Raw genomic sequence first — 56,636 nt, 5'->3', positions numbered from 1 at the left:
GAACTTTGGTGCGGATAGTCCCATGAAGCGTCCTGGCCAGCCAGCAGAACTAGCTGCAGCTTACGTTTTTCTGGCCAGTGATGAGGCAAGTTATGTCTCAGGGGCGAATATAGCTGTGACTGGTGGCGTGCCTGTGATCTGAACTGAAAAATTTGTAGAAAAATTTGAGAAAGGGCTGGACGCCTGCTTCGGCTTTCTCTAAAGAACGCATCGCTGTGTGGCGGATGTAGCTCAGTCGGTAGAGCGCCGGTTTGTGGTACCGGTTGTCGCGGGTTCGATCCCCGTCATTCGCCCCAGCATTCTTTTCCCAAAATAAAATCAATGAGTTAGTTCTTCAGAGTTTTTCTGGACTCTAACGCTGCGTTACACGTTCACCGTTACACCTTTTGGATCACTCCGAGGGTATTTGAAGACGTGTATCAACTGCTTGAGGCGTCGAAGTTACGCTGTTAGGTCCACAATCCGAAGGATCGCTGGGCAGACGTTGGGACAGTTCAAGGCTCTTCCAGTGGCTTGTGCAGGGAAGATGTGCGGACGCTGGGCACAAGAGGCAGTCGTGAAGCTGTTAGGTGTCGGGATGTGGCTCCGTTCACAGGTTCAAGTTCTTTGAGAGATGGAGCGGTACCTTTTAGAAGGTGGTTGGAAGCTTTCTTGGGCACAGGTCAACACTGGTATTTTCGAGTTTCCATCTATGGCTTCTTGGTTTTTGCGAAATGCGTCTTCGAGAAGATTACAAGTCGTCAGATATAAAGTGCGTCGTTAGGCACCTGGCGACCCTTTGAGGGCTTCTCCTGTCACGAGGGTATAGGGAGCTGGATGAGCAGGTTGCGGATTGCCTGACCTCGCGGACGAAGTCACTGAAGGCTCTTGGTTGAAGTAAGAACCTGCAACAGTACAAGCTCAAAACGCTAAAGCGTTGTTTGGAAATGCATTTACAAGCTCCGGAAAGAAGCGAAAATTCTTGATGAAATTATATCGAAATTGTAACGTTTAGGATGGGAAGTTCAGGAACGGAGCATTGTCATGGAAAGACCGTGGTTCGCAGCGAAACGATATGGCTACGGGACCGGGCGCGCCATTACCTGGGAGGGGCGCGTCACGATTATCGTGTCCATGGGGATTATTGTTTTGACTAATCTGTTCATGATGTGGGCCAATAGTATCCCAATCATGGTTCTTTCTGCGTTATTGATCTTGTGACCGTTATTGTGCTGCTTTGGATTTGTTCTGTGAAAACAGAAGGCGGGTGGAAATGGCGCTGGGGCGATGATTAGGCGAACGCTCTTTTTGCTCTGCCAACGGTTTTATGGCTTCGTCGGATGTGGTTCAGGCGTATGATGTCGGCGCCAGTGATCTTCCAGGGCCATACGTTCGTAGCGAAGCTTTTGCCGGATCCAGTGCAGCATCCCAGAGAGCGTGACGACAACAATTCCTACAAAAGTCCAGCTATCTAGCGATTGATGAAAGAGCACATAGCTGAAAGCTACGGCCCAGAGCATCTGGCTATACTGGGGTAGGGCCACGCGATTGGCGGGAGCGAGTGCCGTCGCCATCATCATGAAAAGTTGGCCCAAGGCTGCCAGAAAACCGTATCCGAACAGAAGCGCCCAAGTTGCAAGGCCATGTGGCCAGCTGGCGTGTGTCAGCATCAGAAGTCCGTCGCCTATCAATGGACCGAAAAGACTTGATCCGAACAGGGAAAGTCGGGCGCTGTTATTCCCCGCCAGTCGGTAGGCAATGACGCTGGTAGCATTGGCTGCGGCTGCAATAACGGCGCATAAATGGCCAAAATGAAAGGCCCGGACGCCGGGGCGCAGCACAATCAGAACCCCCAAGAATCCAACTGCGACGGAAAGCCACGTCCAGCCTGAGACTTTTTCCTTGAGAAGCCCAACAGAAATCAGGGTGACGAAGAACGGCATCAGGAACATGAGTGCCAGTGCTTCAGGCATTGGCAGAAGCATGAAAGCCATGACGCTGGCTGCCGTTGAAACAAAAGTGGAAACCGCGCGCAGCAGCCACATGGATGGCCGGTCAGTTGCAAAAATGTCGGAATAGGGTTCGTGAGGTTTTCGAATGAAGGGGAGGATGAGAAATCCCAGTACACCTCCAGAAAAAGCCACTTCAAAAGGATCTAGGTGTCCTGCCAGTCCTTTGGAGCAGGCATCGCTGATTGAGAAGAGTGCAAAGCCGACAAAGGACAGCATCATGCCCGATGACAGAAACGTTGCTTTCATGTGAGGTGTCCCCCTTTTCGGGCGTGGCCCAGGTGGGGACTATGAAAACCTCTGTTCTGCTCAGGTCAGGTGTGCAGGAGGCTCCGATAAAAGCTTCTGCAAGCCGGCCTCAAGCGGGATTGGATCGATGCCAAGTCGTGTCCGCATGGGAGTGATGTCGAAATTCTTGTCTTCCAGTAGTCGGCGGACTTCCTCGGGAGCCACTTTTGGCAGTTTCGGGAGGTGTCGCGTCACATGGGACGCTGCCACTAGAAACCATCCGGGTAACGGGATGATCGGGCGACCTCCGAGACCTGAGAAATACAGGATCATCCGTACGAATGTTCGATATGAAACGGCATTCGGTCCGGCGATAACGAGGCTCTCTGGTCCACTCACTTTACCTTCAAGAAGCAGGTTGATTGCCGCAATGATGCTCCAGGTGACGTCCTGCTGATTAATGGGCTGAACCAGTGATCGGCCGCCGCCTGGTAAGGGTATGACGGGCAGCCGCTCCAGAAGAAGAGCGAGACGCTGTACGTTGTCTTCGCCTTGGGCGCCGTAAATCATGGTTGGATGCAGCAGAATGGAAGGGCGTCCATCCGTTTGTAGTGCAGTTTCCCCAGCCAGTACGCCTCGGCCGTGATCGTCGAGCCAGCGGGTGAACTTGCGTGTACTGCCTAGCGCAACTATGGGGGCGTTCGTTGCGGCAAGAATGGCGGGTAGATGTCTTGCATGTGCTGTGTTGACGACAACCGCTGCATTTTCGAGCGCAATCGGCAGTGTAACTGGATCAGTCAGGTCTGCTTGGCGAACCGCGACGCAAGCTTCTGCAAGGTCAGGGGCCAGTTTGCCACGATTACGGACAACGGCAATGACCTGATGTCCGCTTTTAATCAGTGCCCGACAAAGAGCTGCACCGGAGCGGCCACTGGCTCCGATAACGCAGATTTTCGCTATTGAGCGGGATGGCAAGGTCATTGAGCAGTGACCCTCAGGACTTCAGGGGAGAGAAGGGACAGAGCGCCAACAGGTGTCGAAGCCAGTGTGGAAAGGGCGGTGAGAGCCATTGGAGGCTTGGGGGCAAAGACGATGGAGAGCGTCCGGTTGTCGGGATTGGCGACGTAGTTGGGGAGGGCAGCGAGAGAAGGGTAGGGTGACAGCGCCATTTCCAGTCCCTGCGCCATAACAGTTCTGGCCTGATCCTGTTCGGTGCCGTTCAGCGGGCGGCCCGCGTTGAAAGATGGGAGAAGCTGTATCAGGCGATCACCATGGATGGTCAGGGTTGTCTGAACCAGTCGAACCGCATCCTGGAGGGGCTGGGACGAAGAGAGTTTGAGTTGCTGATCGGATGGCCCTGTCAGATCCATGGTGAAATGAAGTTCTGTTAGGTTTGGAACTGCCAGAAGGGCTTGTGCATGGACTGCACCGGTTTCGGTTACGCGCTCCTGTGTATAAGTCAATGTGGAGTGGAGGCCATCGATATGGACCGGTGTTTTCGCTTGAGTGGAATGGAAATGAAATCCCTGCCCTTCGAAAGTACTGTTGTCCCTGCCGTTTTTCCTTGTCCCCTTCCCGGTCAGCGTATCCAGTCTGAAGGATCGGTCGGAAGAAATGATCTGGGCATTGGAGAGTTTGAGGCTCTCAACGGGCGGAATGGCATAGGATAAGGCGGTGTTGCCCGTTTGCTGGGCCGCGACCCAGGCAGAAAATTCAGGCTGTTTGATTTTGAAATCCCGAAGCGACATTTGCAGGGAGATCATGCGCGAGGTTCGGTCTGCCTGAAGTGTCGTGCGAGACACAATTCCCATGACATTCTGAATGGTAACAGTTGCCGTCTGATCTGGCCCGTACCCTTCGATCTGAATGCTGTCACTTGTCAGGCTGTTGAAATGTGTTCCGTTCGGTTGAAGGACTTGTGAGAGATTCTGGACAGACAGATGATCGACGGTCCCGCGATCCAATGTGATGTGGCCGAAATCCAGAGCCTCAAGGCCGCTTTTCCCGGCGGTAGGGGGTGGTGTGACAAGATGTGTCATGTGAACGCTGTGAGTGCGAATGATGCTGTTGGGGGCCTGAAAAGTGGGATCTTCCATGTCCAGATGAGACAGGATCAGGCCGCCATCAGGAGTCGGGATGGGATGACCGAGACGCATGGTATGAGCCCGGAATGTCAAATTCCCATTCTGTAGAACAACATCTGTCAGGAGTGCACCACGAGCCAGAATAGCAGGGCGAGCAGAGGCGTAAGTCAAGGTGGCGCCAGCAGGGAGGGCGGCGCGAAACCGCGAAATTCCGCGGTCTAGCGCGACGGTGGCGGCATGATTGATGCCAATGGCGCTCATTCCTGCGATGACCGCGAGCAGGCTCGCTGTGAGCCAGGGGCGTTTCACGTTCTTTGATCCCGTTTTTCGTCAGCACAGGGACCGGACGTCATGGTCCCAAAAGGTGGCCGCACGATACCACTCCAGACGTCAGGGGCAAATCAGGGCTGGAAAAAATGTGGTATCATAATACCTTATTGATAAAAATGGCGGGAAACTGCGCCGAATCATCCATCATGATTCGAAAAGATGACTTGACGGAAAGGCGCAGGACCGCAATAAGGCCGCACCTGATCCGCTTTCAGGGGCAATGGTCTTCCTTCGGGACAAGCCATCGCTGCTGGGAGCGCCATCCACGGCGCGGTTCTGCCGCGCCCCAAGCTGGAATGTCACTGATGAAGACCACACGTTCGCTGAAGCCGGCGGAGGTGACGAAGAACTGGGTGCTGATCGACGCCGAAGGGCTCGTTCTCGGCCGTCTCGCCACCATCATCGCTACCCGTCTCCGCGGCAAGCACAAGCCACAGTTCACCCCGCACGTCGACTGCGGTGACAACATTGTTGTCATCAACGCAGAAAAGGTCGTGCTGACGGGTAACAAGGTTGGCCAGAAGCTGTTCCATTACCACACGGGTCATCCGGGTGGCATCAAGGAGCGCACCATCACGCAGCGTCTCACGGGCAAGAACCCGGGTCACGTTGTCGAGAAGGCTGTTGAGCGCATGATCACACGTGGTCCGCTGCAGCGCGCTCAGATGAAGCACCTTTATGTTTACGCTGGTTCCGAGCACCCGCATGACGGCCAGAAGCCTGTCAAGCTGGACGTGGCTGCCCTGAACCGCAAGAACACCATCTCACACGAGTCGTAAGGCCTGACCATGTCCGAGACCCAAGAGCGCACCGGCACGCTGCAGGACCTTGCGAGCGTTGCTCCTGCAGTTGCCACCAATGCCGCCCCGGTTCACGAAGTAAAGCGTGATGCACAGGGCCGTTCCTACGCAACCGGTCGTCGTAAGGACGCCGTGGCCCGCGTATGGATCAAGCCTGGCAAGGGTGACATCATCGTCAACGGCCGTCCGGTCACGACGTATTTTGCCCGTCCGGTTCTGCGTATGCTCCTCACGCAGCCGTTCCTGATCGCTGATCGTTACAACCAGTTCGACGTGTATTGCACGGTTGCTGGTGGCGGTCTGTCCGGTCAGGCTGGCGCAGTCCGTCACGGTATCTCCCGTGCACTGACGCATTACGAGCCGAGCCTGCGTGGCATTCTGAAGGCTGCTGGCTTCCTGACGCGTGACAGCCGTATTGTCGAGCGTAAGAAGTACGGCCGTGCGAAGGCACGTCGTTCCTTCCAGTTCTCGAAGCGCTGATTTTTCAGCTTTTCGAAGCTTTGGAGAAGCCCCGGTCATTTTGTGGCCGGGGTTTTTTCATATGTGGTGTCCGGATTTTAATGTCCAAAAATATCCTGTTTCAGAAATAATATTTCCCTATCGCCACTCCGGAACTCCTGTGGCAGAGTGCCCGCACGTTTATCAGAGCAGTTTGCGGAAGTTCTTTTCCATGACGACCTTTACCATTGAAAAAACCGACACTCCCACCGATCCCGCCCGCCGTGCGGAGCTTTTGGCCAGTCCTGCGTTCGGTCGTGTCTTCACCGATCACATGGCGATTATTCGTTATACGGAAGAAAAAGGCTGGCATGATGCCAAGGTGACGGCGCGTCGCCCACTTAGTATCGACCCGGCTTCTACGGTGCTGCATTATGGTCAGGAAATCTTCGAGGGCATGAAAGCCTATCGGGAAGCGGACGGGCATGTGGCGACGTTCCGTCCGCAGGCCAATGCATCGCGTTTTGCGGCATCCGCAGAGCGGATGGGTATGGCTGTTCTGCCGGAAGATCTGTTCATTCAGGCTGTGGATGAACTGGTTCGTGTGGACCAGGATTGGGTTCCCTCTGGCGAGGGGCAGAGCCTCTACTTACGCCCGTTCATGATTTCCAATGAAGTCTTCCTCGGTGTGAAGCCCGCGACGGAATATCTGTTCATTGTAATCGCGTGCCCGGTTGGTGCGTATTTCAGTTCTGGTTGTGTGTCTGTCTGGGTCTCCGAATTCTACACGCGCGCTGCGATCGGCGGGACGGGTGAAGCCAAGTGTGGCGGCAATTATGCGGGAAGTTTGGTCGCTCAGGCTGAAGCCAAGGAAAAGGGCTGCGATCAGGTTCTGTTCCTGGATGCCCGTGAGCGTCGCTTTGTCGAGGAAATGGGTGGCATGAACGTCATGTTCGTCCGAAATGACGGCAAGATCGTCACGCCTCCGTTGGGTGGGACCATTCTGCGTGGCATTACCCGAGACAGTCTGATCAAGCTTGCTTCGGACCACGGCATTGAAGTTCTTCAGGAACCAGTGGAAATTGATGAACTGTTCGCTGGAGCGGCGTCTGGAAAGTATACGGAGGCATTTGCCTGCGGGACGGCCGCAGTCCTGTCGCCTATTGGCAAGCTGATCCGTCCTTCAGGGGAAGCGGTTTTCGGTGATGGCAAGACGCCAGGCCCTGTTGCGATGAAGCTCAAAACTCTTCTGACTGATATTCAGGGGGGGCGGACAAACGATGTGCATGGTTGGGTGCATCGTATCGTCTAAGGGGTAACAAGATCCTGCTTTTGGCTAGGTTCTAACCTGATGAGTCGGGCATGTCGCGGAATGTGACAGAGTATGCCCGGCTCCTTTCGCTACGTATTTCTGCACAGATCCGACTTGCCTTGTGCAAGCGTGAGCTGGCACATCCTATCGATACTTTGTGACCACAAGACCCGGAAATGGTTTCGACGTTCCCGTGGGATCCTTTCGTGCGGTTGAAAGAATATCTGCTCTATGGTTCAGCATGTCGTCCCGGTAATCCTGTCAGGTGGATCAGGAAGCCGTCTCTGGCCTGTTTCGCGCAAGAGTTATCCCAAGCAGTTCTGGCCGCTTTTGAATGAAAAGACACTCATTCAGGAAACTGCGCTGCGGGGGCAGGGCGCTGGTTTTTCCGACCCGATTATTATCTGTAATTCAGAACACCGTTTTATCGTGGCTGAACAGTTGCGGGATGCTGGAATCCATAAAAGCCGGATCGTTCTGGAGCCTGTGGGGCGAAACTCTGCACCTGCTATTGCAGCGGCAGCCTTCATGGTTGCGGAGCAGGACCCGGAAGCGATCCTCTGGATCATGGCAGCAGATGCGGCGATTACGGATGAAGGCGCGCTGCGTGGTGCGCTTGTAAAAGCGATTGATGCAGCAGAGAGCGGGCGGATTGTCACATTTGGCATGACGCCGACGCGACCCGAAACCGGTTACGGTTATATTGAAGTCGGTGCTGAACTGAAAACTGTTCGGGGGGTCTACGATGTTTCCCGGTTTGTTGAAAAGCCAGATGCCGAGAAGGCCCTAACGCTTTGCAGCTCCGAGAAGTATCTCTGGAATTCTGGCATGTTTGTCGTGAAGGCTCGTGTCTTTCTCCAGGAGACCGAGCGCTACGAGCCGCGCATTTATGAAGCCGTTGGTCAGGCAGTTCGCAGCCGTCACACGGACATGGATTTCGAGCGACTTGAAGAAAAGAGCTTCGCTGCGGCACCGGATATCTCGGTTGATTACGCGATTGCTGAACGGACTGAACTTGCAGCTGTTGTGCCGGGTAGTTTCGGATGGTCTGACATTGGAAGCTGGGATGCGCTCTGGGATCTGAGTATCAAGGACGCAGATGGTAATGCGGCTATTGGTGATGTCTTTCTGGACGGGGCAAAGAACTGCTATGTTCGATCTGACGGAATTGTCGCGACGGTGGCGGGTGTCGATAACCTGATTGTGGTTGTTACGCCGGATGCGGTCATGGTCTCACATCGGGATCGGGCACAGGACGTCAAGCACATGGTGTCCCGTCTGGTGCAGGCCGGGCGTAAGGAAGCAACCTCCCATAACCGCTGTTATCGTCCGTGGGGCTTCTACGAAAGTCTCATTCAGGCGGATCGCTTTCAGGTCAAACGGATTGTGGTGGAACCCGGAGCGAAGCTTTCGCTTCAGAAACATTTTCATCGGGCAGAGCATTGGGTTGTTGTCGGTGGCACGGCGCTTGTGACCCGTGATGATGATCTGGTTCTGGTACGGGAAAACGAGAGCGTTTACCTGCCTCTCGGGTGCGTTCACCGTCTGGAAAATCCTGGAAAAATTCCGTTGACGCTGATTGAGGTGCAGTCTGGCCCGTATCTTGGGGAAGACGATATCGTGCGTATTGAGGATGTCTACGCACGGAGTTGAGCGATCTTGCGATCAGGCAGGTTGGTCTATCCAGCCCGCTCTGATCGCTTCTGTCAGTTGCTCGGGCGTATCGAGATCGTCCAGAAGCTCTGGAGTAGTTAGTTTCAAAGGCGGATTGTTCTTCCACAGATCCCGAAAGCCCTTGTCCCCCTGAAGTTCCGATGCTTTTGCAAGTGTTTCGGCCGTTAGACGCACAGGAATACCCAATGCACCTGGTCGGTATTGTGAGACGATATTATTGCGTGCGTCATTCGCAAGCAGTTGCTTCAGGTGTGCGAGCGTCAGGCACGGCTGATCTGTTCCTGCGATCAGGATAGGCTCGGGGTGTCCTTGCAATGCTTGCGCTGCCACTTGAAGGGAACTGGCGAGGCCGGTTTCCCAATCTGGATTGCGGCAGATGTCTACAGGCAGATCAGTGAGTGTCGCTTCAACAGCTTCAGCACTTCCGCCAGTGACAATGATCAAACGATTGGGGCGGGTCTGTAGCAGTAGTTCAGCGATATAGCGCACAAGCGGCGCGCGGTGTTTCAGAAGCAGTTGTTTGGGTTGCCCAAGGCGTCTGCTGCCGCCTGCGGCCAGAAGAATGGCATTATGAGACATCACGACGGTCGATATGCTGTGACTTGAGAGAGAATGGACAGGGCAATTTCCATCGGGTTGCGCGCATTGATGTCCAGACCAGCAGGTAAGTGAAGTTTTTCAAGAGTGTCAGTCGCAATGCCCGCAGCTTTGAGAGTGGCGAGGCGGCCAGCTATTTTGCGGCGGCTTCCGAGAATACCGACGCAGAAGGCATCGGAGTTCAGAGCCCTGGTGGCAATGGTCAGATCGGTATGGGCATCGTGGGTCAGCGTATAAACGGCTGTCCAGCGATCGAGGGTGAGATCGGAGAGAGCCTCTGTCAGGCGTCTGCGATCATAATGCTCTGCATCGACCATGCTGGGAGGGACGGCGGGTCCCAGCGGACGGAGCAGGACAGTCTCGATATTGAACTGTGGCGCCAGTTTCAGAAGTGCAAGCGTAACGGGGTCTCCCCCGGCCACGACAATCCTTAGCGGTGGAGAATAATGCCGCACAAATATTTTTCCCTCTTCGGATAAGGGCGGGGTGTGCGTGAAGTGCATTAGTCCTGTTTGCAGGTCCGTTACGAGGGCGATGGCCTGACGGCCAGCGCGGGCGTTCCGTAAGGCTTCGACATGCGTTGCCAAGTTTGCAATTGGCCGCACAAAAATACTGATCCGTCCTCCGCAGGTGAGTTGGATATCCAGAACAGGACTCCCTGCGCCATAATCCAGAAGGCGAGGAGTACGGTCTTGCAGGCATTGCAGGGCTTCGGCCGCAACTGCGGCTTCCACACAGCCCCCAGAAACATATCCCTGAACGTCTCCGCTGCTGGAAATGGCCATTTCACTGCCGAGGGGGCGGGGTGAAGATCCGGTAATGGACACGAGTGTGGCGAGGGCAGCCTGCTTGCCCTGTGCCAGCCATGTTTCCAGTATGGGAAGGAGATCATCTGTCAGGCCGTATTCCGGCCATTGGGGAAGGGGTGCAAGCCTGTCCGGCCCCATCATGAAATATCCTTTCCTTTACGAGCGCGAGAGACTAATCCCAAATACGATTATGACATAGCCTGTCATGAACAGGAGTTGATCCGCCCCGTAGCAGGTTTATATCGGCAGGGATAATCAGTGGAGCAGAAATTGGTCGAACTCCTGAATGTCGCACAGGCGGTGGATTTGGTTCTGGGGTATGCAGGTCACTTTGGGACTGAACAGGTTCCTCTGGCTGAGGCCTCGGGCCGTATTCTCCAGCAGACCATCAGTGCAGAGCGTGCCCAGCCTCCTTATGATCGTGTCATGATGGATGGCATTGCCTATCGCTATGGAACGGGTTCTGTTCTTGAGTGCCGGGGTGTTCAGCGTGCTGGCATGCCGGGGCAGGGCCTTGCGGAAGGGGCTGTCTGCCTCGACGTCATGACAGGCGCTGTTCTGCCTCAAGGAGCAGATACTGTTGTTCCGGTTGAGCGTCTGCTTCGGAATGGAAAGCAGGTTCAGTTCGAAGAGGGTTACACTCCCGAGAAGGGCCAGTTTATTCATCGTAAAGGCTCTGACTGTGCGGCGGGGCATGAGCTGCTATCCCAGGGGCTACGGCTGAATGGGCCAGCCTTGGCCGTTCTGGCCGGGAATGGACATGCGACTGTTGAGGTAGCTGCTCTTCCCTCCATCGGAATCATCGCGACGGGCGATGAACTGGTTGATGTCGATGCTTCGGTGCGAGACTGGGAAATCCGGCGTTCGAATGAATACGCTTTGACAGGGGCTCTGGTGTCTCGAGGGTTCACCCGTCTTGAACGATCGGTTGTGCCTGATGATCTTGCCAGGACGATTCTGGCACTGGAAAAACAACTCGCCAGGCACGACGTTCTTGTTCTCAGCGGGGGTGTTTCCATGGGACAGTTCGACCATGTGCCGAAAGCCTTGATGAGGCTCGGGGTGGAGCGTGTTTTTCATAAGGTCGCGCAACGCCCTGGTAAGCCACTCTGGTTCGGTGTTGGCCCTGAAGGTCAACGGGTTTTCGGGCTGCCTGGTAATCCTGTTTCCGCGACATGCTGTGCGACGCGCTATGCTGTGCGACGCGCTATGTCATTCCCATGCTTTTGGCGGGACAGGGCGTTGTGCGTCCTGAAACATATTCCGTACAACTGGCGGCAGAAGCCTCCCGCGTTCCAACATTGACCCGGTATCTGCCTGTTCGGGTAACGCATGATGAATCCGGGCGTGCGATGGCGATGCCGCATCCAATGCCGACTTCAGGCGATTTCAGTTTTCTGGCTGCAACTGATGGCTTTGTAGAGTTGGCGCCCGGCGAAGGCTTGGCTCCTGCTGGATCCCACGCTGTTTTTCATGGCTGGTAGCACGCCTTTGACATCTGTTCGGGATCGTTTTCAGCGGCCTCTGCATGATCTTCGGATTTCCGTCATGGACCGGTGTAATTTCCGATGTCCGTACTGCATGCCGGAAGCAACGTATCATGAGCATTTTCGCTTTCTTGAGCCTAAGGAAAGGCTGAGTTTCGACGAAATCGTTAGGGTTGCTCAGGCGGCGGTTTCGTTGGGCGTGACGAAGTTGCGTCTGACGGGTGGTGAGCCGCTGCTGCGGCCTGACCTGCCGTCTCTGGTCCGTCGTCTGGTGGAGATTCCAGGGGTTGAGGATGTGGCTCTGACGACGAATGGCGTTCTGCTAGATCGTCATGCTACCGCTCTCAAAAATGCAGGCTTAGGGCGGGTGACAGTCAGTCTCGATAGCCTGGACCCTACGATTTTTTCCCGCATGAGCGGTGGACGCGCGCAGCTTGAGCCGGTGCTGTCCGCGATTGAACAGGCAAATGCGCTTTCGTTCCCCGGTGGTGTGAAAGTGAATACTGTTGTGCAGCGCGGTGTGAACGATACGGGTGTGGAGGATCTTGCTGCCCGATTTCGGCACACTGGCGTTATCGTGCGCTTCATCGAATATATGGACGTTGGAACGCGTAATCATTGGGAACTGAAAGAAGTTGTTCCTTCCCGTGACCTTGTGACGCGATTGAATAAATTGTGGCCTCTGGAGCCGCTGGGCGCCCAGTATCAGGGTGAGGTGGCTCGTCGCTACCGTTATCAGGGCGGTGGTGGCGAAATCGGGTTTATTTCATCTGTGACTGCGCCCTTCTGTGGGGACTGTTCCCGTGCCCGTCTGTCTTCGGATGGGAAAATCTATACGTGTCTGTTTGCGTCTGAAGGCACGGATTTGCGTAGTCTTTTGCGGAGCGATGTTGGGGATGAGGCACTCCGGGAGCGGTTGGCTTCCGTGTGGCGGGCGCGGACGGACAGATATAGTGAAGAACGTGTTGCAGGTGAGACCAATTCGGCGTCACGCCGGATCGAGATGAATTATATCGGTGGTTAGATCGGGAGGCCGGGACAGATGAAAACGCTTACCCATGTCAATGAGCGTGGAGAAGATCCGCGGATGGTGGACGTCAGCGGCAAGACCGTGACGGAGCGCACGGCTCATGCGCAGGCGCGTGTTCTGTTTCCGACGGATGTGGCGAAGACCCTGAGCGATGCGGGGTTCATGACAAAGAAGGGCGCTGTTCTGACTGTCGCGCAGATTGCGGGCGTGATGGGCGTGAAGGCGACGTCCCAGTTGATCCCGCTTTGCCACCCGCTGTCTCTCAATGGATGTCGCGTTGAGATTACAATGGAAGGGGACGAAGCCGTGATTGATTGTCGTGTCTCCTGCCAGGGGAAGACCGGCGTGGAGATGGAAGCCCTGACCGGGGCCTCTGTCGCTGCACTGACGATCTATGACATGTGCAAGGCGCTTTCGCACGATATGGTCATCCGGGATGTTCGACTGATGGGAAAGGCCGGAGGAAAACGCGATTTCCAGCGGATCGAAGCATGAGACCGCTTTACGGGCTGGTTCTGGCTGGCGGGGTCAGTGCCCGCATGGGTCAGGACAAGGCTGCGCTGACCTATCATGGGGAGCCGCAGCTTCAGAATGCTTTCGATGTGTTGTCCTCAATGGTCGAGCGGTGTTTCGTGTCGGTTCGGCTTGCGCAGAAAGATGAGCCTCTTCGTGCGGGGTTTCCTCAGATCGTTGATGCGGTCGATGTAGATGGTCCGGCTGCGGGTCTTCTATCTGCCCATCAGGCCTACCCTGAGGCCGCATGGCTGGTTTTAGCCTGTGACCTGCCCTTACTGGATCGTGTCACGTTGGAGACCCTGATCGGTGCTTGTCAGCATCAGCATACGGCGGTGGCTTATCGCAGTGAGCATGATGGTTTGCCTGAGCCGCTCTGTGCAATCTGGGAGCCTGCGGCTCTGGAGGCTTTGGTGCGGCAGGTGGCGGGCGGTCGGAACTGTCCGCGAAAACTTCTGATCAATAGCGATACCCTGCTTCTGTCTCCGCAGACGCAGGGGGCATTGGATAACATTAACACCCCTGAGGAACGCGAAAGCGTGACCCGACGGTTGGGAGGCCAGATGATCCGCCTCGAAGTGGAATATTTTGCTCAGATGAGAGAGTTAGCGGGGCAGAAGACCGAAACGGTAGAGACCGCTTTTGGGACTGTTGGGCCGCTCTATGAGCAGCTGAAGGAAAAATATGGCTTTCCCTTTGAGGCTTCTCGCCTCCGGGTTGCTCTGAACGGGGATTTTGCATCTTGGACACAACCCTTGATGACCGGAGATCATGTTGTGTTCATTCCCCCGGTGACGGGCGGATGACGCACTTTCTGATGGCGGATGCGCCAGTCGATCTGAATGCGTTGCGGGATGGTTTGCATCTGGCGGAAGCCGGAGGGTTCTGCACGTTTGAGGGATGGGTGCGGAACAGCAATGAGGGCCGCGCTGTGGATGGTCTTGAATATGAGGCTTATGCCGCGCTGGCCGTAAAGGAAGGCGAACGGATCATCGAGGAAGCTTTGGCCCGTTTCGAGATCAGCCACGCTGTGGCGATGCATCGCACGGGAACACTTCGGATCGGGGATGTGGCTGTCTGGATCGGTGTATCTGCGCCGCACCGGGATGCGGCTTTCCGGGCCTGTCGGTACATTATTGACGAGATCAAACATCGCGTTCCGGTTTGGAAGAAAGAGCATTACCTTGATGGTGATGCCGAATGGGTTGCCTGCCATCACTGTCAGACGGCTCCTCGGGCCAGTGATGAATCGCATGACCATGGACATCATCACGATCACGGTTCCTGCGGTCATCAGCATTGAGTGTTTGCCCGATGACAATTTCTCAAACGTCATCGGGCACTGTTGTGCTCTTTCTTCGGAAATGAATGTGCGCCCTCTCTACTGAGGAATGGGCAGGACAGATTGTATTTTTAGATTGATATTGCAAATCATTCTCAACTAATGTGTCTCCGGTTCTGCTGATTCGGAGATTGATCATGACACGGACACCACTTTTCCTGTCTGACCTGTGCTGCTGTGAGCGCCTGGCGCTCTGGAGTATCCGGTGTCTGGTCAGTCGTTATCGACTGCCTTACTGCCATGAGACGCGCACAACGGATGGCATGTTCCCGGCGTCCTTCCGGCCTGTGCTGGATGCGGCCGAGCGGGCGTTCGAGGATGCTAGTCAGCATCTTAAAGCGATGGGAGCACCGCCTCTCGATATCAATCCGCCAGGATCGCAGGGCTTGAGCGCTATGGAAGAGCGTTTTCTCCAAGGCATCCAGACTGTTCAGAACGAAGGGCAGAAAGAAGTTTTTGCTCTTTTGGCGGATCTGTTTCCCGAACGCCTCATGCAGGGCTACGTCGTGACAGCCCTTGCGCTGATTTCGGATTGTATGGCTGGAATTGGCCACTGGCTTCCACGGCATGAGCGGAAAACGGCTGGGGCAGGTGCATTGTCGTCTCTGGCCCGCTGGAAGAAGATTCATCCCGCAGACATGCGCGTTCTCTGGCCGCGTGATGTTCCTCCGTCATGGGCGGGAAGAACGTTGCATTAAGCTGGCAGGTGTGAAGATGAGAAACACTTCTTCCACACGCGGAGAGTTCGAAACAGCAGTGGTTTCGCTTTTGCTTCTCAGTCTTGGGATTCTGAGTTTCAGTTGGATTGCATGGATAGGTTTTGACCTGTCCCTGGAAGAAATTCTGAATGCTTTCTGGGGGCAGGGGCAGGTCTGGTCGATGTTCAGGGAGTAGGGATCAGTCTACCCCGACCATCACGCTGGAGGCCTTGATCACGGCATAGGCATCCTTGCCCACGGAAAGACCAAGTTCATCAACGGCTTCGTTCGTGATGGCACTTGTGATGATCGTGCCATTCACGTCGAGGGTGATGTGAGAGGTGGTTGCACCTTTCACAATGCTGGTGATGCGGCCTTTGAGCTGATTACGTGCACTGAGTTTCACTGGGTCTGTCCTTGCTGATGAGGTTTCATCAAGATGGCTAACGATCCAGTCAGGCACAAGATTTGCCCGAGAGTTGGCAAAGCCAGGTCTCTCGGTGCGGAATCTTTCAGATGTAATGTTCACTCAGTGGTGGAAAGCCGTTGAACCCAACGGAGCAATAAGTCGAGACATAGGCTCCCGTTGCCAGAATCTCGATCCGGTCACCCGACTTCAGACTGTTGGGCAGTGGAATGCGGTTCTTCTCATAAAGAATATCCACACCATCGCAGCTTGGTCCGGCTACGACGCAGGGGGAGCGCGAACTGTCCGTTTCGTCATGGGGGGTGCGGAACGTGTAGCGAATGGCTTCGCCTTCTGTTTCTGCAAGTCCACCAAAACGACCAATATCCAGATAGACCCAGCGCGGATCTTTCTCGGCACCACCGCGGCGGCTGACGAGAATGACTTCGCTGGAGACTACGCCAGCCTGACCCACCATATAACGTCCCGGCTCAAGCAGAACCTCTGGCTCACCATCCGGGAAATGTTCGGCGAGCGCACCGCGGATAGCCGTACCGAACTCCTGCACGGACGGAATGTTTTCCCGATAATGCGTTGGGAACCCCCCCCCCAGATTGAGCATCTGAAGATCGAGACCCTCCGCGCGCAGCTCATGATAAAGTGCTGCGGCTTTGGCGACGGCGTGCTGATAGGCTGCGATGCCCGTCTGCTGGCTGCCGACGTGAAAGGAAAGGCCGTAAGGGTGCAGGCCAAGCTCTTTCGCACGTCGCATGAGATCGCCAGCATGGGCGATTGTCGTGCCGAATTTGCGTGAGAGAGGCCAGTCAGCACCTTCGTTTTCAACGGCCAGACGGCAGAAGACCCGGGCTCCGGGCGCGTTAGCGGCGATTTTCTCAAGCTCTTCCATGCTGTCCAGCACGAATAGATCAATGCCCATCGCACGGGCCTCGCGGATCGCACTGACCTTCTTCAGCGTGTTACCATAGGAAATGCGGTCCGCTGTCGCGCCTGCATCAAGGCACATACGGATCTCTTCCAGGGAGGCGGCGTCGAAAGAGGAACCAAGCGCGACTAGGCGCTTCAGAATAGCCGGGGCCGGATTGGCCTTGATGGCGTAATAGATTTTGCCCGACGGCAGCGCGTCATGAAGAGCACGATAGTTGTTTTCCACAACATCGAGATCAACGACGAGGCAAGGAGTTGCCGGCTGCTGCTCGGCAAGAAAACGGGTGATTTTGGGAGTCATGACACTCATTCCCAGAACCGGACTCGTCAGGGAAGAATGACACCCTGCGAGTGTGTTGCGAAACGGTCGAACGGACCAGCGAATAGCGGGGACCCAAACAAGCGGGACCCGGAAGGCCAGAACGCTTGACGTCGTTGCGTAACCTCGAGAGGGCCAGTGGCACGTGCGTTGCTGCGTGACGGGGCGTATGAGACCAAAGCCTTATCGTTGCAAGAGGTATTTTTGCATTATCTGCATTTAGGAAATAATGATGGCTGCGAAATCAGGGCAAATTCGGAACGTAGAAGGCTATTTCTGCGTATGAGCAGGGCTGATCTTTAAGTTTGAAGAGCAGCTCACTTTACAGTCTGCCCATAACAGGAACTGCCGAGGATCCCTGCGTGAGCCTATTCCCCGATTCTGCTTCATCTTCGGAACCTGACCGGAAAACAATCCAGAACGATATGGAGCGTGTCAGACAACTGACGCCGGAGCCGGATGAGGAGGATATTCGTCAGGCTCGCAAACTTGGGCCAGATGCGCCAGGAACTGGAGCTGAGTCTCCTCTCGCCATGCCTAAAGCTGGATGGAAGATTGTTTTCCGGCAGGTCTTCTCAGAGGTTGGGTCTTCTCAGACGTCCTTGTCAGCGGCCGGCTGTGCCTTTTATGCGACGTTGTCTCTTTTTCCCGCCATTTCTAGTCTTATTTCGCTGTATGGCTTGGCGTTTGATCTCCAGACTGTTGAGCCACAGCTGGAAGTGTTGCGTCATCTGCTGCCACCCACGGCGTATTCGTTGATTGGGAACCGCATTCACGAACTGGTTTCCCAGCCGCATACGTCTCTGACAATAGGGCTGATTTTTTCCCTGTCTGTGGCGCTCTGGTCTGCGTCAGCCAGTACAAAGTCGATTCTGTCTGCTCTGAATATGGCTTACAATGCGACCGAGACCCGGAGTTTTGTGCGATTCCAGGCCACGGCACTGGCAACGACATTCATGGCTGTGTTTGGCGCAGCGCTTACACTGGCTCTGATGGTTGCGGCTCCTGCGCTTGTGGATTATTTGCCGCGCATTCTGGGCTTCAGGAAACCACCGCCACCTTTTGATCTGCTGGTCTCTTATGGAGCGCCGCTGGTGGTGCATACGCTTGCGCCGCTTCTGATGCTGTTGTTCGTGTTTGTGGCTGTGACGATGCTCTACCGATTTGCGCCGTGTCGTGATGCTGTGAAATGGCGTTGGATCGTGCCCGGCTCTGCAATCGCGACAGTCCTGTGGGTTCTGCTATCCCTCGGATTTTCTTGGTATGTCGCACATTTTGCGAGTTACGGCGCAACGTACGGACCCTTGGGCGCCGTTGCGGCCATCATGATGTGGTTTTTCGTGAGTGCGTATGTTGTTCTGTTCGGTGCGGAACTGAATGCCGGGCTTGAAGAGCGTGCTCGGGGGGCACACCCGCGAATTGCCGGGCTACCCCAGCCTGATTCACTGGTCGCTGAGGCTGTTACCGCAGAACATTCACCCTGATCGTTTCAGGGTGAATATTTCTCTCCTCGCTTAAGGTTGGCGAGAAGCTTTTCTGGAAGATGTCTGACCCGAAGCAGCCTGAATGGCTTCTTCGCTGGTGTCATGCGATTCGGCTTCAGCCACTTCGCTTGCGGCATCCGTTGCAGGCTGGTTAGCAACCTGAGCAATCGTCACATGGGCGGTGCCGCTGTGCAGCATGCCGATCCGTTCGGCTGCAGCGTGGGACAGATCAATGATTCGGCTGTTGAAAGGCCCGCGATCATTGACTGTGACGATCACTGAGCGGCCCGTATCCTGAGATGTTACAAGAAGCTTCGTGCCAATCGGCAACGAGGGGTGGGCTGCCGTCATGTCATTGGTATTGAAAACCGCACCACTGCTAGTGCGATGCCCATGAAAATGGCGCCCATACCAGCTTGCAACACCATGCTGCGTCCAGGATGCAGCCTTGTGCGCCCGGTTCGCCAGTGCGGTCCGGACCGAATCTGCCCAGCTTGTTCTGACTGTTCCTGCTGAACCATCCGGAGACTCGTCAGCCGCGTGGGCGATCGAGGCGCCGCTCATTCCCGCCAGAGCGACAGCAAATGTCATGCCGCGCAGAGGAACCAGACGTAGGGACGGACGTAGGGCAGACAGGACAAATTGCACTAGACTGGTATCTTCTCCAGTTGACGAAAGCGGGCTCGAACCATGCTCGATAGCACAAAACCGAGGCCCTGTCCCCCTTTGAACCCTGCGAAGACGGCAGGAATAGGGCGATGACGCTTTCATGACGGCTCCGAAAGTGCTATCGCGCGGCCAGATGAAACGTCCTCTCATAGCCGTACTGAACGGCCCGAACCTCAATATGCTGGGTCTTCGTCAGCCCGGGATCTATGGCCACGCTACGCTCGACGATGTTGAGCAGGTGTGCATTCAGGCTGCTGAACGCCTGGACGTTGCTATTGATTTCCGCCAGACGAACGGGGAGGGCGAACTCGTGTCCTGGGTGCAGGAATGTCGCGGCCGTGCTGATGGAATCGTGATCAATCCTGCCGCCTATGGGCATACCTCGATTGCTCTGCTTGACGCGCTTCTTGCCGTCGAGCTGCCAATCGTTGAAGTTCACATCTCGAATATTCACCGCAGGGAGCCATTCCGGCATCATACCTACGTCTCGCAGGCCGCCATCGGTGTGATCTGCGGCCTCGGCGTCAGGGGATACGCGCATGCGCTTCAGGCAATAACCGACATGATCGAAGACGAAGGATGAGCCGTATGCTCGTGGACAAGGATGCCATTCGGGCATTGGCCGATATTCTGACGGAAACCGGCCTGACCGAAATCGAGATCTCTGAGGCGGACAGCCGCATCCGCGTGGCGCGCAATGTCAACGTGGTTCAGGCTGCTGCCCCGGCTGTGGCTGCCGCCCCTGTTGCCGCTGCTGCTCCGGTGGCTGCTGCCGCTCCGGCTGACCCTGCCAAGCATCCGGGTGCAGTGCCCAGCCCAATGGTGGGTGTTGCTTATCTGACGCCCGATCCGTCCTCCCCGCCGTTCGCGCAGGAAGGCCAGCCGGTTGCAGCAGGGCAGACGATCATGCTGATCGAAGCCATGAAGACCTTCAACCAGATCAAGGCTCCCCGCGCTGGCACGCTGACGAAGTTCCTCGTCGAGTCCGGCAGCCCGGTCGAGTTCGGTGAGCCGCTGGCGATTATTGAGTAATGTTTTCCAAAATCCTCATTGCCAATCGTGGTGAAATCGCGCTGCGTATCCAGCGCGCCTGCCGCGAGATGGGCATCAAAACCGTCGCAGTTCATTCCACGGCCGACGCCGACGCCATGCATGTGCGTCTGGCGGATGAAGCTGTCTGCATTGGGCCGCCAAGCTCCCGTGATTCCTACCTGAATGTTGCTGCCATCCTTTCGGCGGCTACGATCACGGGTGCGGAAGCCATTCATCCGGGCTATGGCTTTCTTTCCGAGAATGCTGAATTCGCCGAAACGGTTGAAGAGCATGGTCTGGCCTTTATCGGCCCGACGGCGCAGCACATTCGGATGATGGGTGACAAGATCACGGCCAAGACGACCATGCGTGAGCTTGGCGTGCCGCTGGTTCCGGGGTCTGATGGTGCTCTGCCGGATCTGCAGTCTGCTCGTGAAGTGGCTGAGCGCGTCGGGTATCCTGTGCTGATCAAGGCCGCTGCTGGCGGTGGTGGTCGTGGCATGAAGGTGGCCAAGACGGCGGACGAGATCGAGGAAGCCTGGACCGTTGCCCGGACTGAAGCGCGTGCGGCTTTCGGGAATGACGAAGTCTATCTTGAGAAGTATCTCAACCGTCCGCGTCACATCGAGCTTCAGATCCTTGGCGATGCCCATGGCAACGTGGTGCATTTCGGCGAGCGTGACTGCTCCCTGCAGCGTCGTCACCAGAAGCTGCTCGAAGAAGCTGGCTCTCCGGCTCTGACGGATGCCGAGCGTGAAGAAATCGGCCGTACTTCGACCGAGGCTCTGGCACGCATGGGCTACCGGAATGCTGGTACTCTTGAGTTCCTGTATCAGGATGGCCAGTTCTGCTTCATCGAGATGAATACCCGCCTTCAGGTGGAGCATCCGGTGACGGAGATGGTGTGCAGCGTCGATCTGGTCCGTGAGCAGATCCGGATCGCGGCTGGCGAGAAGCTTGGCTACACGCAGAAGGACATCAAGATGTCCGGCCATGCCATCGAGTGCCGTATCAACGCCGAAAACCCGGAAACCTTTGCGCCGAGCCCTGGCACGGTCAATGTCTTCCATGCTCCGGGTGGTTTGGGTGTGCGAATGGACAGCGCTCTTTATGCTGGCTATCGCATCCCGCCGTATTACGACAGCATGATTGCCAAGCTGATCGTTCATGCCCCGACCCGTCAGGAAGCCATCGCCCGCATGCAGCGCGCGCTGGACGAATGTGTGGTTGACGGTGTGCAGACGGTGATCCCGTTGCATCGGAAGATCCTTGCTGATCCGTCTTTCCAGAAGGGTGACTACACCATTCACTGGCTGGAAAATTTCGTCGCTGAGCAGACGAAGTCCTGATCTGGAGACCATGGCGATGAGTTACGCAGAAACTGTCTTTCTGGATGTTCAGGTCGGATACGTCCCGCAGGTTGTTTCTGCGCTCTCTGGTCTCGAAGGGATTGGAGTGTGGGTGACGGAGATCGGTCGGCTCAACCGGATCACACTGTTCCGGACGGCTGGAACCTATGCTGAACTTCTGGAGGGACGCCCGGAGTTACTGGCGTCTCTTCCGTATGAGCATCTGGTTCGGGTTGAAGTGACGTCCTGGCGCGTGATTACACCTGTCGCCGAGCCGGGGACTTATGGTGGTGTCTATGAATGGCGCTGCTATGAGGCTACGCCTGATGGTATGGCAGATCTGGAAGAGCGTTTTCTGGCGGCTGCCCCGGAACGGACAGAGCTTTCGGCATTGACGTGCACGTTGGTCTCGCTTGAAGGGACTCCGCGTTTTGCCCATTTGTGGCCTTATGCAGATCTAAACCAGCGTGCTGAAGTTCGCGCGGCTGCAGTTGCAAAAGGGACGTGGCCGCCCAAGGTTGCGCCTTTTCTGACGCAGATGGACAATGAAATTCTTGTTCCGCTTCCAGGATCTGCTTGGCGTTAAGGTTCACGCTGATTTAGGGAAAAAACCGGGCTGCAGGAATGCGGGCCGGTTTTTTTATGCCTTATCCAGCTGCGGGCTGTGTCCATTGAGCATACTGGCCCAGCCCAACAAATTTGGACGTTGCAGATTGTGCGTCACTCACGGAATTATGGTTTTCCCGCTCAATCTTTAGACCCTCTGCTGTGAGGCGGAACACAATATCTGCGTGGGCGATGGTTGCGGGGCGATGGTTGCGGGGCGATGTGCAACCATAATACGTGTCGTGTTGAGCTGCCGCAGCGCCTTGGCCACTTTTGCTTCGGTGGCTTCGTCCAGATGGCTGGTCGCTTCATCAAGGAACAGGATCTGTGGTGCGCGATAAAGCGCGCGGGCGAGAAGGACACGCTGCTTCTGACCACCAGAGAGGCTGGATCCCATGTCGCCTACTAGCGACTCATACCGCATGGGCATGCGCTGGATATCCTCATGGATAGCGGCCCGTTTGGCGCAGGTTTCGATCAGTGTCTGATCAGGGGTTTCGGAGAAACCGCAGATATTGTCTCCGATTGACCCGGAAAACAGGCCATCGTCCTGAAGTACGCCGGCAATCTGGGAACGGTAGCCATCCAGTGTGAGACTGCGGATCTCCGAGCCGTCCATGAAGATTTCGCCCTCACTGGGCTCCTGTAAGCCAATGAGAGTTTTCAGCAGCGTCGTCTTGCCACAGCCGGAAGGACCAACAATGGCTACGCTCTGTCCGACAGGAATATCGAAGGACAGGTTTCGGAAAATCCAGGGGCCGTCAGGGCTGTAGCGTACGGAGAGATTGCGGACTGCCAGAGTACCGCGGCCTGTCTCATGAGACGATGGCGAAGGCAGAGGGATGCCTTGAGGTTCGGGATCGCTCATGACGATATCCGAGAGACGATCCGTCTGGATGCTCAGCATCCGGAGCTTGAAGCCGGTATTGATAAGGCTGCTGATCCGGCCTGCAAACTGGTCCTTGTAGGACAGGAATGCCACAAGCATACCGACGGACATATGCCCGCGCATGACCATATTGGCCCCAAGAACCAGCATGATCAGACGGTCTGCTCCGAAGATCATATCGGCGAGGCGACCAAAGATCAGATCGAAGCGCTGTAGCCGTAGATGAATGTTCATCGAATCAATGACACTGTTCAGCCATGCGGTCTGGCGGCGCTCCCGGAGGTTCAAGAGCTTGACGGTGGCCATGTTGCGCAGCGTTTCGATGAAATGCGTCTGGCTTTTTGCATCCTGTACGACGGCTTCTTCCGATGCGCGGCGATAGGTGCCGTAGGTCGTCAGGCGCAGAAGGATATCCAGTCCCATAGCGATGCAGGCAATGGCGCCCAGCCAGCCACCATAGAGGAACAGCATCACGCCCATCCCGACAGCCATGATACCGTCCAGGATGGTCTGCACGAGATCGGTGGTTAGCGTGTGCTGAATGGCGGAAAGCGCCCCAAACCGGGAAATGACGTCTCCGATGTGACGGCGTGCAAAATAGTCCAGCGGCAGGCGTGTCAGATGTTCGAAAAGCGAGCTGTTCCACTTCAGGGAGACCCTGCTTCCGAACATGACGACTGCCCAGCTTCGAACGCTGGCTACCAGCATCTGGAGCAGCAAAAGCACGACCATGGCGCAGGCGACGGTCGTGAGAAGATCGTGGTCGCCTGTGACGAGCACTTCATCAATGATGATCTGACTGACCATCGGTGAGAACAGGGCGATAACTTCCAAGCCTAAGGAGAGCGCAAAAAGGTAGGCAAGCGCAGGTTTGAGACCTGAAACATGGCGGAACATGTCGCGTAGCCGAAGGGTTTTGCGTTCATCTTTCCGCTCAAAACGTTCAGTCGGTGTGACTTCAAGCGCGACACCAGTGAATTCCCGTGACAATTCCTCCGAACCGATTTCGCGCCTACCTATGGCAGGGTCATGAATAATGACTGTCTGTTTTCGCTGCTCGGTTAAAACTACAAAGTGGTTCATGCTCCAGTGCAAGATGCATGGCAGTGTCAGCTTATTGAGGTCTTCAATTTCCAGCCTGACTGCACGGGCGTTGAGACCTACACGCCCCGCAACCCCTACGATTTCCCGCAGCGTGGTTCCTTGAGACGATGTTCCCTGCTGCCGCCGAAAAGTGGCAATATCGATGGGGTGACCATGATACCCCATGACCATGGCGAGGCAGGCGAGGCCGCACTCCGCGGCTTCAGACTGAAGAACGACTGGGACATGGCGGCCAAAGCCGAACTGGAGATCACGAAGCATCCGGGTTCTCCTTATCGCGGGCCAATGGTGGTGGTGGTCAGGGTGTTACGAACGCTGATGACAGGATCAAGCAGCCACTGCCAGAGATGCCTGCGGTCTGTCGCAATATCGGCGGAGACCGTCATGCCCGCTTCAAGTGGGTGCCGTATTCCGTAAGTTTCGACATAAGTCTGATCTGGTTGGACGCGGATGCGGTAAATGTCCTGCGGAGAGCTGTTTTTCTGATCGTTGTCCTGACCAGAGCGTGGGGTCTGTTGTGCCGCGTTGGTGACGGGGGCATGCGTGATTTCCGCAATATGACCGTGATGAAGACCGAATTTCTGATAAGGAAACGCATCGTAGCGCAGGAGAACGGGTTCGTTCTCTTTGAGAAATCCGATCGAGGCACTGTTGACGTAGAGTTCAATCTGTAGAGCCTGATCTGTTGGCAGAAGGGTCACGAGAGGTGTGCCTGCTGCAACCTGTTCTCCAAGATAACCCCGGACACCCGTCAGGATACCGTCTTCCGGAGCAAGAACGATATTACTGCGACGGCCTTCGTTTTCGGCAGTTTGCTGGTCGATGGCGGCAATCTGCTTATCCAGGTCATTCAGGTCGTGGGAAAGTTCGCTATCAAACCGGGCAAGCTTGGAGGCGAGGTCTGAAATCTTGCTTTCTGCGTCCGTGCGAGACTGAAGGGCCTGCGCGTGGGAACTGAGAAGCTGCGCATAGGTGTAAAGCTGGCTTTGGAACTGGGTTTCTGTAATCAGATGGAGGGATCGAAGAACCATCAATTGATGTGCTTGGCCCGTGATTTCTGGGTTTTGGCGATTTGATTGACGGTTCTTTGGGGCGTTTTCTGTTTGCGTTTTGAGCAGATCGAGTGCTGTTTCCCGCTGGATGACTACGCGCTCGCGCTCAATCGTTCGAGGAAGAGAAAGCGGCGCATGTTGTAGACAATATTGGCCAGTCCGATCCTCATGGTGGCCCGGGTGATACCGACAGTTCGGATGAACAGTCCCGTCTGCGATTTCTGATCGGCAAAGACATGCTCGACACGAGATCGGATCACAGACTTTCCTGCATTGGATCTCTGGATATGCCGGGGCATCGGTTTGAGATGCGGTTTTTTTCTGTGAACCTTCGAAACAAATCCCTGCTTTTCCATGAAGTCTTCATTGGCTTTGGAGCGATACGCCGTGTCTGCCCAGACGCTTGAGGCCGTATTGGTGTTATCCAACAGCCCTTCTCGCAATCGCGCACCATCACTGGCGGCGGCATCTGTCGTCTTCCATTTCCGGATGAACCGGAACTTCCTGTCGATGGAGACATGGGACTTGTAGCCAAAGAACGGAATGGCCAGATCCGTTGTGGGGATCGTCCCGTCATCCTGACGCTTCGCCTTCGTGAACTTCAGTGTCCATCGTGCATGACGATCCTTATGCGACAGCTTTGCCGGCTTGTCCTGCCAGTCTTCGGGGGTACGTCCTGCCCGGAGGTCGGCTTTCTCAGCGTTCGTATTGCGCTGCTTTGGAGCGGCTACCAATGTTGCATCCAGGATCTGGCCCGACATCGGCAGATAGCCCGCGTTCCGCAGGGTCGCGTCAAACCGGTCAAACAGTCTTTCAATGGCCCCCGCCTGGGTCAGGCGTTCACGGAACAGCCAGACCGTTTTGGCATCAGGCACACGGTCCGACAGCCTCAGACCTAAAAAGCGCATGAAAGAGAGGCGGTCGTTGATCAGATATTCCGTCCGTTCATCAGACAAATTGTTCAGCGTCTGGATCACCAGGATCTTGAACATCAGTACCGGATCAAACGGCGGACGCCCGCCTTTACTGCCGTCTGAATAGGCCAAAGCCTGCTCCAGATCAGGGCGGAACACTTCAAAATCCACTGTCCGGGAGAACGCTTCGAGCTGATCGCCAAGCCCGCTCAAACGGGCAAGCCGCTCTTCAACATCAAAGAAACCAAGCTGTTTCATAGCGGCATTCCCTCAACCAAAACCAAAGAAAGGGAATCACATAGAAAGCATCAAAAACAGAGAGTTTTTCGAACCCTCCAGGTGTGCCGCTTTTTTTATGGGCTGCTCCTGGTCGGAAAACTTACTTGGTAGCAGTGGGCGTTTTGTCAGGAACGATTGTCGTTACGAAGTCTTCGGAAACGAATATGATGGAATTCAACGCTTCATCGAGAGCTTCCAGAGCCTCCTGCGGGTGTCTCCCTTCTGTGAATACAGTCGCGCGGTTGATGGCGCCCTGAAACGGCTCAATAGGGGCAAGTGCGAGAATGAAGTCTGCATTCTGGCCGACAACTTTCATCGTCTGTGCAGCCCCGTCTGTGTCGCCGTTTTTCAGTTTGGTATTTGCTGATGCGACAGCAGCCTTCTGCTCTGGAGCGAGGGTTTCGCTGGCAATGAATTCTCCGCCGACGGGCAGCCAGTCAAGCTGACCTGTAATGACGTGATGCTGCGGGGATGTCGGGTGACCGGGGGCTGTATGAAGATCGCTTTCTGCGGCCTGAAATTTCTGACTGGCCTTCGTGGCAGCGATAAGTCGTTTTTGTGCATCATAAAGAGTGGGGATGGCGGCATCGGTCTGTCCGGCTGCCAGAATCTGGCGGGCTTTCAGAAGATCCGTCATGGTGTGCTGACCATCGCTGGACAGATGATGGAATGCCCGATGCGCTTTAAAAGACTCCCAATCCTGATGGAGAGACGAAGCGTGAGCAGGGATAGTTGAGAATGTCAAAGCCGCTGATGCGATAAGAGGAATTAGATTTTTCATGAGTCATTCCATAATCAATAGCGATATTCCACTTATATGAAGGGGTATTGGGATCTCTTTCAATTGAAACATGGTTTATTTTTCATGGGTAATGTGGATTATTTTTGTACTGATTATTTCCATATGTTTTTATCTTTCTTTGAGTTGATGGAAAATTTCTTCGAAAATGGTCGGTTTTGAAAATGAGCTTACGTTTTTTGGGTATTTTGTTTCTTTTTTCTGTGTCATTTATGTTTTAAATGGAAAGAAAAAACTCCAATAAGAGAAATAAAATAAAAAATTTTCCCTAAAATCTAGGGAGGGGTGGTTGCCGTTGACGGTCGGGTTCCGTATGAACAGAGCCCCTTCACGAGGCTGTGTCTTGCAGCGGAAAGAGCCTTTTTCCGTCTGGCAGCGCGTGTGTCAGTCGAGCAGCGAGTGTTCCAATGTCTTTGAATTCCGTCGTCGAGAGTGTGACCGCCCGGATTATCGAGCGTTCGAAAGTCTCCCGTCGCCGTTATCTTGCTCTGATGGAGCGGAACCGGGCGAAGGGCGTTTCACGTCCCCGACTGGCCTGCGGAAACCTCGCCCATGCCATCGCTGCTTCCGCGTCTGACAAGCCGGAGCTTATGCGTCCCACGAGCACCAATCTTGGGATCGTGACGACTTACAATGACATGTTGTCCGCGCATCAGCCGTATGGTCGCTATCCGGACCAGATTAAGCTATTTGCCCGTGAAGTTGGTGCAACGGCTCAGGTCGCTGGTGGTGCGCCTGCCATGTGCGATGGTGTAACGCAGGGACAGGAGGGCATGGAATTGTCCCTGTTCTCCCGCGACGTGATTGCCATGTCCACGGCTGTTGGGCTGAGCCATGGCATGTTTGAAGGCGTGGCGCTACTTGGCATCTGCGACAAGATCGTGCCGGGTCTTCTGATGGGTGCGCTTCGTTTTGGCCATCTGCCGACCATTCTCATTCCTGCTGGTCCAATGCCCTCTGGTCTGCCGAACAAGGAAAAGCAGCGGATCCGCCAGCTCTATGTTCAGGGCAAGGTCGGGCAGGATCGTCTGATGGAAGCGGAAAACGCGTCCTATCACAGTGCTGGAACCTGCACGTTCTATGGTACGGCCAACACAAACCAGATGATGGTTGAAATCATGGGATTGATGATGCCGGATTCCGCCTTCATCAACCCGAATACCCCGCTCCGTCAGGCAATGACGCGCTCCAGCATTCATCGTCTGGCGGAGATCAGCCTGAATGGTGAAGATGTTCGTCCGCTGGCGCAGTGCGTGGATGAAAAGGCCATTGTGAACGCAGCTGTGGGCTTGCTTGCGACGGGTGGTTCGACAAATCACACGATCCATCTGCCTGCCATTGCGCGTGCTGCGGGTATCATCATTGACTGGGAAGATCTCAGCCGTCTGTCCGCTGCTGTGCCGTTGATGACGCGTGTTTATCCGAGCGGGTCGGAAGACGTGAATGCCTTCAATCACGTTGGTGGCATGCCGACCGTGATTGCTGAACTGTCCCGAGCTGGTCTGCTGCACACGGATATCATGACGGTTTCCCGCGGCGGTTTTGCCGACTATGCCTGCCGTGCCAGCCTGCAGGATGATGAAGTGGTGTACACGCACGCCAAGCCGTCACTGGATCGGGATATTCTCCGGGAGGTGAGTGCCCCCTTCAAGGCGGATGGTGGCATCAAGCTCATGAAGGGCAATGTGGGACGCGGCATTTACAAGAGCAGCGCCATTTCCGAAGAGCATCTGACGGTTGAGGCTCCTGCGCGCGTTTTCCACGATCAGCATGACGTGGCGACAGCATTCCAGAATGGTGAGCTGGAGCAGGATGTTGTTGTGGTGGTGCGTTTTCAGGGGCCAGAAGCCAACGGTATGCCGGAGCTTCATAAGCTGACGCCAACCCTCGGTGTGCTCCAGGATCGTGGCTACAAGGTTGCGCTGCTGACGGATGGTCGCATGTCTGGTGCGAGCGGTAAGGTTCCGGCAGCTATTCACGTTGGGCCGGAAGCTCAGGTCGGCGGTCCGATTGCGAAAGTGCGGGACGGTGACATGATCCGCGTCTGTGCTGTTACGGGCCAGATCGAGGTTCTGGTGGATGCGGCTGAGTGGGATGCGCGTGATGTCGTTCCGCCGCCGCCGCCAGCCCTTGGAACAGGTCGTGAGTTGTTCGCACTGATGCGTTCGGTGCATGATCCGGCCGAGGCGGGGGCGTCTGCCATGCTGGCGCAGATGGACCGCGTGATCGAAACCGTTGGCGACGATCTTCACTAAGGACGATTTTCATGACTGATACCGCAAAACTCGACGCCGTCATGACCCGCTGCCCGGTTATTCCGGTGCTGGTGGTCAATGATGTGGCACAGGCCCGTCCGCTCGCAGAGGCACTCGTTGCCGGTGGTCTGACCACGCTTGAAGTCACGCTGCGGACGCCCTGTGCGCTCGAAGTAATTGAAGAAATGTCCAAGGTGGATGGGGCCTTCGTCGGTGCAGGGACGGTTCTGAACCCGACGGATCTGGAGCGTTCGGTCAAGGCAGGCTCGCGTTTCATCGTCAGCCCCGGGCTGACGGCATCTTTGGCAGATGCGGCCCGTGACCATGATATGCCGTTCCTTCCGGGAGTTGCGAATGCTGGCGACATCATGCGTGGTCTGGATCTGGGTCTGACACGGTTCAAGTTCTTCCCCGCTGTGACCAATGGCGGCATTCCGGCTCTGAAGAGCCTGGCGAGCGTGTTCGGAAATGTCCGTTTCTGCCCGACGGGCGGCATTACGGAAGCGAGCGCACCGGAATGGCTGGCACTTCCATCTGTGTCCTGTGTCGGCGGCTCCTGGATTACGGCTGGCGAATTTGATGCCAAGACCGTCACTCAGCGTGCGACAGCTGCTGCGCTGCTGCGCCAGAGCTAAAAGGCAGACTGTTCGTGAAGACAAAGGCGATTCGGAAAAACACCGGATCGCCTTTTTTTATTGCTGCGACAGTGCTGGGCGCGCGCCATGAACGGATTAGGAACATCACAATGAGCCCTTTTACGGTATTTAAGGAATTTATCGTGAAAAAATAAGGGATTATCTCTTTTCTGAAGCGATGAAGCGGATCATAAGAGCGCGTGACTGGACGCTCTCATCTTCTGATCGGTGGTTTCGCCGTACTCTGTGCCATGCGCTGGCACATTCTTGCATCAGAGCCGCTTTCCGTGTGTACGGGGCTCCTCGGCAGTTTGCTGCCCGATATTGATACGGAACGCTCAATGCTTGGCGCGAGGGTGAAACTCCTGTCCCGCTTTCTGGCTCGAACGGTAGGTCATCGTGGACTGACGCATTCTGGCGTGGTCCTGCTTCTGGCTTCGTGTCTGGTTTCCGCGACGATGGGCAAGGATGCCCTGTATGGACCGATGGGCGCCCTCCTTCTGGGCGCTGCCACACATATTGCGGCTGATCTGCCTACCGGTGGTTGCCAGCTTCTCGCGCCGTTGAGCCGTTCCCGACTGTCTTTCTGGCCCTACGTCCGTACGGGCGGCGTGGGTGAGATCATGCTTCTTCTGCCTACCTTGTTTTTGTTGGGGTGGGCAGGGTTCGCGGGCCGTGATCCTTTCCTGGGTCATGCCCCTTCCGCCATGCATCACCAGCGGTTGCATGGACATGTTTTGAAGGATATTGCAGTTCCATCATGACTGAGACCCGACTCCCCGTCCGTCGCGCCCTTCTCTCCGTCTCTGACAAGACGGGACTGATTGACCTGGGGCGTGCACTTGCAGCCCACGGTGCAGAACTGCTTTCGACGGGGGGCTCGGCACGGGCGCTGCGTGAGGCGGGTCTGACAGTCAAGGATGTTTCCGAACATACCGGCTTCCCTGAAATCCTTGATGGTCGCGTCAAGACGCTGGTGCCGCAGGTACATGGTGGCATTCTGGGGCGTCGCGATCTTCCGGCTCATCTGAGCCAGATGGAAGAACACGGCATTGCGCCAATCGATCTCGTTTGCGTCAATCTTTATCCGTTCGCGGCGACAGTGGCGTCCGGTGCTGGTGACGAGGATTGCATCGAGAATATCGATATTGGCGGTCCTGCCATGATCCGTGCGGCAGCCAAGAATTTCGGGCACGTCGCGATCCTGACATCACCGGATCAGTACGGTGACTTTGTAAAGTCGCTTGAAGTTGGTGGAACCTATCTGAGCGAACGTCGGGATTATGCGGGCGCTGCCTATGCGCATACGGCGTCTTATGACGGCATGATTTCGCGCTGGTTTGCAGAGCGGGCAGGGGAGCTTCTTCCGCCAGTTCTGACACTGAGTGGTTCGCGGGACGAACTGCTGCGTTATGGCGAAAACCCGCACCAGAAAGCTGCTTTCTATCGGGATGGCAACACACGGGCAGGGATTGCGACGGCACGTCAGATTCAGGGCAAGGCACTCAGCTACAACAACCTGAATGATACGGATGCTGCGTTTGAAGCGGTGGCAGAATTCGATGCGCCTACCGTTGTCATTGTGAAGCACGCCAATCCGTGTGGTGTGGCCTCAGCGACCACGCTGGAAGACGCCTGGATTGCTGCGCTGCGCTGTGATCCGGTTTCAGCGTTCGGTGGTATCGTTGCGGTGAACCGCACGCTTGATGCGGCTACCGCCCAGCGGATCAGCTCTATCTTCACGGAAGTGATTGTGGCGCCTGATGCAGACGAGCGGGCCATCGAAATCCTGTCTCGTAAGAAAAACCTGCGTCTGCTGCTGACGGGGGGGATGCCCGATCCGGCGGCGGAAGGCCTGGCGTTCCGTTCCGTGGCCGGTGGTTTTCTGGCACAGAGCCGCGATGCGGGTCGTGTGACGGAACAGGATCTGAAGGTCGTCACCAAACGTGCGCCGAGCGCTCAGGAAATGAAGGATCTGTTGTTCGCTTTCCGTGTGGCCAAGCATGTTAAGTCCAATGCCGTCATTTATGTACGCGATAACGCGACTGTTGGCATTGGTGCCGGTCAGATGTCACGGGTTGACAGTGCGCGGATTGCAGCTCGCAAGAGCCAGGATGCAGCAGACGTTGCGGGTGAAGCGGCACCTTTGACTAAGGGGTCTGTGGCGGCTTCAGATGCATTCTTTCCCTTCGCGGATGGTCTGGAAAGTGTTGTCGCTGCCGGTGCTGTCGCTGTGATCCAGCCCGGTGGTTCCATTCGCGATCAAGAGGTAATCGATGCTGCAGATGCGGCGGGTATTGCCATGGTCTTCACAGGCATGAGGCACTTCCGGCATTGAAAATTCTTCCTATCGCCAGTCTTCTGCTGGCTCTTTCCGCTCCCATGGTCGCTGAGGCTGCGCCTTGTCTTTATGACATGTCGCCGCTTCCGGTTACGAAGGGAATTGTCTCTCGTATCACGCCAAATGGTGTCCTGCTGAGGGACGGGACAACAGTCATCCTGCCAGAAGAACTCTTGGCAAATGTTCGGCTGGCGCAGCCTTTGGCTGTTCGCGGTCTAGTGGCTCAGTCTACTCATATGGTTCAGGCTTTTGCCTTGGATGGTAACCCACCGGTTTGCCCTAATCCTGCGACAGTGGCGCGCGGTCCTTTCCCTGGGTCTCCAGGGTATGACCATATTCAGAATTGAGTGCGTGAAACCCCTTTTATCAAGAGGGTTCTCGTAAACCTTTTCTTTACATCTGGTATGCAATTCTTCTCCTCGAGTGTCCGTTATTCACAGTCGGGGAGGGCTTGGCATTGTCACAAATTCTACTCTCCACGCATGTGGGGGAGGGACAGAACTGGACATCTGTTTCTGTAGGAGCGCAACTTGCGTCTACAGAGCGATTTCAGGATTTTCTCAAAAGCTACGTTCACACAGCGGAAGAACCGGCCGTAAACAGGTCTGTACGAAAGAATGTGGTGCAGGACGTAGAGAAAAAAGCCCCAGATCCATCCGCAGAAACGCGTCGTATCACTCGAATTGACAAAAACCAGAGCGCCGTAAGTTCAGGCGGCGAAAATCGGGTTGGGTTGGGTTCCCAGGTTAATCGGAAGGCTTCCGCACCGGCAGAGTTAAGAGCGGATATCCGGTCCATTCAGAGTGGGGCCGATAAGAGAGTCGCAGTTCCGATAGCAACAGGCTCTTCGGTATCGAGTGAAGAGCATATGCAGATCAAACCATCGTCTCGACAGGAGGGGCTGCAGAGCGGTTCTTCAATGCCTCCTGTGGATGTTGATGATATTTCTGCGTCTTCTGCTGACAAAGGTGCCTCTGATCAGGCATGCAATTTTACGACGCAAATATCTGCCGAGAGCGAGCAGGTTCCTCCTTCTCAAAGTGTCCTGAAACAAAACTTGGCACTTGGGGGCGGGGCTCTGGCGGTGACATTGCCTTCAGAGGAAACCATAAGTTCCCCTGTTGCTTCGAATGATCTGTCAGCAGAAAAAAATCTGAGTCCTGAGGATAATTTTTTTGTGTCTGAACAAGGTTCAGAACAGGAAAATATGTGGTTTTCTGAAACTGTTTCATCGCTTTCAGATGCTTCTGTTCCGCATACGCGTATGGAAATTTCTGATGTGACGAATGGCCGTAAAGAACAGACGCATTTTCACGAACCGGTGTCTGGGCGTTCTGAGGTTCGTGTTGCTCTCGTACAGGATATGCCGATCATTTCCCATGCTTCAGCTGATCGCCGTCTCAATACGGAAATCGAGATGTCTTTGGGAGAAAGCGGGAGAGTTCATGTTTCCATTGAGGAGGCTGAAGACGGCGAGCGGCATGTTCATATCCGCGCTGAAAACCCTGATGTTCTTCAATCTCTGGCGGATGGCAAAGAGAGTCTTTTTGCCACGTTGAACCAGAGTATCATTCCAATTTCGACGGATCAGCCCGTTATTCCAACGGATCTGACGTTAAGCCTGATGGGTAATTTTTCTCAGGATTCTGAGAATGGATCTTCTCAGGAAAGACATTCGATAACAGAGGATGCCGAGCATCCTGCATCGTCTTCAATTTCCAGAAATACGACACAAGCATCCATTCAATCGTCTCAAAGAATGCTTCGTAGTGTTGTTGATCTGACAGCGTGAAGAAAGGTTTTTTTTTATGGTGTCTTCTGTCAGTACCACATCTAGCAGCACAACCTCGCTCCTTAGTCAGGCAGTTTCTGCGGCCAAGTCAAATGCTGCATCGCAAACATCCAGTGCGGCTTCGTCCACGTCTACGGCGAGTAGCGTTGCAAGTGCGGCACTCTCCTCTTTGGCTGGGAATTTCAATCAGTTCTTAACACTGCTGACAACTCAGCTACAGCATCAGGATCCAAGTAACCCGACGAGTACAGACAGCTTCACCAGTGAATTGGCCCAGTTTGCAGGTGTTCAGCAACAGGTACAGACGAACACCAATCTGACCAGCCTGATTTCGGCCACGCAGGATACCCAGATGACATCCGGTATCGGGCTGATCGGCAAAACAACCACAGCAACATCGTCCTCGTTACCATTACAAAACGGGAACGGTTCAATGAGCTTTACAGCAGCGGTGGCTGGCCCTGTTGCGATTGCCGTCACGGATTCAAACGGTCAGGTGGTCAAGACGGATACTGTGACGGCGCAGGTTGGTGTAAATTCTTGGTCTTGGGATGGTGTGAGTGACAGCGGTACCAAGCTGTCAGACGGGCAGTATTTTGTTGCTGTAGAGGGAGCGGATACGTCGGGAAGTGCCGCTGCTCTTTCGACAACAGTTTCCGGTACGGTTACGGGGCTAACTCGCACATCCAGCGGACTGAATGTGCAGATGGGAGATACGTCGATTGCGTTGAGCAATCTTGAGGGCTTTTCGGGAACGTGACCACTCGGTGAGGAAAATGCTTTCGTTTTAAGTAGGCGTTAACCTTTCCCCGTCACAATGCTCTTCAGTGATTGCAGCGTTAAAGGTGACACGCATGTTGGTGGGCAAAGTGCTGTTGCCAGGCAGAGTTTTGGGTGGTTTTGCCTTTACCGGGCGGAGCGGCCAGTGAAGGCTTTTCTGGCAAATCTCAAGCAGCTTGGTCTGCCGCGGCTGGCCGCACTCGGGGGTGTGGGAGCCGCTATGCTGATTCTTCTGGGTGTGCTGGTCATGCATGGAACAGACTCAGCCAATTCGCTTCTCTACCGGGATCTTGACCCGCGGGAAGCTGGCGAAATTGTAGATCAGCTTTCCAAAGAACATATTGCTTACCATCTTCAGGATCAGGGGGCCACGATCATGGTTCCGGACGAAGATGTCGCTAAAGCACGTCTCCTGCTCGCTAAAAACGGGCTGCCTTCTGGTGGTTCTGTAGGATATGAAATTTTCGATAAGGGCAATAGCTTCACCGCGACCCAGTTTGAACAGACGATTAACGAAACCCGCGCGCTGGAAGGTGAACTCGAGCGTTCTATCCGCTTGATTCATGGGGTCAGAAATGCACGTGTTCATCTGGTTCTGCGTCATCGGGAACTTTTCTCCACTGATGAACAGGGGGCGCAGGCAAGTGTTCTGCTCTCAATGGATGGTGCACGCCGCCTAGATGAAGAAAGCGTAGCAGCGGTGGTAAACTTGGTCTCTGCTGCCGTTCCTGGTCTTGATACCAAGAATATTTCTCTCGTGGATAATCGTGGGCACGTTCTTCTTCGCCAGGGCGGGGGCGGGCTGGATAGTAACCAGACGGCTGAAGCACAGCGTCAGGCGTTGGAGCAGCGTATCTCGCGCGAAGTGGAGGATATGCTAGGAGCTTCGGTGGGTATTGGCCGTGTGCGTGTTGATGCCACCGTCGCAATGAACAACGATCACGTCAAAGAAACCCAGGAAAGTTACGACCCTGATCAGCAGGTTCTTCGGTCGCAGCAAACAAAGAACGAGAAGAACATTAATACGCAGGCGTCAAATAATACGACGGTCGCTAACAACCTGCCGAACGCCAATGCAGGACAGCCACAGAATGGCAGCCAAAGTAGCCGGCAGGAACAGACTGACAACTATGAGATCGGCAAGAAGGTTCGCACACTCGTGCAAGACCAGCCGCGTATAGCCCGGATTAGTGTTGCTGTGATGGTGGATGGGGTTAATCAGACAGACCCGAAAGGTCAGCATCTTTGGCAACCGCGTAGTCAAGCAGAACTAGAGCGCCTTACAGCTCTTACAAAGAGCGCCATAGGTTTTGATCAGACCCGTGGGGACGTTGTTACGGTCATGTCCATGCAGTTTTCTGATCTGGATGCGGCGATGCCTGCCGCTTCAACGGGTTTCATGAATGGGCTCTTTAATCGCTCGAATGAAATGGAAGCCATTCGCTTTGGTATTTTCTCTTTGTGTCTTCTGATGGTTCTCTTTTTTGTCGTGCGACCATTGCTGAGCCCCGTGACGGCAGCCAGTGCTAACAATGTTGCTGCATTGTCTTCGGATGCGGGGGCAGGAGGGCTTGCCCTTGCGGGGCCTGCCAATCGCGCCAATGGAAATCAGAGTGCGAGCTTGATCAACGCTCCATACGATATTGTAGATGCTGAGCTCCAGGATGGAGAAGAAACAATCACTGTTAATGGGGTGGCGGGCAGAATTCGTGCGTCTTCGGTGCAGAAGGTTGTGGATCTGGTCGAAACGCATCCGATGGAAAGCATTGCTTTGATGAGGAGTTGGCTTATGCCTCAGCAGGAAGGGCGCTGAAATGATTGGAATGGAAAAAGCCGTTACGGGCGCTCAGAAGGCAGCCATTCTTATGATGGCGCTAGGCGAAGAAAACTGCGCGCGGCTATTCGAGCAGATGCATGAAGAAGAAATTCGGGAGATTTCTTCCGCCATGTCGCAGCTTGGAATGGTTTCGGCTGAAACCGTTGAAAGCGTCTGTCACGAATTCAGTCGAAGCCTAGGGTCTTCCGAAGTACTGATTGGCGATATTGAGACAACTGAGCGACTTCTGAAGAATGCCCTTCCGGCGAGCCGGGCTGCAGCTATCATGGAAGAAATCCGTGGACCCGCCGGGCGGACTATGTGGGATAAGTTGGGTAATATTTCTGAGTCCGTTTTGGCAAATTATTTACGTAATGAGTATCCACAAACAGTTGCTGTTGTATTGAGCCGTATCAAGGCGGCTCATGCAGCGAAAGTCCTGTCACTTCTTCCAGAGGATTTTTCTCTGGATGTTATGACGCGCATGCTGAAGATGGAAAATGTTCAGAAAGGGGTTCTGCATAGCGTTGAGCAGACATTGAGGTCGGAATTTGTTTCGAATTTGCCTCGAGGTTCTCATCGCGACAGTCATGAAGTCCTTGCAGATATTTTCAATAATTTTGATCGTCGTCTGGAAGCACGTTTCATGACTGCCCTTGACGAACGCAGTCATGACGATGCCGAGCGTATCAAAAGCCTCATGTTTACGTTTGAAGAGTTGGCTCAGGTGCCGCCTGAAGGACTTATGGTGCTGTTGAACCAGATTTCCAGGGAAATCCTTCCTGTGGCTCTGAAGGGCGCAAGCGAAAAGCTTAGGAGTGCATTTCTCGCGGCAATGTCCGAGCGGGCCGGACGTATTCTTATGGACGAAGTAGAAGCCTTGGGGCCGGTGCGTATCAAGGATGTGGATGCAGCGCAAAGTGAGATTGTTGGTATAGCTAAGGGGCTACTGGATCGTGGGGAAATTGAGCTTGTAGATCAGGAACAAGCAGGTAACGAGATGCTTCTATGACTACGATGGACTACGAAAGATCAGATCGGGTTGTTGGCGTTCTTTACGCGGAAGATTTTGATCTGCCAGCTTTCAACGACGTCCCGGTGATCGAAGTTGAAGAGCATGATGATAGGCCGGAAATTCTGTCTCCATCTTATACCGAAGATGATTTGGAAGAAGCGCGACGTTTGGGGGAAGAAACAGGCAGGCGCGATGAACAGCGGCGTTTGGCGCTTGAAAAAAAAGAGTGGCACCAGAGTCTTGAGAAGAAGACACTGGATTTTATCGACCAATTGAATGCTCAGTCCGAAAATGTGGTTCGAAAAATATCGGAAGAAGCTGTTACGGTATTGATTGCTCAAATGTCTGCGTTGTTTCCATCATTTCTGAAAAGTATAGGAGTAAAAGAGCGTGATGCTGTTATGAATAAAATTATTCCTTCACTTAAGCGGTTAGCAAAAATTCGCATAGAGGCGAGAGAAGAGGAAATCAATTATCTGTCCAGTCTTTGTTTGAAAGCAGGAAATATGGAGTTGGATTGTCATGTTAATGATGCTTTGGCTCCTGGGGATTTCTGCTTTTCGTGGCCTGAAGGAAAAGTATTTCGAGATGCAGGATTTATTGCTCAGAGCATTATATCTGAATTTGGAAAATTAAATTGAATAAATTGGGGTATTGATGATGTCTGATACGAAAAAAGAATTTGATCTAGATAATGTTGAGCATGTTGTCTCCCAAACAGCAGAGGCGCCTAGGTTTGCTCATGATTTAGAGGCAATTTATGACATACCTGTGACGGTCAGTGCTGTTCTTGGAAGAACAACGATGCAGGTAAGCCAGTTGTTGCGCTTGGGCCGCGGCGCTGTCGTAGAACTAGATCGTAAAATCGGAGATTCAATTGATATTCTGGTGAATAATAGATTAATCGCAAGGGGCGAGGTTGTCATGGTCGATGAATCTCGTTTGGGCGTAACGATGACAGAAATCATTAAATCCGAAAAAGTGAAAAATTAGGCAGTATTTTTACGAATAATTAAATTTGTGAGGGGATACTTCTTACATTCGGAGTGAAAATAGATTCCTCCAGTCTTTTTTGTGACGGAGAGAGGCAGATGAGTGGTGGCGCGCGCGGCAATCTTTCTGCTGTTCTGAAAATGCCGGCGATTTCTGATGCTTTCCAAAAGATTCCCTTCCTTAATTGGCTGCGAGGTCAATCGCGTTGGCTTCCCGGGTCAGATGTTGGGCTGGCTCTCGCCGTCGCGGCGCTCCTATCTGTACTGGTCTTGCCGCTTCCAACATTTATTCTGGATGTGGGCTTAGCTCTTTCTGTTACTGCATCTGTATTGGTTCTTATGGTCGCGCTTTTTCTTACGCGACCTTTGGATTTTACGTCATTTCCAACATTATTATTGCTGACGACTCTGCTTCGTCTTTCTCTTGAGGTTGCCACAACGCGCCTTATTTTGAGTCATGGATATGAGGGAGCTTACGCAGCAGGTCACGTTGTGGCTGCTTTCGGTGGCTTTCTTATGGGGGGCGATCTTGTCATCGGTGCTATTTTGTTTGCCATCCTGTTGGTGGTGAACTTTATGGTAATTACCAAAGGTTCAGGACGTATTGCCGAGGTCGCGGCGCGGTTTTCTTTGGATGCAATGCCTGGGAAGCAGATGGCGATTGATGCTGAACTGTCGTCTGGCGCAATCAACGACAGAGTGGCCCGACAAAGGCGGAAAGAACTTCAAGAAGAAAGTGGATTTTATGGTGCGATGGATGGTGCCGCCAAATTTGTGCGAGGCGATGCCATTGCCAGTTTGATTATTACGGCGATTAATATTGTTGGTGGCTTGGCCATTGGTATTGGTCGACACGGAATGTCTGTTTCTGATGCTGCAGCGGCTTTTACAACGCTGACAATTGGAGACGGGCTGGTCTCACAAATTCCTGCTCTTCTGGTTTCGACGGCTTCCGGTATTGTTGTGACAAAAGGAGGCACCGAAGGGGCCGCAGATGTCACGCTTGTTCGGCAGCTTGGTGGTAATCCGAAGCCATTAGCATTGGCTGCAGGTTCTGCTGCAGTTCTGGCTCTTATGCCAGGCTTGCCAGCTTTGCCCTTTCTCGCGCTTGCTGGCTTGGCGGGAGCAGGCGCTTGGTTTCGATATCGATCTCCGATTCAGGAGCAGGACTCCGATGGAGATGCTGTCAGTTTGCCTGAAAACACTCAGTCTGCTGAAGCGCCGATCTCGGACAGTCTGCGTGTTGACTTGCTGCGGCTTGAACTTGGATTTAACCTTTTATCGATTGCAAGTGGCGATGGTGCCCGTCTGACAGAACAGATCAAGGTTTTAAGGCGAACAATTGCTGGAGAAATGGGGTTTATTTTGCCCCCCGTTAGAATTCAGGATAATCTTCAACTTTCTGCAGATGCTTATTCTGTGCGGATAAGGGAAATAGAAATTGGTCATGGTGAAGTACAGATAAGCCGCCTTATGGCCATGAATCCCAAAGGGGGATTGCCTGACTTGCCTGGTGATCAGACGCGAGAGCCAGCATTCAACTTACCGGCACTCTGGATTGATCAAAATTTGCGCGAAAGAGCAATTATGCAGGGATACACAGTGGTGGATCCTGCGAGTGTGATCATCACGCATCTGACTGAACTCGTGCGCGAGAATATGTCTGATCTTCTTTCTTACACGGAGACGCAAAAGCTTCTTGATGAACTGCCTCGCGACCAGCAGAAGCTTATTGTTGATCTTGTGCCTTCGCAGGTTTCCGTCAGTGTCATACAGCGTGTTCTTCAAGGACTTCTTGCTGAAAGGATCTCGATAAGAGATCTATCAGGTATTCTTGAAGCGCTTCAGGAAGGGTGTGGGCAGGGTCAAAAATCCGTTTCTGCTCTTACAGCGCATGTGCGTGTCAGGCTTGCTCGCCAGATCAGTGCAGCGGTGACCGGGTCTAAAGGATATATTCCTATCTTGACGTTAAGTCCGGACTGGGAAGTCGTTTTTTCTGAAAATTTGGTTGGACCGGCGGATGATCGCCAAATTGCACTTCCTCCGTCACGTCTTAACGAATTCGTAGGGAAGTTGCGTCAAGCTCTCGATATGGCGCTTGGTCAAGGTGAAAACCCGGTTATTCTTGTGGCAGGGAGTTTTCGCCGCCCGGTCCGGATGATTGTCGAGCGGATCAGGCCGGCAACTATGGTTCTTTCTCAGACTGAAATTTCAACCCGGGCAAAGATATATACCGTAGGGGTGATTCAGTGAGGCAAAATACAAAGGAGAGTGGATCATGCGCATCAAGCTGATCCGAGGTGCCTCAATGTCTGTTGCCATGGCGACGCTACGTGAAACGCTGGGTGAAGAGGCTTTTATTCTTTCATCGCGTATTATGCCAGATGGAGATATAGAACTGACTGCTGCGCTCGATCCGGAGGAGGGCGAAGCAAAAGAGATAATTAAGCCGCGCTTTTCAGTCCCAGCAACTCCCAGGAAATCATTGCACGATTGGCATGGGCTGGATCTTGGTTGTCTGGTTGGGAAAGAACCGGATTTAGATTATGAAAAATTTCTTTCGGAAAATATTTCGTTTGAAACTTTAAATCTCTCAGTAAATGCGCCGCCTCTCATGGTTTGTGGTACTCCTGGTAGCGGGAAAACCCTGACAATTGCTCGTCTCGCCACGCGTTTGGCTCTAACGGGTGCGTCTCCTCTGGTTATGACTACGGATACGGAGCGATCTGGAGCGCTTGAGCAACTGGCAGCCTGTACCAGAATACTTGGCCTCGACCTTATTGCGGTGGAAAGTTCTGAAATGTTGGAAAATCTTTGCCGTGCAAAAAGAGGCAGGACGCCCATACTCATTGATACCGCAGCCACTGTTCCTTTTGACGCAAAAGGAATGAAAATATTGGCTACATTACAGCGTGCTGCCCAAGCGGACATGAATCTTGTGCATCCTGCCGGAGAGGACGCCATCGAGACAGAAGAAACAGTCTCATGGTTTCGGAAAAATGGCGTGCGTAAAATGATTGTATCCCGGACGGACTGTGCACGCCGCTTGGGGGGAATTGTCAGAGGCGCGATGGCTGGTATGTCCTTGGTAGAAGCGAGCACGGGAAGCCAATTGATTGGAGGGCTTCGTACTCTGGACGCTGCCAGTCTAAACGAGTTGATGACGTTCAAATGGGAAGCTGCATCAAAGGTCGCTGCTGACGGTACGAGTAAGGCATTTTCGCCAAACTCTATACCTGTTGTTTCAAAGCGCCCAATCCACTCAGGTTCAGGCGTAATAAAAATGAACGCGTCCAGTGTGACGGGAGCGGCAGCCCTTATGAAACATATTGCTGCGCAGGGGAGTGTATGATGGCTCCCTTTATGGATCATTGCATGAAGGCGCAGGTGCCTGATGCCGTAATGGAAGTCCCTTCTGCTTCATGCCGTACAAGAATTATCGCTGTGGCATCCGGAAAAGGAGGCGTCGGTAAAACGTGGCTTTCTATCTCATTGGCACAGGTTCTGGCCTCTTCCGGATACAAAGTTCTTATTCTTGATGGCGACTTTGGTTTGGCCAACGTGGATATTCAGCTTGGGCTTGTTCCAACGCATGATGTGGTGGATATTTTATCCGGAGACGTAACGATCAAAGACGGCGTTCAGCATTTTTGTGGTGGGACCGGAGAGGCTGCTTATTCGTTTGATGTGCTTGCAGGGCGATCTGGTGTTTCGGCTGTTTCCGGTATGAACCGTGATGCTCTTGATAAGCTGCTGCTATCTCTCAGGTTGGTCAGGCAATATGATTTTATTTTAGTGGATCTTTGTGCCGGAATTGATCCGATTACCCGGCATCTGGCGGCTATTGCTGATCAGCTTCTTGCCGTCACTACAGATGAGCCTACGGCTTTGGCAGACGTTTATGCCATCATGAAGCTTTATCTGCGGGATCGGCGGCGTGTGGGTGGTGATGATATGCACTGTCAACTCGTCATCAATCAGGCATCGAGCCATCGGAGTGGTGTTCAGACATATGAAAAACTTCTGCAAGCTTGTCGTTTCTTCCTGAAATGGGAGCCACAACTCGCAGGAACAGTGCGTAAGGATAGCAGGGTGCCTGCGGCAATTCGGATGCAATCAAGTCTTCTGGAAAATTTTCCGACGTCTCCGGCTGCTGTAGATGTTGGGCGTCTGGTGCGTCAGGTGGTTCAGGGCAGCCTACCGGCTGTTGCGTAAATCGCGGCTTACGTCTCTTTAAGGGATCGCTTATGGTTCGGGAACTACTGTTCCCAGGAAATGTATCAAACCATGCGCGTTGCCCTGATTCAGATGGCCCCTGCGGCTGATCGAAGTGCCAACATTCTTCAAGCCCAACGGCTGGTCTCGGAAGCTGTACACGCTGAGAAGCCTGATCTCGTCGTTCTTCCTGAAATATGGAGTTGTCTGGGAGGATCAACTGAGACCAAACGGGCGAGTGCGGAAGGTTTGCCCAGGCCGGGCGATAAGGGAGGTGTGCTCTATGAAGCGTTGAGGGCAACGGCTCGCGAGCACAAAATCTGGGTTCATGGTGGGTCGATTGGAGAACTGGCTACACCGGACTCTGGCGACAAGCTGGCCAATACCTCACTTGTCTTTAACCCTGATGGTGAAGAATGTGGGCGTTACAGGAAGATCCATCTTTTTGACGTCGTTACGCCTAATGGGGAGGGTTATCGCGAGAGTGACAATTACGTTCCCGGCGAAACGGTTGAAGTTGTCGATATTGATGGGGTCCCGACGGGTTTGGCGATTTGCTACGATCTGAGGTTCGCTGAACTCTTTCTTGCGCTGCGAGCTGCTGATGTGGAGATGATTATTCTGCCTGCAGCCTTCACACAGCAGACGGGTGAAGCACACTGGGATATTCTTGTTCGTGCTCGTGCCATTGAAACACAGGCATGGGTTATAGCTTGCGGGACGACAGGATGGCATGTCGACGGGCAGGGTAATCGACGTCAGACTTATGGTCATTCCATGATCGTCAGTCCGTGGGGAGACGTTGTTCTTCAATTGGGAAGTGAGGAAGGTTGGGGAGTGGCTGAACTGGATCTGGATGAGGTCCAGCAGGTTCGGCAGAGAATGCAGGTTCAGGCGAACAGGCGGTTGATCTGAGCATCATGAAAATCGCTTTTACCGCTGCTGCTACTGATGCTGCGCAAGATGCGCTCGCAACCTTCTCGGCCCGTTATGGCAATGTTCCTCTGGAAAAGGCAGATGTTGCAGTCAGTCTTGGGGGGGACGGGTTTATGCTGGAAACCCTCCATCGAGTATTGGGTCTCGACCTGGCCGTTTATGGTATGAATTATGGGACCATCGGCTTTCTCATGAACACTCCGGATGAGGATAATCTACCGGAGCGTTTGCTCAACGCTCAGCCTTCTCTGCTTCACCCACTTCACATGACTGCCACAACCGTCAGTGGCGAAGTCGTTGAAGGGAAAGCTTTTAACGATGTGTTTCTCTTTCGTCAGACACGGCAGACGTCCAGGATACGGATTGAGATTGACGGCCGGATAAGGCTTGAGGAACTGATCTGTGATGGGGTGATTGTTGCTACACCAGCAGGTTCAACGGCCTACAATCTGTCCGCGCATGGCCCGATTGTTCCTTTGAGTGCAAACATTCTCCCGTTAACCCCAATTTCAGCGTTTCGTCCAAGGCGATGGAGAGGGGCTCTTTTACCGTCAACGGCGGTCGTTCGACTGACATTGTTGGATACGGACAAGCGTCCGACAGCAGCAGTCGCGGATTTCAAGGAAATTCGGGATGTTGTGGAGGTTGTGGTCAAAGAGGACCGCAAGCAGCATGCTACGGTTCTCTTTGATCCGGATCATGGTCTGTCTGAACGGATTATCGCCGAACAGTTTTTACCCTGAGGTCAGAGGATTGGGGTCAGGAGAGGTTTGCCTTCAAAATGGGCTTTGAGGTTATCTACCATCAGATTGCCCATCAGTGTTCTTGTTTCGACGGTTGCTGAAGCCTGATGGGCTTGGAGTACGGCATTATCCAAAGTGAAAAACTCGGGATTGATATTGGGCTCGTTTTGGAAAACATCGAGGCCTGCTCCGAGGATGCGTTTTTGCTTCAGGGCCGCGAGCAGGGCGGTTTCATCAACGACTGAACCGCGTGCAATGTTGACGAGAACACCGTTTGGCCCGAGGGCGTCCAGAACCTCAGCGTCGACCATGTTCGCTGAGCGTGGGCCGCCGGAAACAGCCAGAACAAGAACGTCCGCCCATTCTGCCAGAGCCTTCAGGTCAGGCTCGAAGCGGAGTGTGCTCTCCGTGCGTCGGCGGGAATTGAAGTATGCTACTTCCATGCCGAACGCGGCGGCACGGTGTGCAATGGCCTGACCGATCTGGCCAAAACCTGCGATACCCATACGTTTTTTGGTGACACTTCTGGAAAGGGGCAGTGGTTGTTTTGGCCATTGTCCCGCGCGAACGAAGCGATCATTCAGAACCGTTTCCCGCATGACGGAAAGCATGAGGGCTATGGCCATGTCCGCCACGTCGTCTGTCAGCGTTCCAAGCGTTGTCGCAACACCGATTTTGCGCTGGCGGGCTTCTTCCAGGTCAATCTGGTCTGTCCCCACGCCGTTGACTGAAATAACCTCAAGAGCAGGTAATGCGTCCATGATAGGGCGTGGAAGACCTGAACCGCCTCCCGTCGCGACGCCGCGGATATTGTCTGCATAAGCAGCAAGAGTCTCGATCCCCTCATAAGGACGGACTGTAAACAGGCTTTGCAGTCGTTCTGTAATGGCTGGAGGGAATTGATCGATTGCCAGAATGTCGGGACGGGAAGACAAAGCGGTTCTCCAATCTGGGGTGTTAAGCCTCAACCGGGCCAAGTTCTTTTTCCGCAAGGTGATGGCAGGCGGCTTCGACTTCCTGCCAGGTGACATCAAAGCCTTCGTCCGAACCGTAATACGGATCGGCGACAGCATCTCCGTGACGGCCGGGAAGGTGATCCAGCATCAGGGAAAGGTTGGCTTTGCTGCCATCGGGTTGGAGATCGCGCAGGTAAGACAGATGAGAATGATCCAAGGCAAGAATATGATCAAAGCGCTCGAAGTCTTCGCGTGTCACCAGTCGCGCCCGAAGATTTGACGCATCCAGTCCATGCTGACGTGCGACCCGGCAGGCTCGGGGGTCGGGAGGGTAACCGAGATGCCAGTGACCCGTTGCGGCGGAATCAATATCGAGTGTCAGGCCTCGGATCATAGCTTCACGGCGCATGGCAAGTTCTGCAAGTGGGGAGCGACAGATATTGCCTGTGCAGACAAACAGGAAACTCTTCAAGCGCCGGTGAGCCATATAAAAAATGCCATTGTTGCGATGGAACTGAGTGTTCCGAAAAACAGGACCGATGCGATTTCTCTTTCGAGCACATGGTAGCGCATCGCCAGGATAACGTTGATGGAAGCGCTCGGGATTGCCATCGTCAACACACTTTCCTGAAGCGCTTGGAGAGGAAGGTGCCACAGACGGGCGAGAATGTAGATTGTGCCCGGGATCACAATGTTTCGAACGACGACAATCGTGCCGACCAGTGGGCTGAAGCGGACCTGCCGGGTAAACAGTACGACGCCTGAAGCAAAAAGTGCTGCACCGCCTGTGGTCCGCCCTAATAATTGGAGAGAACCTTTCAGGAAGTGCGGAATGAAAGCGCCTGCACACACAAGGAGCAGGGCCATCAGCGGAACCCAGACAACGGGTTCCCGGCAGGAGTGCAGGAGGTGTCCGACGAGCTCTTTTAATTCGTCGCGTCGTTCCGTAGAGGGGGGGCGGGGTTGGCGGCCTTGATGATCGTGACCCATCATGATGAGTGTGATGGGGAGCTGGATCAGGTTCATTGCAAGCGCGGCGATGGAGATGGGGACGCCGCTGGCTGCGCCAAAAATCTGACCAAGGACCGGAATGCCAATGAAGGGTACGGAAGGCCCAGTCACGGTCATGGCGATCATGGCCGCTTCGCTCAGACGGCGTTTGAATGCAAAACGAAAAATTGAAAAGACAACAAAATATCCACCAACCATCGCTAAAAGGATAAGGGCGGCGACCGGGCCGGCAGACAGGACCTGTGCTTTCGGTGTGCTGAGAATGGACACCAGAAGCTCAAGCGGAAGGGCATAGAGCATAACCAGTCGTGTCAGGACACCTGCTTGCTGGGCATCGAAGTCTTTACGATAAGCTGCGAAGTAACCGAAGCCGAGCGTGACCAGGATCGGAAGGATTGCTTCTACGATCGTGAGCAGCAGGTTGGGAGAACTGGTCATGTGATGCTCATAAAAATACGGAAGTTCCAGCTGTGTCAGGGATCTTTCGTAATGACATCGTTACCATCCGTCCATCCCTGACGGATCAGGTAGTGATTGACCTGATGTCTCGGGAGTGTCTTTCTGGAGCGGATCTGTCCCATTTTTCTCATGGTCAAAACATGCAGTCCATTTTCGATACGTTGATCGGCTTTATCCTGATGCTGGTGGGGCTGATTGTGGCCGCAATCAGCTTCATCGAGGTGCTGGCACGGCATGCCTTGGACAGCATTGGAGTTCATGGGGCGATCCAGACTGTCGTGCTTCTAATTCTGTTCGTTGCACTCGTTGTAGGAGCGTTTCGTATCTTTGGCCGGTTGCTGGCTGTTCTCCTCGTGGCGGCGTTTGTCGTCTATGGTGTGTATGCCCTGCTGGGGCTCCCGCACACCATCTCCGTGCCGGGCGTGTCACAGGATAAAACAATCAGTTTTTGAGGGAGTGTGGTGTCCGCGAGAGGATTCGAACCTCCGGCCCCAGGATTCATACCACTTCGACTTTCGCCGCCGCACTCTTGGTCGAGTGCGTTCGTGGTCTGGACTGTCTCTTCGCCAGGGGGTGTTAAAGCCCAGGCGTCGCCCGTACAGTCTCTACACCTTCTTTCTGCCGCAACAGAAAGCTTGGCTCGGGATTGGCACGACTCAAGAAAATCAGAGCGTTCCCCGAATTTGAGCGAATCCACTATGGAGTTTCCAACCATAGCGCCCAATTCAAACTTAGGAATCCTGTGCTCTATCCTGCTGAGCTACGCGGACACACGCTGTAAGTGTTATCGTATGGTCGTATTTTCTGCAAGTTGATGATGGGCTGAGGTGGGGTGTGAAAAAATACGTTAAAAATTAAAAACTAAATTTTTTCAAACATTATCCTTCTGGAAAACTTATGAAAATTAAATTAGTTATTTGATAAAATTTAACAAATATTATTTCGTTATTCCTTGCGGTGACGGCTGATTTTGTCAACAGGCTACTGCGCTAAAAGGAAGATGATTCTTGCACTTTCGTTTTTGCTGTGCTTCCAGTCGCCGTCAGCTTGCAAGGTTTCTTGATATGGAATTTTTAGAAACATCTATATCGAGACGCTGATTTCAGGCGACTTTCCGTGCGCAGGCTGCCTTATGGATGGCATCGTAGGAAAGTTGAAATGTCTGGGGGTCTACCTGGTCATCTTAATTGTGATGGTACAGGTTTTGCAGACCTCCAAAAAATGGCCGTAATCCATTGTGAGTTTGAAGCTCGTATGGCGGAGAGGTAGCCGCGGAGTACGGTCAGCGTTTGGGTAGGAAGGATGGCAACGCCGCAACCCTGTTCCTACAGCATGTGCTTTGAAGCGCAGCTCCAGGTTTGCTTTGATTGAGGGTGCTTGTCATGAGTTCGTATCGGATGTCTGTTCGGGGTCGGTGTCATTTTCGTCCGGAACCATGTTCTGATTACGGGCATTGATGGGTATGACCAAAATGCTTTCCGGTTCCGTACGTCAGGTTCGCGAGACCGATCCCACATTGCTTCGTCTGAAATTGATTGGTCAGATGGAGGCGCGTACCCTGACCGGAGAAAGTGTTCTTCCTGTGGGTGGGAAAACGCGTGCTCTTCTGGCTATTCTTGCCTTGTCGGACAGAAAGCCTGTTTTGCGCTCACGGCTCGCGGAGTTGCTGTGGAGCCGGCGACCTGAAGATATGGCGCGTGCTTCCCTGCGACAGGAAATTCACCGTCTTCTTGATGCGTTGAGCCCCGTTGGCGTTGAGATTCTGGATGTACAGCGCCATTCGCTGACATTGAAGCCCGCTCTGACCTCCGTAGACGCTGAGCGTATCCTGACAGCCAGCGTTCGTACTATTGAGACCATTCCGGCGCCTGAGCAAATTCTGCTTGGGGAGCTGAGTGGCATAGATCCGGCTCTTGATGAGTGGCTGGAGCAGCAGCGCGAAAGGCTGTCTCATCATCTTCTGACGCTTTATGAAGGTTGTCTGCGTGAACTGACGGACCCTGAGCAGGTTGATGATGTTACAGATCGTCTTCTCAAGGTTGATCCCCTCAACGAAGCTGCCTGGCGTGCCAAAGTGCAGAATGCTCTGCGGCGGGGGGAGCATGCTCGGGCTACGGCTCTCGCGGAACAGGCTACACGGGTCCTGGGGCAGGAAGATACGCTTCATCCCTTGACCCAAGGGGTGCTGGGAAGTGTTCTCAAAGGCGCCGGGCTGGACTGTCCTGTCACGGTTCCGGATACTGCGGGGGCCGAAGATGTTGCGGTTCAGTTTTCAGTAGAAGATCACTTCTCAAGAGGCACACCTTACCAGAGACCTGATCCCATGCTGGCGTTGCCTTTGCATCTTGCCAGAGTGGCCGCAGGGCAGGCTCGCAAGGTTTCCCTATTGATCCTGACGCCTTTTACAATGGATTCAGGTAATGAAACCGCGTTGAAATGTGCGACCAGCCTCAGTGATCAGTTTGAACTGCTGTTCGTGCATGTCGAGACGTTTGATATCGTTGCGAAACCAGAGGGGTTCGTCGCTGATCCTGTGAATTCCATGGCGTCGTATCGTAGTCTCGGTGCGGACTACGTTATCACGGGCGCTGTTCGAGCCGGTGCTTCAGATCACGCGCTTCGTCTGATCCTGAAGGTTATGGATGTGCGGGCAGGCGGCGTAATCGTCTGGGGTGCGCATTATGACTTTCCTGATCGGGACCCGGGGGCGGTAGCATCTGGATTGATAGGCCCGGCAGCGGCAATGCAGTGGGGGCTGTTGCTGGCCGAAGCCCGGCGGGTCGCCAATCGGACGGATGGCGAACTTTCAGCTCTTGGAAAAATGGCTCGGGTTTTCAAGCTTCTGCTCAAAGGGAACAACGAGGTTTTCCCGAATGTCAGCCAGCTTCTGGATATGGCTGCCATTGAGGATCCGCGTGAGGGCAATGTCCCTCTAATGCGCGTGCTGTATTGTCTGATCCGTTATGAAAATGATTGGAGTGATGAGGGGACGAAATTGCTGGCGCAGGGCGTTCAGTTTGCCCGACAGCTCGTCACTCTCAAGCCTGATGCCTCGGGTGGAGCCGTTCTTCTTGCGACGTTGCTGATGCATGATCGGGCTTCTTTTCCGATGGCGCGGTCTATTGTTCGGATGCAGGCGCAGGCTCTGGAGGATCTGAAATGCGGAAGTGGTCTTCCTGACTATCTGCTGTGTCAGTTGTTACTGTGTCTGTTTGATGAAGATTTGAAAGGCGCGGCGCAACTTGCCGGGCGGCTTCGAAACAATCCGTATCATTCACCGCTTTATATCCTGATCAGGCCATTTTTCATGATGGTCATGATGTTGGGGGGAGAACGTCGGGACGTCATCGAAATGGGGCGTTTGATGGCGGGTCTATACCCCAATTATCCGAGTGCGCTGGTCTATTATCTTGTTGCTCTTGTTGAAGAAGATGAAAACCTGGAAGAAATTCAGCACGTTCGGGATCATCTGACGCGACTGGTTCCGGACCTGACGATAGCAAAGATTCTGAGCCGTTTCCCCTATCTGGGAGAGGCAAAAAAGACTGAACTGCATCAGGCTTTTCTGACCGCAGGCCTGACATAAGGCTTCTATAAATCGGGAGGGCGCTTGGCCTCGCCCGATGGGCGCGATATGAACACGGAATTGATGTTGTCAGGATACAGGTTTCGCCAGTCTGTATCCATGCCCGTGACGGCCTTGGCCCGGCCCGCAGGACCCTCCATGATGTCTCGTACACAGATGACTGCTTCCCGCTCTTTCCACCGCTCCGCAGTTCGCGTGACTCTCGGTATGCTTGCACTTGGAACGGTCGCTGCCTGCGGCGGCGCACGTGATCCCAGCAGCCTGACTGCGCCTCGCAATCATCTTCTGGGTGTCGATCGTGGCGCGGAAGGTGGCGCTGATCAGCTCAAGGGCGGTGTGAACGCCTATCTCTGGCGTGGGGCGATTGACACTCTGTCCTTCATGCCGCTGGCATCAGCCGATGCTGTTGGTGGTGTTATTCTGACGGATTGGTATCAGCCGCCTGCCAGCAAGGATGAGCGCTTCAAGATTGCAGCCTATGTGCTTGATCGCCGGATGCGCTCCGATGCCTTGCGCGTTTCCGTTTTCCGTCAGGTCCGTCAGGATGGAGAATGGCAGGACACGCCGGTCTCCGCGACAACGACTTCCGATATTACCACCCGTATCCTGACCCGTGCCCGCCAGTTGCGTGCTGAAAATGGCGAGCGGGGCAACTGAGTTAGACATGAGCGATTCCACGACCCCGGCTTTCGATTTTCACTCAAGAGAGCCGTTCTGGCAGACCGAATGGAAACAGCGGAACGTCTTTGCTGTTCCTGACGTACCTCCTGCTGATCGTCCGAAGTACTACGTCCTTGAGATGTTTCCGTACCCTTCCGGGCAGCTTCATGTCGGGCATGTGCGGAACTATACGCTTGGAGACGTCGTAGCGCGTTACAAGCGTGCGCGTGGCTTCTCTGTGCTGCATCCGATGGGATGGGATGCGTTCGGGCTTCCAGCGGAAAATGCTGCCCGGGAGCGGAATGTACACCCTGGCAAGTGGACGATGGAAAACATTGCCGCCATGCGTGGAACATTGCAGCGTCTGGGTTTCTCGCTGGACTGGGATCGTGAGATCGCGACCTGTCTGCCGGAGTATTACGGCAAGCAGCAGAAGCTGTTTCTGGACATGCTGGCTGGCGGTCTGGTCGAGCGTCGTGATTCGTCCGTCAACTGGGACCCGGTGGATCAGACTGTTCTGGCTAACGAGCAGGTCGTTGAGGGGCGCGGCTGGCGTTCAGGGGCACTGATTGAGAAGAAGGTTCTCTCTCAGTGGTTTCTGAAGATTACGAAATTCGCGGAGCCTCTGCTGGACAGTCTGGGGCAGCTTGATCGCTGGCCCGAGCGTGTCCGCACCATGCAGGAGCGCTGGATCGGTCGTTCTGAAGGGGCGCGGGTGCGGTTCGCGCTGCATAATCCGCCTGCCGGGTTCGACATGGATCTGGACGGCATCGAAGTCTTCACGACGCGTCCTGATACACTGTTTGGTCTGAGCTTCGTTGGCATCGCTGCGGACCATCCGCTGGCGGCCAAGGTTGCGAAAACCAATCCGGCCGCTGCCGAGTTCATCGAAGAATGCCGCCGTCTCGGAACATCCGAGGAAGTGATTGAAGCGGCCGAGAAGCGTGGTTTCGACACAGGTCTTCGTGTCAGCAATCCGCTGAACCCGGATCAGTCCGCTCCGATCTGGATCGCGAATTTCGTACTCATGGATTACGGAACAGGCGCGGTATTCGGTTGCCCCTGTGGCGATCAGCGCGACCTCGATTTTGCTCGTAAGTACGATCTGGCTGTTCCGCAGGTGCTGCTGCCTGCTGGCGAAGATGCCGAGACGTTCACGGTTGGCAAGAAGGCCGTCACCGGAGACGCGAAACTCTACAACTCCGGCTTTCTTGATGGGCTTGATGTCGCTGTTGCCAGGAAAACGGTTATTGAGCGTCTGGAAGGCATGGGCGTCGGGCAAGGTGTTGTAAACTGGCGTCTGCGTGACTGGGGTATTTCTCGTCAGCGATACTGGGGTTGCCCGATCCCTGTCATTCACTGTGACAACTGTGGTGCGGTGCCTGTTCCTGATGATCAACTGCCGGTCGTTCTACCGGAGGACGTGACGTTTGACCGTCCAGGAAACCCGCTGGACCATCATCCAACATGGAAACACGTTGCCTGCCCGAGCTGTGGTGCCCCGGCGACCCGCGAGACCGATACGTTCGATACGTTCGTCGATAGTTCGTGGTATTTCGCACGATTCACGAGCCCACATGCCGTGACCCCGACGCTGCCGGAAGCCGCTAATGGCTGGCTCCCGGTTGACCAGTATATTGGCGGTATTGAGCACGCGATCCTGCATCTGCTGTATGCGCGTTTCTTTACCCGGGCGATGCATGAGACGGGTCATCTTGGAATTGATGAGCCGTTCGATGGCCTGTTTACGCAGGGCATGGTGACTCACGAAAGCTACAAGGATGCGAGCGGCTGGCTCTATCCGGAAGAGGTTGAGCGTCGTGGAGAACAGGTTGTTCGCCGCGATAACGGAACGCCGGTTCAGGTGGGCCGGTCAGAGAAAATGTCCAAGTCCAAGCGCAATACGGTTTCCCCTGTGGAAATCATTGAGCGGTTTGGCGCGGATACGGCCCGTTGGTTCGTGCTGTCGGACAGCCCGCCAGAACGCGATATGGAATGGACGGCGTCCGGTGTTGCGGCTGCGGCCCGTTTTGGTCAGCGTTTGCATCGTCTGGTCTCAGCAGTTGCGAGTGCAGATGCCATCGACAGCGCCCATGGTGTCGTAGGAGATGATCTGCGTCGCGTGACACATCGGACGATTGCGGCTGTCACAGAGGCGCTGGAGGCTTTCACGCCTAACGTTGCGGTTGCAAGGTTGCACGAACTGACGTCTGCTCTGGCGGAGGCGCAGGGCAAACAGGGAGAAGGGCTGGCAGCGGCCCGTCGTGAAGCTGCGTCGGCTCTGTGTCTGCTGACCGCTCCCATGATGCCGCATCTGGCGGAAGACATGATGGCCGTACTTGAGCCGAATGGTGATCTCGTTGTGGACAGGGCGTGGCCGGAAGCTCAGGATGAGTGGCTGGCGGTACAGAGCGTCACCATCGGTGTTCAGGTTCTTGGAAAGCTGCGTGGCACCATCGAGGTGCCGCCGGATGCGCCGAAGGAACAGGTTCTGGCTGCCGCGAAAGCCGAGCCGAACGTCGCCCGCGCGCTCGAAGGCAAGCGTCTTGTGAAGGAAATCCACGTTCCAAACCGGATCGTCAATTTTGTAGTGGCAGGCTGATCGTGAAGCGTCGCAGTGTTCTGACCATGGCAGGTTTTCTGATGCTGGGAGGATGTGGCTTCACCCCTCTCTATGGAAAGCTCTCTCCGACAACGGATGTTTCTACTGAACTTTCACAGGTTTATGTGGCGAACATTCAGGGGCGCTATGGTCAGCAACTGCGGTTGGCTCTTCAGAAAAATCTGTCAGGTGCAGGACCTGAAAACCCGCAGCGTTACACATTGCGGGTCAATTCCGGAGCCAATACGGAAGCCATTGATATCCACCAGGACAACACGTCTGGCCGAAATCGTGTGACGGGTAGTGCGCATTGGCAGCTCTTCACGGTAGAACAGTCTCCCCAGCTTCTGACGCAGGGAGATGTCAATACCTTGGACGGATACAATACGACGTTTGAGCAGTACTTTGCCCAGACGCTGAACGATGAAACGGCCAAAGGACGCGTTGCTCAGACTCTGGCGCAGAATTTGACCCAGCAATTGGCAATTTGGTTCAGATCCCACAATATCCCTTCCAAAAATACTCAGGAAGATCTGCCGCGTTATATCAATACCGACAGAATGCCTTCTGATAATGGCACTTCAACAGAGAAGGTCGGTGCAGATGGCTTCCCGGCATCGGCAACGGGACGAATTTCTCAGGGAACCATCACCAACTAATGAAGGTTGAGACCCGTAATATCGGGCGTGCCTTGGCTGATGCGGGGACATGGCGCGCCATTCTCCTCCATGGAGAAGATTCTGGCCTGATCCGTGAACGTGCTGCACACTCTGTTCGTCTGGTAGCAGAAACGCTCGATGATCCTTTTCGTGTGGCGCAGTTGGACCGGGATACTCAGGACCGTCTGGAAGATGAAGCAACTGCGCTCTCCCTGATTGGTGGGCGACGTGTGGTCTGGGTGAGGGACGCGCAGGATTCCGTAACGCCTCTTTTGGCGCGGGCTCTGGAGACGCAAACAGATACCCTCATTGTCATTGAGGCGCCGGGGTTGTCTTCCCGGTCCAAATTACGAGCCTTGGCGGAAAGCCGCAAAGATGTTGCTTCCATCGCCTGTTACCCGGAAGAGGGACGTGCGCTTTCCCAGACTGTTACGGAAGCTTTATCACAGGCGGCAGTTTCGATTGACCGTGATGCCTTGACCTGGTTGATGGGGCGACTGGGGGCTGACAGGAGCGGAGTCCGGGGCGAAATCGAGAAGCTTGTTCTCTACGCAGGCGCTAACGGACGACTGGATCTGGATGCGGTTCAGGATTGCGTAGGAGATGCCGGGGGAAGCTCTCTGGAAGATGCCGTATTCGCGGCGTTGTCTGGCAATCGGGAAGAGGCAGATCAGGCTCTTGAGCGTGCTCTGGCTGATGGGGCAAACCCTGTCGCTGTGGCTCGTGCTGTTCTGGGGGGCCTGGTGCGGTTGCAAAAGGTGGCGCTTGCCGTGAAGAGCGGGCAGGGGCGCGCAGAGGCTATGAAGTCGCTTAAGCCGCCTGTGTTTTTCAAACGGACGGCCGCTTTTAATCACGCGCTTGATCGCTGGACAAGCGACGCTCTAGCGCGGGCTATGCGGGAAACGCAGGCTTTTGAGTTGGCATGTAAGCAGAGTGGGACGCCTGATATTGCGCTCTGCCGGAGGCATATTGCGTCTCTCTGTGGGATCTGGAAGCGCTGATCCGTTTTCCCTAGGGCATTCTTAAAATGATGAGGTGTTGTGGCTGTAACCGGACGATGTGTCTGTGTGCAGCGACAGGGAAAAAGAGCCGCAACCTCTGAAAACACAGGCGTCCGATGATGACGTCGAGATGGTTGAGAAGACTGGCGGAGAACAAAGGCTCCACCAGTCTGAAGGCGTTAGAAGCGGGCGGAGACGTCGAGGTAGTAATAGCCTCCCGTAATTCCGAGCTGATTGGTGCTCATGTAATATTTTGGAGCACCGAGGTAACGGTTTTCTTTTGGTACGGCGGATGGGTACGCGGCGAAGATGTTGTTGCCACCAATCGTCGCGCTCCAGTGCTGGTTAATATTGTAGGTGACGGACGCGTTGGTCGTCCATTTCGGGGCATTCTGGAACTCGAGATAGTTCGTGGTCGAGAACGCATTGGGGCCTGTGTAGTAAGTCAGGTTCGATGTGGTCTGGCCATAGCGGATTTCATGAACCGCCACTGCCCATGTGTTGTTGGGAGAATGCCAGCGGCCACCGAAAATGATCTTGGAGCGCGGATAAGCTGTCGTCAGATAGGCGAGTGTTGGGATTGTCAGCAGGTTCGCGCCCGTGGTGGTGGTGCCCTGATGACGTAGACGCGTCCGGTTCAGGTTGATCGCAACATCCCAGTCCACATGTCCGAAGCGGCCGAACTCGCTTGGGTAGGTCGCATTGATATCCAGGCCCTGTGTGCGCGTCGTGGCGACGTTGGCGAACCAGTATGTTGAAAGCTGACCGGCTCCCCAGCTTTCGGAGCCAGCAGGAAGCGGGAAGTTGTTCATGGCAAGAGCGCTGTAGGCATCCGATCCGTAAATCGTTCCACCTGGCTGGATGCGGTCGCGGAGGTCGATCTGATAGGCGTCGACCGTCACGTGCAGCTTGCGAATAGGTTCGACGACGATGCCACCCTCTACGCTTGTGGCCTGTTCAGGCTTCATCTGGGATGCGCCGTTGGCAAGCGCACCAGCAGAATTG

The 56,636-nt window shown here is 54.5% G+C and carries 56 protein-coding genes and 1 tRNA gene (2 of these 57 only partly in view); 41 read left to right on the top strand and 16 right to left on the bottom strand.

Annotated features, from left to right (window positions below):
* The 3 genes from AC3B6F_RS03885 to AC3B6F_RS03875 form a co-directional block, all read left to right on the top strand.
* Positions 1–142: the 3' portion of an SDR family oxidoreductase gene (locus AC3B6F_RS03885; protein ID WP_489823433.1), read on the top strand. The gene continues 722 nt to the left of window position 1, outside the view; only the last 142 of its 864 coding nucleotides appear in the window; its start codon lies off the left edge, out of view; it ends in the stop codon at positions 140–142.
* A gap of 78 nt (positions 143–220) precedes the next feature.
* Positions 221–296, top strand: a tRNA-His gene (locus AC3B6F_RS03880).
* A 727-nt stretch (positions 297–1,023) separates the two neighbouring features.
* Positions 1,024–1,200, top strand: coding sequence for a hypothetical protein (locus AC3B6F_RS03875; RefSeq protein ID WP_489823432.1), 177 nt, complete (start codon positions 1,024–1,026; stop codon positions 1,198–1,200).
* A 104-nt stretch (positions 1,201–1,304) separates the two neighbouring features.
* Here AC3B6F_RS03875 and AC3B6F_RS03870 read toward each other — a convergent pair whose 3' ends face one another.
* Genes AC3B6F_RS03870 through AC3B6F_RS03860 form a run of 3 tightly spaced genes read right to left on the bottom strand, consistent with a single transcriptional unit; the run spans position 1,305 to position 4,609 of the window.
* On the bottom strand, positions 1,305–2,237 hold the full coding sequence (locus tag AC3B6F_RS03870; RefSeq protein ID WP_489823431.1) for a DMT family transporter: 933 nt from the start codon (positions 2,235–2,237) through the stop codon (positions 1,305–1,307).
* Between the two features lie 60 nt (positions 2,238–2,297).
* On the bottom strand, positions 2,298–3,197 hold the full coding sequence (locus tag AC3B6F_RS03865) for an SDR family oxidoreductase (RefSeq protein ID WP_489823430.1): 900 nt from the start codon (positions 3,195–3,197) through the stop codon (positions 2,298–2,300).
* Positions 3,194–4,609 (bottom strand): hypothetical protein, encoded by a 1,416-nt coding sequence (locus tag AC3B6F_RS03860; RefSeq protein WP_489823429.1) that lies wholly within the window; start codon positions 4,607–4,609, stop codon positions 3,194–3,196. Before AC3B6F_RS03860 ends, AC3B6F_RS03865 begins: the two co-directional genes overlap by 4 nt.
* 326 nt (positions 4,610–4,935) lie before the next feature.
* Here AC3B6F_RS03860 and rplM point away from each other — a divergent pair, with 326 nt between their 5' ends.
* From rplM to AC3B6F_RS03840, 4 genes are all read left to right on the top strand, one after another.
* Entirely contained in the window at positions 4,936–5,409 is a 474-nt protein-coding gene (rplM, locus tag AC3B6F_RS03855) for a 50S ribosomal protein L13 (RefSeq protein WP_010502300.1), read from the top strand.
* Positions 5,410–5,418: 9 nt separating this feature from the next.
* Positions 5,419–5,910, top strand: coding sequence for a 30S ribosomal protein S9 (rpsI, locus tag AC3B6F_RS03850; protein ID WP_010502298.1), 492 nt, complete (start codon positions 5,419–5,421; stop codon positions 5,908–5,910).
* Positions 5,911–6,100: 190 nt separating this feature from the next.
* Positions 6,101–7,180: a branched-chain amino acid aminotransferase gene (locus AC3B6F_RS03845; protein ID WP_489823428.1), complete on the top strand. Its 1,080-nt coding sequence runs from the start codon at positions 6,101–6,103 to the stop codon at positions 7,178–7,180.
* A 231-nt stretch (positions 7,181–7,411) separates the two neighbouring features.
* Positions 7,412–8,833 carry a mannose-1-phosphate guanylyltransferase/mannose-6-phosphate isomerase gene (locus tag AC3B6F_RS03840; protein ID WP_489823427.1) on the top strand — a complete coding sequence of 474 codons (1,422 nt, stop codon included), beginning with the start codon at positions 7,412–7,414 and terminating at the stop codon, positions 8,831–8,833.
* A 12-nt stretch (positions 8,834–8,845) separates the two neighbouring features.
* Here the strand turns inward: AC3B6F_RS03840 and AC3B6F_RS03835 are convergent, their stop codons facing one another.
* On the bottom strand, positions 8,846–9,433 hold the full coding sequence (locus AC3B6F_RS03835) for a nucleotidyltransferase family protein (protein ID WP_489823467.1): 588 nt from the start codon (positions 9,431–9,433) through the stop codon (positions 8,846–8,848).
* Entirely contained in the window at positions 9,433–10,401 is a 969-nt protein-coding gene (locus AC3B6F_RS03830; protein WP_489823426.1) for an XdhC family protein, read from the bottom strand. Before AC3B6F_RS03830 ends, AC3B6F_RS03835 begins: the two co-directional genes overlap by 1 nt.
* Positions 10,402–10,518: 117 nt before the next feature.
* Here AC3B6F_RS03830 and AC3B6F_RS03825 point away from each other — a divergent pair, with 117 nt between their 5' ends.
* The 7 genes from AC3B6F_RS03825 to AC3B6F_RS03795 all read left to right on the top strand — a co-directional run bounded on the left by AC3B6F_RS03825 (position 10,519) and on the right by AC3B6F_RS03795 (position 15,330).
* Positions 10,519–11,565 (top strand): molybdopterin molybdotransferase MoeA, encoded by a 1,047-nt coding sequence (locus AC3B6F_RS03825; RefSeq protein WP_489823425.1) that lies wholly within the window; start codon positions 10,519–10,521, stop codon positions 11,563–11,565.
* Entirely contained in the window at positions 11,505–11,744 is a 240-nt protein-coding gene (locus AC3B6F_RS03820; protein ID WP_489823424.1) for a hypothetical protein, read from the top strand. The genes AC3B6F_RS03825 and AC3B6F_RS03820 overlap by 61 nt, the downstream gene beginning before the upstream one ends.
* A complete protein-coding gene (moaA, locus tag AC3B6F_RS03815; RefSeq protein ID WP_489823423.1) occupies positions 11,734–12,771 on the top strand; it encodes a GTP 3',8-cyclase MoaA in 1,038 nt (345 codons plus the stop codon). The genes AC3B6F_RS03820 and moaA overlap by 11 nt, the downstream gene beginning before the upstream one ends.
* Before the next feature lie 18 nt (positions 12,772–12,789).
* On the top strand, positions 12,790–13,272 hold the full coding sequence (moaC, locus tag AC3B6F_RS03810; RefSeq protein WP_061932241.1) for a cyclic pyranopterin monophosphate synthase MoaC: 483 nt from the start codon (positions 12,790–12,792) through the stop codon (positions 13,270–13,272).
* A complete protein-coding gene (locus tag AC3B6F_RS03805; RefSeq protein WP_489823422.1) occupies positions 13,269–14,096 on the top strand; it encodes an NTP transferase domain-containing protein in 828 nt (275 codons plus the stop codon). Before moaC ends, AC3B6F_RS03805 begins: the two co-directional genes overlap by 4 nt.
* Positions 14,093–14,593, top strand: a complete 501-nt coding sequence (locus AC3B6F_RS03800) for a molybdenum cofactor biosynthesis protein MoaE (protein WP_061932246.1) — start codon at positions 14,093–14,095, stop codon at positions 14,591–14,593. Before AC3B6F_RS03805 ends, AC3B6F_RS03800 begins: the two co-directional genes overlap by 4 nt.
* A 176-nt stretch (positions 14,594–14,769) precedes the next feature.
* The gene (locus AC3B6F_RS03795) at positions 14,770–15,330 is read left to right on the top strand and encodes a hypothetical protein (RefSeq protein ID WP_010502278.1); all 561 of its coding nucleotides are present in this window, start codon (positions 14,770–14,772) and stop codon (positions 15,328–15,330) included.
* Between the two features lie 199 nt (positions 15,331–15,529).
* Here the strand turns inward: AC3B6F_RS03795 and AC3B6F_RS03790 are convergent, their stop codons facing one another.
* Together AC3B6F_RS03790 and AC3B6F_RS03785 are read right to left on the bottom strand one after the other, a co-directional pair.
* On the bottom strand, positions 15,530–15,736 hold the full coding sequence (locus AC3B6F_RS03790; RefSeq protein ID WP_010502276.1) for a TOBE domain-containing protein: 207 nt from the start codon (positions 15,734–15,736) through the stop codon (positions 15,530–15,532).
* Positions 15,737–15,842: 106 nt separating this feature from the next.
* Entirely contained in the window at positions 15,843–16,982 is a 1,140-nt protein-coding gene (locus tag AC3B6F_RS03785) for a type III PLP-dependent enzyme (RefSeq protein WP_489823421.1), read from the bottom strand.
* A 380-nt stretch (positions 16,983–17,362) separates the two neighbouring features.
* On the opposite strand from AC3B6F_RS03785, the gene AC3B6F_RS03780 reads away from it, so the two are divergent.
* Positions 17,363–18,484 (top strand): YihY/virulence factor BrkB family protein, encoded by a 1,122-nt coding sequence (locus tag AC3B6F_RS03780; protein ID WP_489823420.1) that lies wholly within the window; start codon positions 17,363–17,365, stop codon positions 18,482–18,484.
* Between the two features lie 30 nt (positions 18,485–18,514).
* Here the strand turns inward: AC3B6F_RS03780 and AC3B6F_RS03775 are convergent, their stop codons facing one another.
* Positions 18,515–19,132, bottom strand: coding sequence for a septal ring lytic transglycosylase RlpA family protein (locus tag AC3B6F_RS03775; protein ID WP_010502273.1), 618 nt, complete (start codon positions 19,130–19,132; stop codon positions 18,515–18,517).
* A 154-nt stretch (positions 19,133–19,286) separates the two neighbouring features.
* Here AC3B6F_RS03775 and aroQ point away from each other — a divergent pair, with 154 nt between their 5' ends.
* The 4 genes from aroQ to AC3B6F_RS03755 are packed head-to-tail and all read left to right on the top strand — an operon-like array spanning position 19,287 to position 22,120.
* Positions 19,287–19,736 carry a type II 3-dehydroquinate dehydratase gene (aroQ, locus tag AC3B6F_RS03770; RefSeq protein WP_023943307.1) on the top strand — a complete coding sequence of 150 codons (450 nt, stop codon included), beginning with the start codon at positions 19,287–19,289 and terminating at the stop codon, positions 19,734–19,736.
* Complete coding sequence (locus AC3B6F_RS03765) at positions 19,733–20,185, top strand: acetyl-CoA carboxylase biotin carboxyl carrier protein (protein ID WP_489823419.1); 453 nt, start codon at positions 19,733–19,735, stop codon at positions 20,183–20,185. Before aroQ ends, AC3B6F_RS03765 begins: the two co-directional genes overlap by 4 nt.
* Entirely contained in the window at positions 20,185–21,534 is a 1,350-nt protein-coding gene (gene accC / locus AC3B6F_RS03760; protein ID WP_010502269.1) for an acetyl-CoA carboxylase biotin carboxylase subunit, read from the top strand. Before AC3B6F_RS03765 ends, accC begins: the two co-directional genes overlap by 1 nt.
* Before the next feature lie 16 nt (positions 21,535–21,550).
* Positions 21,551–22,120, top strand: a complete 570-nt coding sequence (locus tag AC3B6F_RS03755; RefSeq protein WP_489823418.1) for an NIPSNAP family protein — start codon at positions 21,551–21,553, stop codon at positions 22,118–22,120.
* A gap of 168 nt (positions 22,121–22,288) precedes the next feature.
* Here the strand turns inward: AC3B6F_RS03755 and AC3B6F_RS03750 are convergent, their stop codons facing one another.
* From AC3B6F_RS03750 to AC3B6F_RS03735, 4 genes are all read right to left on the bottom strand, one after another.
* Positions 22,289–24,394, bottom strand: a complete 2,106-nt coding sequence (locus AC3B6F_RS03750; RefSeq protein WP_489823417.1) for a peptidase domain-containing ABC transporter — start codon at positions 24,392–24,394, stop codon at positions 22,289–22,291.
* Between the two features lie 11 nt (positions 24,395–24,405).
* Positions 24,406–25,164 carry an HlyD family secretion protein gene (locus tag AC3B6F_RS03745; protein WP_489823416.1) on the bottom strand — a complete coding sequence of 253 codons (759 nt, stop codon included), beginning with the start codon at positions 25,162–25,164 and terminating at the stop codon, positions 24,406–24,408.
* Between the two features lie 113 nt (positions 25,165–25,277).
* Positions 25,278–26,357: an IS5 family transposase gene (locus AC3B6F_RS03740; RefSeq protein ID WP_489823012.1), complete on the bottom strand. Its 1,080-nt coding sequence runs from the start codon at positions 26,355–26,357 to the stop codon at positions 25,278–25,280.
* A 121-nt stretch (positions 26,358–26,478) separates the two neighbouring features.
* Positions 26,479–27,159: a YfdX family protein gene (locus AC3B6F_RS03735; protein WP_023943296.1), complete on the bottom strand. Its 681-nt coding sequence runs from the start codon at positions 27,157–27,159 to the stop codon at positions 26,479–26,481.
* A 425-nt stretch (positions 27,160–27,584) separates the two neighbouring features.
* Here AC3B6F_RS03735 and edd point away from each other — a divergent pair, with 425 nt between their 5' ends.
* The 16 genes from edd (at position 27,585) to AC3B6F_RS03655 (ending at position 44,697) form a co-directional block, all read left to right on the top strand.
* The gene (edd, locus tag AC3B6F_RS03730; protein ID WP_062018811.1) at positions 27,585–29,432 is read left to right on the top strand and encodes a phosphogluconate dehydratase; all 1,848 of its coding nucleotides are present in this window, start codon (positions 27,585–27,587) and stop codon (positions 29,430–29,432) included.
* An 11-nt stretch (positions 29,433–29,443) separates the two neighbouring features.
* Entirely contained in the window at positions 29,444–30,067 is a 624-nt protein-coding gene (eda, locus tag AC3B6F_RS03725; RefSeq protein WP_010502249.1) for a bifunctional 4-hydroxy-2-oxoglutarate aldolase/2-dehydro-3-deoxy-phosphogluconate aldolase, read from the top strand.
* 200 nt (positions 30,068–30,267) lie between these two features.
* Positions 30,268–30,831, top strand: a complete 564-nt coding sequence (locus AC3B6F_RS03720; protein ID WP_489823415.1) for a metal-dependent hydrolase — start codon at positions 30,268–30,270, stop codon at positions 30,829–30,831.
* Positions 30,828–32,405: a bifunctional phosphoribosylaminoimidazolecarboxamide formyltransferase/IMP cyclohydrolase gene (gene purH, locus AC3B6F_RS03715; protein WP_489823414.1), complete on the top strand. Its 1,578-nt coding sequence runs from the start codon at positions 30,828–30,830 to the stop codon at positions 32,403–32,405. The genes AC3B6F_RS03720 and purH overlap by 4 nt, the downstream gene beginning before the upstream one ends.
* Positions 32,402–32,755 (top strand): hypothetical protein, encoded by a 354-nt coding sequence (locus AC3B6F_RS03710; protein WP_034880550.1) that lies wholly within the window; start codon positions 32,402–32,404, stop codon positions 32,753–32,755. The genes purH and AC3B6F_RS03710 overlap by 4 nt, the downstream gene beginning before the upstream one ends.
* Positions 32,756–33,615: 860 nt before the next feature.
* On the top strand, positions 33,616–34,200 hold the full coding sequence (locus tag AC3B6F_RS03705) for a hypothetical protein (RefSeq protein ID WP_489823413.1): 585 nt from the start codon (positions 33,616–33,618) through the stop codon (positions 34,198–34,200).
* A gap of 16 nt (positions 34,201–34,216) precedes the next feature.
* Positions 34,217–34,960 (top strand): flagellar hook assembly protein FlgD, encoded by a 744-nt coding sequence (locus tag AC3B6F_RS03700; protein WP_489823412.1) that lies wholly within the window; start codon positions 34,217–34,219, stop codon positions 34,958–34,960.
* Between the two features lie 165 nt (positions 34,961–35,125).
* Positions 35,126–36,793: a flagellar basal-body MS-ring/collar protein FliF gene (fliF, locus tag AC3B6F_RS03695; RefSeq protein ID WP_489823411.1), complete on the top strand. Its 1,668-nt coding sequence runs from the start codon at positions 35,126–35,128 to the stop codon at positions 36,791–36,793.
* Position 36,794: 1 nt separating this feature from the next.
* Positions 36,795–37,808, top strand: coding sequence for a flagellar motor switch protein FliG (locus AC3B6F_RS03690; protein WP_010502237.1), 1,014 nt, complete (start codon positions 36,795–36,797; stop codon positions 37,806–37,808).
* The gene (locus tag AC3B6F_RS03685; RefSeq protein WP_489823410.1) at positions 37,805–38,452 is read left to right on the top strand and encodes a hypothetical protein; all 648 of its coding nucleotides are present in this window, start codon (positions 37,805–37,807) and stop codon (positions 38,450–38,452) included. The genes AC3B6F_RS03690 and AC3B6F_RS03685 overlap by 4 nt, the downstream gene beginning before the upstream one ends.
* Before the next feature lie 16 nt (positions 38,453–38,468).
* Positions 38,469–38,804, top strand: coding sequence for a flagellar motor switch protein FliN (gene fliN / locus AC3B6F_RS03680; protein ID WP_026017461.1), 336 nt, complete (start codon positions 38,469–38,471; stop codon positions 38,802–38,804).
* A gap of 98 nt (positions 38,805–38,902) precedes the next feature.
* Positions 38,903–41,056 (top strand): flagellar biosynthesis protein FlhA, encoded by a 2,154-nt coding sequence (flhA, locus tag AC3B6F_RS03675; protein ID WP_489823409.1) that lies wholly within the window; start codon positions 38,903–38,905, stop codon positions 41,054–41,056.
* A 25-nt stretch (positions 41,057–41,081) separates the two neighbouring features.
* Positions 41,082–42,155 carry a flagellar biosynthesis protein FlhF gene (locus AC3B6F_RS03670; protein WP_489823408.1) on the top strand — a complete coding sequence of 358 codons (1,074 nt, stop codon included), beginning with the start codon at positions 41,082–41,084 and terminating at the stop codon, positions 42,153–42,155.
* Positions 42,152–43,018, top strand: coding sequence for an AAA family ATPase (locus tag AC3B6F_RS03665; protein ID WP_489823407.1), 867 nt, complete (start codon positions 42,152–42,154; stop codon positions 43,016–43,018). Before AC3B6F_RS03670 ends, AC3B6F_RS03665 begins: the two co-directional genes overlap by 4 nt.
* A gap of 72 nt (positions 43,019–43,090) precedes the next feature.
* Complete coding sequence (locus AC3B6F_RS03660) at positions 43,091–43,933, top strand: carbon-nitrogen hydrolase family protein (RefSeq protein ID WP_489823406.1); 843 nt, start codon at positions 43,091–43,093, stop codon at positions 43,931–43,933.
* A 5-nt stretch (positions 43,934–43,938) separates the two neighbouring features.
* Positions 43,939–44,697, top strand: coding sequence for an NAD kinase (locus AC3B6F_RS03655; protein WP_010502223.1), 759 nt, complete (start codon positions 43,939–43,941; stop codon positions 44,695–44,697).
* Positions 44,698–44,699: 2 nt separating this feature from the next.
* Here AC3B6F_RS03655 and AC3B6F_RS03650 read toward each other — a convergent pair whose 3' ends face one another.
* Genes AC3B6F_RS03650 through AC3B6F_RS03640 form a run of 3 tightly spaced genes read right to left on the bottom strand, consistent with a single transcriptional unit; the run spans position 44,700 to position 47,102 of the window.
* Positions 44,700–45,632: a 2-hydroxyacid dehydrogenase gene (locus AC3B6F_RS03650; RefSeq protein WP_489823405.1), complete on the bottom strand. Its 933-nt coding sequence runs from the start codon at positions 45,630–45,632 to the stop codon at positions 44,700–44,702.
* A 22-nt stretch (positions 45,633–45,654) separates the two neighbouring features.
* Positions 45,655–46,140 carry a low molecular weight protein-tyrosine-phosphatase gene (locus AC3B6F_RS03645; protein ID WP_489823404.1) on the bottom strand — a complete coding sequence of 162 codons (486 nt, stop codon included), beginning with the start codon at positions 46,138–46,140 and terminating at the stop codon, positions 45,655–45,657.
* Positions 46,122–47,102 (bottom strand): AEC family transporter, encoded by a 981-nt coding sequence (locus AC3B6F_RS03640; protein ID WP_489823403.1) that lies wholly within the window; start codon positions 47,100–47,102, stop codon positions 46,122–46,124. The genes AC3B6F_RS03645 and AC3B6F_RS03640 overlap by 19 nt, the downstream gene beginning before the upstream one ends.
* A gap of 32 nt (positions 47,103–47,134) precedes the next feature.
* On the opposite strand from AC3B6F_RS03640, the gene AC3B6F_RS03635 reads away from it, so the two are divergent.
* The 6 genes from AC3B6F_RS03635 (at position 47,135) to holA (ending at position 55,631) form a co-directional block, all read left to right on the top strand.
* A complete protein-coding gene (locus tag AC3B6F_RS03635) occupies positions 47,135–47,575 on the top strand; it encodes a hypothetical protein (RefSeq protein WP_234930983.1) in 441 nt (146 codons plus the stop codon).
* Between the two features lie 1,010 nt (positions 47,576–48,585).
* Positions 48,586–50,709, top strand: coding sequence for a hypothetical protein (locus AC3B6F_RS03630; protein ID WP_489823402.1), 2,124 nt, complete (start codon positions 48,586–48,588; stop codon positions 50,707–50,709).
* Positions 50,710–50,847: 138 nt separating this feature from the next.
* Positions 50,848–51,366, top strand: coding sequence for a DUF3576 domain-containing protein (locus AC3B6F_RS03625; protein WP_489823401.1), 519 nt, complete (start codon positions 50,848–50,850; stop codon positions 51,364–51,366).
* A 7-nt stretch (positions 51,367–51,373) separates the two neighbouring features.
* Positions 51,374–53,971 (top strand): leucine--tRNA ligase, encoded by a 2,598-nt coding sequence (gene leuS / locus AC3B6F_RS03620; protein ID WP_489823400.1) that lies wholly within the window; start codon positions 51,374–51,376, stop codon positions 53,969–53,971.
* A 2-nt stretch (positions 53,972–53,973) separates the two neighbouring features.
* Positions 53,974–54,630: a hypothetical protein gene (locus AC3B6F_RS03615; protein ID WP_489823399.1), complete on the top strand. Its 657-nt coding sequence runs from the start codon at positions 53,974–53,976 to the stop codon at positions 54,628–54,630.
* On the top strand, positions 54,630–55,631 hold the full coding sequence (gene holA / locus AC3B6F_RS03610) for a DNA polymerase III subunit delta (RefSeq protein ID WP_489823398.1): 1,002 nt from the start codon (positions 54,630–54,632) through the stop codon (positions 55,629–55,631). Before AC3B6F_RS03615 ends, holA begins: the two co-directional genes overlap by 1 nt.
* Before the next feature lie 179 nt (positions 55,632–55,810).
* Here the strand turns inward: holA and AC3B6F_RS03605 are convergent, their stop codons facing one another.
* Positions 55,811–56,636, bottom strand: the end of a protein-coding gene (locus AC3B6F_RS03605) for a TonB-dependent receptor plug domain-containing protein (protein WP_327791950.1). Its footprint extends 1,652 nt past the window's final position; 826 of the gene's 2,478 nt are visible here — the last part of the coding sequence; its start codon lies off the right edge, out of view; it ends in the stop codon at positions 55,811–55,813.

Source organism: Gluconobacter sp. ESL1110, from assembly GCF_058107395.1.
Note: the sequence above shows the minus strand (reverse complement) of the source record. Positions and strands in the feature narration are given on the sequence as shown.

Excerpts from the sequence above, each read along its gene's own strand:
- flhA (WP_489823409.1), top strand. The coding sequence starts at position 38,903 with ATGAGTGGTGGCGCGCGCGGCAATCTTTCTGCTGTTCTGAAAATGCCG.
- AC3B6F_RS03765 (WP_489823419.1), top strand. The coding sequence starts at position 19,733 with ATGAGCCGTATGCTCGTGGACAAGGATGCCATTCGGGCATTGGCCGAT.
- AC3B6F_RS03805 (WP_489823422.1), top strand. The coding sequence starts at position 13,269 with ATGAGACCGCTTTACGGGCTGGTTCTGGCTGGCGGGGTCAGTGCCCGC.
- holA (WP_489823398.1), top strand. The coding sequence starts at position 54,630 with ATGAAGGTTGAGACCCGTAATATCGGGCGTGCCTTGGCTGATGCGGGG.
- AC3B6F_RS03630 (WP_489823402.1), top strand. The coding sequence starts at position 48,586 with ATGACCAAAATGCTTTCCGGTTCCGTACGTCAGGTTCGCGAGACCGAT.
- AC3B6F_RS03870 (WP_489823431.1), bottom strand. The coding sequence starts at position 2,237 with ATGAAAGCAACGTTTCTGTCATCGGGCATGATGCTGTCCTTTGTCGGC.
- AC3B6F_RS03800 (WP_061932246.1), top strand. The coding sequence starts at position 14,093 with ATGACGCACTTTCTGATGGCGGATGCGCCAGTCGATCTGAATGCGTTG.
- accC (WP_010502269.1), top strand. The coding sequence starts at position 20,185 with ATGTTTTCCAAAATCCTCATTGCCAATCGTGGTGAAATCGCGCTGCGT.
- AC3B6F_RS03660 (WP_489823406.1), top strand. The coding sequence starts at position 43,091 with ATGCGCGTTGCCCTGATTCAGATGGCCCCTGCGGCTGATCGAAGTGCC.
- AC3B6F_RS03705 (WP_489823413.1), top strand. The coding sequence starts at position 33,616 with ATGTGGTTTTCTGAAACTGTTTCATCGCTTTCAGATGCTTCTGTTCCG.
- purH (WP_489823414.1), top strand. The coding sequence starts at position 30,828 with ATGACTGAGACCCGACTCCCCGTCCGTCGCGCCCTTCTCTCCGTCTCT.
- AC3B6F_RS03845 (WP_489823428.1), top strand. The coding sequence starts at position 6,101 with ATGACGACCTTTACCATTGAAAAAACCGACACTCCCACCGATCCCGCC.
- AC3B6F_RS03645 (WP_489823404.1), bottom strand. The coding sequence starts at position 46,140 with ATGGCTCACCGGCGCTTGAAGAGTTTCCTGTTTGTCTGCACAGGCAAT.
- moaA (WP_489823423.1), top strand. The coding sequence starts at position 11,734 with ATGGCTGGTAGCACGCCTTTGACATCTGTTCGGGATCGTTTTCAGCGG.
- rplM (WP_010502300.1), top strand. The coding sequence starts at position 4,936 with ATGAAGACCACACGTTCGCTGAAGCCGGCGGAGGTGACGAAGAACTGG.
- leuS (WP_489823400.1), top strand. The coding sequence starts at position 51,374 with ATGAGCGATTCCACGACCCCGGCTTTCGATTTTCACTCAAGAGAGCCG.
- AC3B6F_RS03835 (WP_489823467.1), bottom strand. The coding sequence starts at position 9,433 with ATGTCTCATAATGCCATTCTTCTGGCCGCAGGCGGCAGCAGACGCCTT.
- AC3B6F_RS03740 (WP_489823012.1), bottom strand. The coding sequence starts at position 26,357 with ATGAAACAGCTTGGTTTCTTTGATGTTGAAGAGCGGCTTGCCCGTTTG.
- AC3B6F_RS03655 (WP_010502223.1), top strand. The coding sequence starts at position 43,939 with ATGAAAATCGCTTTTACCGCTGCTGCTACTGATGCTGCGCAAGATGCG.
- AC3B6F_RS03735 (WP_023943296.1), bottom strand. The coding sequence starts at position 27,159 with ATGAAAAATCTAATTCCTCTTATCGCATCAGCGGCTTTGACATTCTCA.
- AC3B6F_RS03700 (WP_489823412.1), top strand. The coding sequence starts at position 34,217 with ATGGTGTCTTCTGTCAGTACCACATCTAGCAGCACAACCTCGCTCCTT.
- AC3B6F_RS03670 (WP_489823408.1), top strand. The coding sequence starts at position 41,082 with ATGCGCATCAAGCTGATCCGAGGTGCCTCAATGTCTGTTGCCATGGCG.
- AC3B6F_RS03685 (WP_489823410.1), top strand. The coding sequence starts at position 37,805 with ATGACTACGATGGACTACGAAAGATCAGATCGGGTTGTTGGCGTTCTT.
- AC3B6F_RS03795 (WP_010502278.1), top strand. The coding sequence starts at position 14,770 with ATGACACGGACACCACTTTTCCTGTCTGACCTGTGCTGCTGTGAGCGC.
- AC3B6F_RS03865 (WP_489823430.1), bottom strand. The coding sequence starts at position 3,197 with ATGACCTTGCCATCCCGCTCAATAGCGAAAATCTGCGTTATCGGAGCC.
- AC3B6F_RS03840 (WP_489823427.1), top strand. The coding sequence starts at position 7,412 with ATGGTTCAGCATGTCGTCCCGGTAATCCTGTCAGGTGGATCAGGAAGC.
- rpsI (WP_010502298.1), top strand. The coding sequence starts at position 5,419 with ATGTCCGAGACCCAAGAGCGCACCGGCACGCTGCAGGACCTTGCGAGC.
- AC3B6F_RS03755 (WP_489823418.1), top strand. The coding sequence starts at position 21,551 with ATGAGTTACGCAGAAACTGTCTTTCTGGATGTTCAGGTCGGATACGTC.
- moaC (WP_061932241.1), top strand. The coding sequence starts at position 12,790 with ATGAAAACGCTTACCCATGTCAATGAGCGTGGAGAAGATCCGCGGATG.
- edd (WP_062018811.1), top strand. The coding sequence starts at position 27,585 with ATGTCTTTGAATTCCGTCGTCGAGAGTGTGACCGCCCGGATTATCGAG.
- AC3B6F_RS03785 (WP_489823421.1), bottom strand. The coding sequence starts at position 16,982 with ATGACTCCCAAAATCACCCGTTTTCTTGCCGAGCAGCAGCCGGCAACT.
- fliN (WP_026017461.1), top strand. The coding sequence starts at position 38,469 with ATGATGTCTGATACGAAAAAAGAATTTGATCTAGATAATGTTGAGCAT.
- eda (WP_010502249.1), top strand. The coding sequence starts at position 29,444 with ATGACTGATACCGCAAAACTCGACGCCGTCATGACCCGCTGCCCGGTT.
- AC3B6F_RS03750 (WP_489823417.1), bottom strand. The coding sequence starts at position 24,394 with ATGCTTCGTGATCTCCAGTTCGGCTTTGGCCGCCATGTCCCAGTCGTT.
- AC3B6F_RS03690 (WP_010502237.1), top strand. The coding sequence starts at position 36,795 with ATGATTGGAATGGAAAAAGCCGTTACGGGCGCTCAGAAGGCAGCCATT.
- AC3B6F_RS03665 (WP_489823407.1), top strand. The coding sequence starts at position 42,152 with ATGATGGCTCCCTTTATGGATCATTGCATGAAGGCGCAGGTGCCTGAT.
- AC3B6F_RS03745 (WP_489823416.1), bottom strand. The coding sequence starts at position 25,164 with ATGGTTCTTCGATCCCTCCATCTGATTACAGAAACCCAGTTCCAAAGC.
- AC3B6F_RS03640 (WP_489823403.1), bottom strand. The coding sequence starts at position 47,102 with ATGACCAGTTCTCCCAACCTGCTGCTCACGATCGTAGAAGCAATCCTT.
- AC3B6F_RS03625 (WP_489823401.1), top strand. The coding sequence starts at position 50,848 with ATGATGTCTCGTACACAGATGACTGCTTCCCGCTCTTTCCACCGCTCC.
- AC3B6F_RS03830 (WP_489823426.1), bottom strand. The coding sequence starts at position 10,401 with ATGATGGGGCCGGACAGGCTTGCACCCCTTCCCCAATGGCCGGAATAC.
- aroQ (WP_023943307.1), top strand. The coding sequence starts at position 19,287 with ATGAAACGTCCTCTCATAGCCGTACTGAACGGCCCGAACCTCAATATG.
- AC3B6F_RS03875 (WP_489823432.1), top strand. The coding sequence starts at position 1,024 with ATGGAAAGACCGTGGTTCGCAGCGAAACGATATGGCTACGGGACCGGG.